At 55.0% G+C, this 57,671-nt stretch carries 47 protein-coding genes; 27 read left to right on the plus strand and 20 right to left on the minus strand.

Annotated features, from left to right (window positions below; translation table 11 throughout):
- Nucleotides 1-222: 222 nt before the first annotated feature.
- The 3 genes from CA832_RS07825 to CA832_RS07835 form a co-directional block, all read right to left on the minus strand.
- Nucleotides 223-2,316 carry a tetratricopeptide repeat protein gene (locus tag CA832_RS07825; RefSeq protein ID WP_088341025.1) on the minus strand — a complete coding sequence of 698 codons (2,094 nt, stop codon included), beginning with the start codon at nt 2,314-2,316 and terminating at the stop codon, nt 223-225.
- 176 nt (nt 2,317-2,492) lie between these two features.
- On the minus strand, nt 2,493-3,257 hold the full coding sequence (locus tag CA832_RS07830; protein WP_198944456.1) for a 3-keto-disaccharide hydrolase: 765 nt from the start codon (nt 3,255-3,257) through the stop codon (nt 2,493-2,495).
- Between the two features lie 201 nt (nt 3,258-3,458).
- Nucleotides 3,459-4,406 (minus strand): helix-turn-helix domain-containing protein, encoded by a 948-nt coding sequence (locus tag CA832_RS07835; RefSeq protein WP_143542351.1) that lies wholly within the window; start codon nt 4,404-4,406, stop codon nt 3,459-3,461.
- A gap of 434 nt (nt 4,407-4,840) precedes the next feature.
- Between CA832_RS07835 and CA832_RS15200 the strand changes: the two genes are divergently transcribed.
- Nucleotides 4,841-5,227 (plus strand): hypothetical protein, encoded by a 387-nt coding sequence (locus CA832_RS15200; RefSeq protein WP_233131767.1) that lies wholly within the window; start codon nt 4,841-4,843, stop codon nt 5,225-5,227.
- Between the two features lie 89 nt (nt 5,228-5,316).
- Here CA832_RS15200 and CA832_RS07845 read toward each other — a convergent pair whose 3' ends face one another.
- Entirely contained in the window at nt 5,317-5,706 is a 390-nt protein-coding gene (locus CA832_RS07845) for a hypothetical protein (RefSeq protein WP_088341028.1), read from the minus strand.
- A gap of 342 nt (nt 5,707-6,048) precedes the next feature.
- On the opposite strand from CA832_RS07845, the gene CA832_RS07850 reads away from it, so the two are divergent.
- From CA832_RS07850 to CA832_RS07860, 3 genes are all read left to right on the plus strand, one after another.
- Nucleotides 6,049-7,326, plus strand: coding sequence for a TolB family protein (locus CA832_RS07850; RefSeq protein ID WP_088341029.1), 1,278 nt, complete (start codon nt 6,049-6,051; stop codon nt 7,324-7,326).
- A 95-nt stretch (nt 7,327-7,421) separates the two neighbouring features.
- Nucleotides 7,422-9,143 carry a PorP/SprF family type IX secretion system membrane protein gene (locus tag CA832_RS07855; protein ID WP_088341030.1) on the plus strand — a complete coding sequence of 574 codons (1,722 nt, stop codon included), beginning with the start codon at nt 7,422-7,424 and terminating at the stop codon, nt 9,141-9,143.
- A gap of 720 nt (nt 9,144-9,863) precedes the next feature.
- On the plus strand, nt 9,864-10,496 hold the full coding sequence (locus CA832_RS07860; RefSeq protein ID WP_198944457.1) for a response regulator transcription factor: 633 nt from the start codon (nt 9,864-9,866) through the stop codon (nt 10,494-10,496).
- A gap of 443 nt (nt 10,497-10,939) precedes the next feature.
- Here CA832_RS07860 and CA832_RS07865 read toward each other — a convergent pair whose 3' ends face one another.
- Genes CA832_RS07865 through CA832_RS07875 form a run of 3 tightly spaced genes read right to left on the minus strand, consistent with a single transcriptional unit; the run spans nt 10,940 to nt 14,920 of the window.
- Nucleotides 10,940-13,450 carry a TonB-dependent receptor gene (locus tag CA832_RS07865; RefSeq protein ID WP_143542352.1) on the minus strand — a complete coding sequence of 837 codons (2,511 nt, stop codon included), beginning with the start codon at nt 13,448-13,450 and terminating at the stop codon, nt 10,940-10,942.
- Nucleotides 13,437-14,348: a FecR family protein gene (locus tag CA832_RS07870; RefSeq protein ID WP_088341032.1), complete on the minus strand. Its 912-nt coding sequence runs from the start codon at nt 14,346-14,348 to the stop codon at nt 13,437-13,439. Before CA832_RS07870 ends, CA832_RS07865 begins: the two co-directional genes overlap by 14 nt.
- Before the next feature lie 47 nt (nt 14,349-14,395).
- Nucleotides 14,396-14,920, minus strand: a complete 525-nt coding sequence (locus tag CA832_RS07875; RefSeq protein WP_088341033.1) for an RNA polymerase sigma factor — start codon at nt 14,918-14,920, stop codon at nt 14,396-14,398.
- Between the two features lie 106 nt (nt 14,921-15,026).
- Here CA832_RS07875 and CA832_RS07880 point away from each other — a divergent pair, with 106 nt between their 5' ends.
- From CA832_RS07880 to CA832_RS07900, 5 genes are all read left to right on the plus strand, one after another.
- Nucleotides 15,027-16,514 (plus strand): lipocalin/fatty acid-binding family protein, encoded by a 1,488-nt coding sequence (locus CA832_RS07880; RefSeq protein ID WP_143542353.1) that lies wholly within the window; start codon nt 15,027-15,029, stop codon nt 16,512-16,514.
- Between the two features lie 38 nt (nt 16,515-16,552).
- Nucleotides 16,553-17,452: a hypothetical protein gene (locus tag CA832_RS07885; RefSeq protein WP_088341035.1), complete on the plus strand. Its 900-nt coding sequence runs from the start codon at nt 16,553-16,555 to the stop codon at nt 17,450-17,452.
- Nucleotides 17,453-17,648: 196 nt separating this feature from the next.
- Nucleotides 17,649-18,404 (plus strand): sulfite exporter TauE/SafE family protein, encoded by a 756-nt coding sequence (locus CA832_RS07890; RefSeq protein ID WP_088341036.1) that lies wholly within the window; start codon nt 17,649-17,651, stop codon nt 18,402-18,404.
- Nucleotides 18,405-18,415: 11 nt separating this feature from the next.
- Nucleotides 18,416-19,057 (plus strand): NAD(P)H-dependent oxidoreductase, encoded by a 642-nt coding sequence (locus CA832_RS07895; RefSeq protein WP_088341037.1) that lies wholly within the window; start codon nt 18,416-18,418, stop codon nt 19,055-19,057.
- Between the two features lie 11 nt (nt 19,058-19,068).
- Entirely contained in the window at nt 19,069-20,265 is a 1,197-nt protein-coding gene (locus CA832_RS07900) for a DegT/DnrJ/EryC1/StrS family aminotransferase (protein WP_088341038.1), read from the plus strand.
- On the opposite strand, the gene ribB is transcribed toward CA832_RS07900, so the two are convergent.
- The 8 genes from ribB to CA832_RS07940 form a co-directional block, all read right to left on the minus strand.
- The gene (gene ribB, locus CA832_RS07905; RefSeq protein ID WP_088341411.1) at nt 20,262-21,392 is read right to left on the minus strand and encodes a 3,4-dihydroxy-2-butanone-4-phosphate synthase; all 1,131 of its coding nucleotides are present in this window, start codon (nt 21,390-21,392) and stop codon (nt 20,262-20,264) included. The two genes, CA832_RS07900 and ribB, sit on opposite strands and share 4 nt — an antisense overlap.
- A 1-nt stretch (nt 21,393) precedes the next feature.
- On the minus strand, nt 21,394-22,986 hold the full coding sequence (locus CA832_RS07910; RefSeq protein WP_088341039.1) for an LptF/LptG family permease: 1,593 nt from the start codon (nt 22,984-22,986) through the stop codon (nt 21,394-21,396).
- 5 nt (nt 22,987-22,991) lie between these two features.
- Nucleotides 22,992-23,639: a LolA family protein gene (locus tag CA832_RS07915; RefSeq protein WP_088341040.1), complete on the minus strand. Its 648-nt coding sequence runs from the start codon at nt 23,637-23,639 to the stop codon at nt 22,992-22,994.
- 2 nt (nt 23,640-23,641) lie between these two features.
- Nucleotides 23,642-26,008, minus strand: coding sequence for an FtsK/SpoIIIE family DNA translocase (locus tag CA832_RS07920; protein ID WP_088341041.1), 2,367 nt, complete (start codon nt 26,006-26,008; stop codon nt 23,642-23,644).
- A 51-nt stretch (nt 26,009-26,059) separates the two neighbouring features.
- A complete protein-coding gene (locus CA832_RS07925) occupies nt 26,060-26,425 on the minus strand; it encodes a diacylglycerol kinase family protein (protein WP_088341042.1) in 366 nt (121 codons plus the stop codon).
- Nucleotides 26,418-26,924 carry a thiol peroxidase gene (tpx, locus tag CA832_RS07930; protein WP_088341043.1) on the minus strand — a complete coding sequence of 169 codons (507 nt, stop codon included), beginning with the start codon at nt 26,922-26,924 and terminating at the stop codon, nt 26,418-26,420. Before tpx ends, CA832_RS07925 begins: the two co-directional genes overlap by 8 nt.
- 73 nt (nt 26,925-26,997) lie before the next feature.
- Nucleotides 26,998-28,479 carry a Na+/H+ antiporter NhaC gene (gene nhaC / locus CA832_RS07935; RefSeq protein ID WP_088341044.1) on the minus strand — a complete coding sequence of 494 codons (1,482 nt, stop codon included), beginning with the start codon at nt 28,477-28,479 and terminating at the stop codon, nt 26,998-27,000.
- Nucleotides 28,480-28,556: 77 nt separating this feature from the next.
- Nucleotides 28,557-29,771, minus strand: coding sequence for an aminotransferase class I/II-fold pyridoxal phosphate-dependent enzyme (locus CA832_RS07940; protein ID WP_088341045.1), 1,215 nt, complete (start codon nt 29,769-29,771; stop codon nt 28,557-28,559).
- A gap of 152 nt (nt 29,772-29,923) precedes the next feature.
- Between CA832_RS07940 and CA832_RS07945 the strand changes: the two genes are divergently transcribed.
- On the plus strand, nt 29,924-30,382 hold the full coding sequence (locus CA832_RS07945) for an Lrp/AsnC family transcriptional regulator (protein WP_088341046.1): 459 nt from the start codon (nt 29,924-29,926) through the stop codon (nt 30,380-30,382).
- Nucleotides 30,383-30,476: 94 nt separating this feature from the next.
- Nucleotides 30,477-31,877, plus strand: a complete 1,401-nt coding sequence (lpdA, locus tag CA832_RS07950) for a dihydrolipoyl dehydrogenase (protein WP_088341047.1) — start codon at nt 30,477-30,479, stop codon at nt 31,875-31,877.
- A 12-nt stretch (nt 31,878-31,889) separates the two neighbouring features.
- On the opposite strand, the gene CA832_RS07955 is transcribed toward lpdA, so the two are convergent.
- Nucleotides 31,890-33,077, minus strand: a complete 1,188-nt coding sequence (locus CA832_RS07955; protein WP_088341048.1) for an acyltransferase family protein — start codon at nt 33,075-33,077, stop codon at nt 31,890-31,892.
- A gap of 121 nt (nt 33,078-33,198) precedes the next feature.
- Between CA832_RS07955 and CA832_RS07960 the strand changes: the two genes are divergently transcribed.
- The 6 genes from CA832_RS07960 to CA832_RS07985 all read left to right on the plus strand — a co-directional run bounded on the left by CA832_RS07960 (nt 33,199) and on the right by CA832_RS07985 (nt 41,979).
- On the plus strand, nt 33,199-33,735 hold the full coding sequence (locus tag CA832_RS07960; RefSeq protein ID WP_088341049.1) for an NADPH-dependent FMN reductase: 537 nt from the start codon (nt 33,199-33,201) through the stop codon (nt 33,733-33,735).
- Complete coding sequence (locus CA832_RS07965) at nt 33,735-34,595, plus strand: alpha/beta hydrolase (protein ID WP_088341050.1); 861 nt, start codon at nt 33,735-33,737, stop codon at nt 34,593-34,595. Before CA832_RS07960 ends, CA832_RS07965 begins: the two co-directional genes overlap by 1 nt.
- A gap of 46 nt (nt 34,596-34,641) precedes the next feature.
- Nucleotides 34,642-35,940, plus strand: coding sequence for a tRNA lysidine(34) synthetase TilS (gene tilS, locus CA832_RS07970; protein WP_158211904.1), 1,299 nt, complete (start codon nt 34,642-34,644; stop codon nt 35,938-35,940).
- Nucleotides 35,913-37,922: a protein-disulfide reductase DsbD family protein gene (locus CA832_RS07975; RefSeq protein WP_233131768.1), complete on the plus strand. Its 2,010-nt coding sequence runs from the start codon at nt 35,913-35,915 to the stop codon at nt 37,920-37,922. Before tilS ends, CA832_RS07975 begins: the two co-directional genes overlap by 28 nt.
- 83 nt (nt 37,923-38,005) lie before the next feature.
- A complete protein-coding gene (locus CA832_RS07980; protein ID WP_088341053.1) occupies nt 38,006-40,399 on the plus strand; it encodes a penicillin acylase family protein in 2,394 nt (797 codons plus the stop codon).
- A 50-nt stretch (nt 40,400-40,449) separates the two neighbouring features.
- Nucleotides 40,450-41,979 carry a YifB family Mg chelatase-like AAA ATPase gene (locus CA832_RS07985; protein WP_088341054.1) on the plus strand — a complete coding sequence of 510 codons (1,530 nt, stop codon included), beginning with the start codon at nt 40,450-40,452 and terminating at the stop codon, nt 41,977-41,979.
- 12 nt (nt 41,980-41,991) lie between these two features.
- Here the strand turns inward: CA832_RS07985 and CA832_RS07990 are convergent, their stop codons facing one another.
- The 3 genes from CA832_RS07990 to CA832_RS08000 all read right to left on the minus strand — a co-directional run bounded on the left by CA832_RS07990 (nt 41,992) and on the right by CA832_RS08000 (nt 43,928).
- The gene (locus tag CA832_RS07990) at nt 41,992-43,104 is read right to left on the minus strand and encodes a pyridoxal phosphate-dependent aminotransferase (protein ID WP_198944458.1); all 1,113 of its coding nucleotides are present in this window, start codon (nt 43,102-43,104) and stop codon (nt 41,992-41,994) included.
- A gap of 63 nt (nt 43,105-43,167) precedes the next feature.
- The gene (locus CA832_RS07995; protein WP_088341055.1) at nt 43,168-43,467 is read right to left on the minus strand and encodes a hypothetical protein; all 300 of its coding nucleotides are present in this window, start codon (nt 43,465-43,467) and stop codon (nt 43,168-43,170) included.
- 17 nt (nt 43,468-43,484) lie between these two features.
- Nucleotides 43,485-43,928 carry a hypothetical protein gene (locus CA832_RS08000; RefSeq protein ID WP_088341056.1) on the minus strand — a complete coding sequence of 148 codons (444 nt, stop codon included), beginning with the start codon at nt 43,926-43,928 and terminating at the stop codon, nt 43,485-43,487.
- 221 nt (nt 43,929-44,149) lie between these two features.
- On the opposite strand from CA832_RS08000, the gene CA832_RS08005 reads away from it, so the two are divergent.
- From CA832_RS08005 to CA832_RS08050, 10 genes are all read left to right on the plus strand, one after another.
- The gene (locus CA832_RS08005) at nt 44,150-45,307 is read left to right on the plus strand and encodes an Nramp family divalent metal transporter (protein ID WP_233131769.1); all 1,158 of its coding nucleotides are present in this window, start codon (nt 44,150-44,152) and stop codon (nt 45,305-45,307) included.
- A gap of 12 nt (nt 45,308-45,319) precedes the next feature.
- Nucleotides 45,320-46,057, plus strand: coding sequence for a 5-oxoprolinase subunit PxpA (gene pxpA / locus CA832_RS08010; protein WP_088341057.1), 738 nt, complete (start codon nt 45,320-45,322; stop codon nt 46,055-46,057).
- The gene (gene pxpB, locus CA832_RS08015; RefSeq protein ID WP_088341058.1) at nt 46,054-46,797 is read left to right on the plus strand and encodes a 5-oxoprolinase subunit PxpB; all 744 of its coding nucleotides are present in this window, start codon (nt 46,054-46,056) and stop codon (nt 46,795-46,797) included. Before pxpA ends, pxpB begins: the two co-directional genes overlap by 4 nt.
- Nucleotides 46,784-47,629 (plus strand): 5-oxoprolinase subunit C family protein, encoded by an 846-nt coding sequence (locus CA832_RS08020; RefSeq protein WP_088341059.1) that lies wholly within the window; start codon nt 46,784-46,786, stop codon nt 47,627-47,629. The genes pxpB and CA832_RS08020 overlap by 14 nt, the downstream gene beginning before the upstream one ends.
- A gap of 182 nt (nt 47,630-47,811) precedes the next feature.
- Entirely contained in the window at nt 47,812-49,488 is a 1,677-nt protein-coding gene (ilvD, locus tag CA832_RS08025; RefSeq protein ID WP_088341060.1) for a dihydroxy-acid dehydratase, read from the plus strand.
- 21 nt (nt 49,489-49,509) lie between these two features.
- Complete coding sequence (gene ilvB, locus CA832_RS08030; protein ID WP_088341061.1) at nt 49,510-51,243, plus strand: biosynthetic-type acetolactate synthase large subunit; 1,734 nt, start codon at nt 49,510-49,512, stop codon at nt 51,241-51,243.
- Nucleotides 51,244-51,269: 26 nt separating this feature from the next.
- Nucleotides 51,270-51,797: an acetolactate synthase small subunit gene (gene ilvN / locus CA832_RS08035; RefSeq protein WP_088341062.1), complete on the plus strand. Its 528-nt coding sequence runs from the start codon at nt 51,270-51,272 to the stop codon at nt 51,795-51,797.
- A 25-nt stretch (nt 51,798-51,822) separates the two neighbouring features.
- Nucleotides 51,823-53,298, plus strand: a complete 1,476-nt coding sequence (ilvC, locus tag CA832_RS08040; protein ID WP_088341063.1) for a ketol-acid reductoisomerase — start codon at nt 51,823-51,825, stop codon at nt 53,296-53,298.
- 12 nt (nt 53,299-53,310) lie between these two features.
- Nucleotides 53,311-54,900: an NADP-dependent glyceraldehyde-3-phosphate dehydrogenase gene (locus CA832_RS08045; RefSeq protein ID WP_088341064.1), complete on the plus strand. Its 1,590-nt coding sequence runs from the start codon at nt 53,311-53,313 to the stop codon at nt 54,898-54,900.
- Between the two features lie 61 nt (nt 54,901-54,961).
- A complete protein-coding gene (locus tag CA832_RS08050; RefSeq protein ID WP_143542354.1) occupies nt 54,962-56,134 on the plus strand; it encodes an MFS transporter in 1,173 nt (390 codons plus the stop codon).
- Here CA832_RS08050 and CA832_RS08055 read toward each other — a convergent pair whose 3' ends face one another.
- Nucleotides 56,135-57,652, minus strand: coding sequence for an alpha-isopropylmalate synthase regulatory domain-containing protein (locus CA832_RS08055; protein ID WP_088341065.1), 1,518 nt, complete (start codon nt 57,650-57,652; stop codon nt 56,135-56,137).
- Nucleotides 57,653-57,671 lie beyond the last annotated feature (19 nt).

Genomic DNA, 57,671 nt, shown 5'->3' on the forward strand with positions numbered 1-57,671 from the left:
GGTTTTGGTTATTGCAGGTCCCTCCCTCAGGGATCACGCGCGGTAGCGCGTAATCCCAAATCCCAAAATCCACATTCTAAATCACAAGTGTTTTGTAAAAAGCAATGCCATGCGATAGCATGGATGGGTTTTTGGTATTGCAGGACCCGCAACCGCACTGGCTGGCCCTTCAATCCAAAGTCAAATCGTTGGCTTTGATTTCTATAGACCAATTGCGTTCATCTATTCCAGCATGGCAGGCCGCAAAGTTTCGATGCTTTCCAAATCGGTACCGTTTTGCAGGGTTTCGATTTGTTTGTTCAGCAGCCGTTGGTAGGGATCGTCCTCGGCCAGGTTTTCGGAAGATTTCCGGTAGGCTTCTATGGCTTTTTTCCGCTGGCCCATCCGCAGGTAGGCGTTGCCCAGGATGGTGTATTCCGTGGAGTTGTACTGGACGATGGCCGTAACCTCTTCCATCCGGTTGCGGACCAATTCCCAATCCGGCTCCTGGTTCTCGGCCAGGTAGCGCATAACCTGGTCGCGCATGGAATAGGCCCAGTTTTCCGGGTCCTTTAGTTCCCCGTAAGCCAGGTTGATATTTCCAAGTCTTTTAACCGGGGTGAGAGATTGGATTCTTGCGGGGTCCCAGTTGGGCCAGGGGTCGTACAACCACATTTCAAAAATAAAATACCCTTTCATAAGCCCCTCTTTGTTGGAGGAATCGTGGATATCCGCAACGGCGCTGCGCTCCATTTCAAGTCCCGAAGCCTTTACTTCCTCCCGCATCAGCCAGCTCCAGGAGTAAATTCTTTCCGTGCTGTCCAGGTTAACCCCTTCAAAAAAATCCCGGATTTCATAGAAGCGCTGCCCCAGGTACTGGCCTTCATCTGCAAAGTATTTATAGGAATTCTCCGTACCACCTACGATTTCATTATAATACTCATAGATGCGCTTTTCCCCCAGGGTCATCGCAAACCCCAGAAGGAGCAGTGTCAGGGGAATCCCGATGCTGTAGCGGTGGAACCTGGCAACCCGGAAGTGCCCGGTGGCGCCTGCAAGCAGCCCCAGGCCCAACGCCACCGGCATCACATGGCGAATGCCTCCGTATGAGGTTCTTCCCGAAGCCAGGGCCAGCAGGTGGAATCCGATATAAACCAGAATAAAAAGGACAATAATCCATTGCTCCCGGCTCAGGGGATTTGCTCCTGAGCGGTACTGATATCTCCACCAGAGCAGGAGGCCCAGACCCAGCAGGGAGACAGCCAGCAATGCCAGTGGGATCTTTACGAGAAGGACGCTCGGGAAATAGAGGTAAGGAGCCCGGCCGAGGACCACTTCCCCGAAGAATTTGTGCTCGTCGTCCCCCCGGCCTTCCATCCCGGCCCGCAGGGTATCGGCAAACCCCCAGAGGTAGGCTTTCGGAAATAAGCCGGACTGGTCCATAAGGCCTACCAGATTGCGCCATACCGGTTTGTTCAGATCTGCGATTTTCAACTCCAGGCTGCGGTTGAACCGGTCTTCCCCTCCGGCCGAGCTATGGGTGCGAAACCCGTAGGAGGCCCAAAGCACGAACAGGGACATAAGACCTGCGCACAACAGCCCTGCAAACCGGTAGCCTGCCAGGGCCCACCGTTTCCGGAAAAGGGGGTATAAGGCAAATCCGGTTAGCAGCATTCCCATCCCCCCGATTGCGGGGAGGGCCGAGTGTTTAACGGCCAGGGCCGCCCCTGCCGCCAGTCCGCAGCCCACAGCCCATTTCCAGTTCCAGGAAGTGGCAAACTTACCCGCGGTAAGGGCGGTAATGGCCAGGCAGAAAGAGAGGGGCAGGTCCGTAAGCACCAACGGTTGGTGGGCCCCCAAGTTGGGTTCCAGGGCAATCCACAGCAGGCTGATCAGTGCCCAGCGATACCCCAGTAACCTCCAGAGCAATCCGGCAAGGCAGAGGCCCAGGATAAAGTGAAACATGTACATGGCGCGCCGAGACTGTCTTTGGGAGAGCACGGCATCGTTTTCCAGATACATAATTTCCTGTAGCCAGTGCCGCTCGTGTTCTTTGTCATTGAGCACCTCCAGGGGGCGTAGCTTCAGGTGCGGCTTGTTCCAGTACCCGACCCAAAGTTTGGAAAGGGGAGGGTGTTCGGGGTTAAGGCGGTAGTCGCCGGTAGCGGAATAATACGTCCCGGCCACGACATGGAAGGGTTCGTCATTGGCATAGGAATCCAGACGGGTGCCATAATGGGACCTCCAGATGGCAAAACCCAGGATCAGGACCAGGATCAGGCCTTTGAGGATAAGGGGCTTTCCGGAGTTGGTCTCCGGGATACGAAAGGCGGGCATGGGCAGGGTTGGTTGTTTTTCCCCGAGAAGTTACAGGAATCGGCCCTGACCGCATTGGTGAATTGTATGGATTACGTAAAAACCTGTACAACAGCAGTTTTATACGGGTTATTTACGCAAGTACGTATTGAATGCCGAGGGGGTTTATTACAGTTGTCCTGTCCTTGAGGTATCGCTCAGAACTCCCGGATTTTTATGTTGCGGAACCGCACGGCAGAGGTCCAGAGTTGCAACCCGATATGCCCCGAGGTGCTTTTGCCAAACCCGCTGTTGTTGCGAAACCCGGACCCGCCAATCCACTCGGCCCAGTCTGCCCCGGTAAAATCCATGCTTGCTGTGCGGTTGCCATTCAGGTAGAACTCCACTTTCCCGTCCTTCTGGACAATACGCGTATGGTTCCATTGGCCTTCCGGGCGGGTGGTGGTCTCCGTTTCCTGGGGGGCATAATTATAAAGGCAACCCGAGCGCTTGGCCGGGAGTTCGTAATCCAGGTGGGCTTCCCCTAAAAGCTGGTACTCCGGGCCGGTGTGGTAGGTCCTTTCGTATTCGGGAGCTTCCTGCACATTGATGAAGATCCCGCTGTTGCCCGTAGTGGGGAGTTCCCATTCCAGGGACAGCTCATAATTGCCATAGGTTTGGTCTGTTACCAGGTCGCCATGGTCTCCCGTTCCGTTGAGGGGGTCGCAAACCAGCACACCGTCTTCCACCTTCCAGATGGAGGGGACCCCTGGTTTGTTATACAGGTGCCACCCATCCAGGGTTATTCCGTCGAAGAGCAGGGACCAGCCCTCAGCTTCTTCTTCAGGGGTCAGGGTATTAAGGGCAACAGGGTTCCTGGTGGATTCAAGGTCGGTAGGTCCCTCAGATTCGTTTTTCATCTCCGTTTTGCAGGCCATAATGAGCAGCCCGAGTAGTATGGGGGTCAAAACGTATTTTTTCATTAGTTCGGAAATTTGGTTTAATGTACTGCAAAAACATGTAACTGCTTTGTTGCTCAAGACCGCCCATCCCACCTTCCGGTTTGTCACTTATCTCCTTTGCTCAATTATCAGGGGATTCAAACCGAAGTCTCTTAGGTCTTCAGAGGTTAATCTGGCGTTCCTTCCGCGGGATTGTCAGTCCGAATAAAGCCGGACAAAATCCTATTCCCGGATCAGTTGCGCCAGTTTTAACCGGCTGTTAATCCCGATCTTGGAATAGATACGGTGTGTATGGTCTTTGACGGTTTGCAGGCTAATGAATAATTCCTCGGCAATCTGCCGGTTGGTTTTCCCTTCGCAGATCTTTTCGATAACCTCGCGTTCCCTTGGGGTAATAGCATAGCGATCATAGAGGAGTTCCAGTTTTTCGTTGCTGGTTGCCTTCGGGTAAGCCGGGATGAAGACCCTGTCGGAGTTGCGATCAATATAGAAATAAGGCAACAGCCCTGAGATAAAATACAAAAGTAACCCCACTGCAGGTTTCCAGTTTTCGGCAAAGAACAGGAAAAGAGCCAGTGCCCGGATGAGCAAGGCTGCGGCAACCAGCAGGGCAAATTTGAGCAAGACGCGCCTGCGGCTGAGCGTTTCAGTCTTCGAGCGGACTACGGTTTGAAGGATTAGCCATAGCGAAAACCCACTGTCCGCCAGGAAAGAAAGAACACCCAGTACTTGCATCCAACGCGTTCCCCGGAACCAGCCGGCATCTTCCGTGAATAACCAGGCGGCAAGACCAAAAGGGAGGAGGAAAGAAAAAGCGAGGGCAAATATCCGGTAGGTCCAGGACCAGGGTTTGATAGTGGGGAGTGCAAAGCCAAGTCCGCCGTAGAGCACCCAGCCGACGATTGCGAAAGGTACGGCCAACAAGGGCTGAAGGCGTGTTGCCTGTATGATCAGGCTGGAGTCTGCATCGGTAAGGAGGAGCAATTGGTGCAACAGTACCGGACCCCATAGCCCGTAAAAGGAAAAAACATAGAAACTGACCAGGTAATAGAAGTACTTTTTATGGAAATCGGAATCGAAGGTTGAAACGGCAAGCCTGCTCATCCATATTGCTCCAAAGGCGACGGCAGAACAACACACAAAACTCAGGATGAAGGCAATTCGTATCAAAAGGTCCAGTTGGTTCTTAAAAGTATGGAAATTGCCCGCAAGCCTGCCCCAACTTTCGTAGTGTTTTTATAATCACTACCAAAGTTGGATGCGCATTACCTTCCTGATGGCGATCTTCACATCAAATTCGCACCATCATGAATACTATGCACTCACATTCTGTACCCGAACCCCGTTTCTCAGCCAGCTACGGTCATGGATGGGAACAGATCAAAAAGCATTTCCTCGTGCTTCTACTCCTGGTCATTTTCCTTGGTATAGCCGATTCACCAGCCTCCTTAGCCCGGGAATCCGATAGGGATCAGACCCTTCTGACTCCCATACTTCATCTGTTATCTCTGGCCTATGGGTTTCTTATCCTACCGGTATTTAATTATGGGGGCGACTTACTGTTTGTCAAAGCTATTAGGGACCAAAAGCTTGAGATCGAGACTGTGATTCAGGGGTTTCGGAATAATTATGTGCATATTATCCTTGCCCATCTGATCACCACAGCCCTGATAATTCTTGGCTTTCTTTTCCTGATCATTCCCGGGATAATCCTGGCCTGTCGCCTGGCATTCGTTTCTTACCTCGTAATGGACAAAGGGCTGGAACCCGTAGCCGCAATTGAAAAGAGCTGGGAGATGACCCGGGGGCATGGATTGAGGATTTTTGGTATGGGATTGGCTGCCGTTCCCCTGTTCTGTGCCGGGTTGCTTTTCTTCATAGTAGGGGCAGTGGTTGCCGTCATGTGGGTGAAGGCTGCATTCGCCTCCCTGTATTACGCCATTGATGCCCGTCAGCAATGGGAAAATGATCCGTATATCGTTCGAGAGTAGGGCAAGTAATCAATGCGCTATATAACACTTCCTTGAGGGAACTTCGTTTATCCCCGACGCATTCATAGGCATTAAACGGACTCCGATCCTTATCCGGACCGACCATCGCTCCGGCTCCGGTTGCTTCGCCCGCTGTTTTTTCTCTGGTTATCGTGGTACTCCCTGATATTGTCGGCCTCGTAACCGGGTATCCTCCTGTAGCGTTGTCTGCTCAGGTCATAATTGCGGTAACGGGGTGGGAGGTTGTCCCTCCTGATCCAGACATTGCCATCCAGGTAAACATACATACGGGTTCTCAGGTCGTAGTACACTACCAAATCGGGGAAATATACATAGCGCACCACTTCTACCCGGTTGGGATAGAACCATGGGGGAGGGGGCGGCCCTTGGCGGGAAGTGACCAGGACCGGGCCGCAGGCGGCCGTAAGCATCAACACGATGATAGCCAGAAACAGGGATTTGATTTTCGGAGTCCGCATAGTTTAGGATTCAGGCATAAAAAGTACACCCCTTACCGGGCAGCGGCAATGACCTGAATCAGGCCGGGAAGTTGAAAAAATCCCGCTACACACGCTCGTTCATCGGGACGGTTTTGCCGGTGAAATGCATCCGATATCCGGTAAGAATACCGGCGGAGTCCAAAGCCTTTCCGTTCATCGAAGCTTTTATGCAACCTCCCGAAACTGTGAAAAATTAATAGGGATACCTTCAAAATTTAACAAAATCCGCATCAAAAACCGTATAAACCTATGAATAATTCATAAGAAATCATAGGCTTCTCTTTTCACCTTTGGGACACCGAAACCCCAAATCTCTGTGTTATGAACCCTTTTAGAACCTACAGGATGCTCCTTGGCCTTATTGGCCTGTGTTGTGTGGTAAACCTCCAGGCCCAGCGCCCGGTGGCCCAGCTCACCGCCCAGCAGGCCCGGTCGGAAGCCGACAAACGAATCGAAGCCTACATGGACCTGGTAAAGCTCGGATATTCCGACCGCGAGATCTATGAAGACCTGGGCAATGTGAGTTTCCTTTCCGAGAACTATGAAACTGCCGCTTTCTGGTATCAGAAACTCATGGACCTTGCCGGTGCGGATGCCGTGCCGGAGAGTTACCAGGAGCGCTACCAGTATTCCCTGCACAAAGCCGGGATAGTTCGCAATGAAGCCCTTGTGGCCCAGCGCGACTGGTATTCCAAAATCAAACAAGATTATCAGATTGACCGGAGTTCGCATGCCGCAGAACTCACCCGGTCTCTGGCGGAGAATTACCAAATGCCCGATTTCGGCCGCAGTGGCCGCCTCGGGGGTACGGAAGGCCTGGATGCCCTGCGGGCCATGTCCGAGGCAGACCTTGCCTATATGGAATCCGAACGGATCCCCAGGCAAACTGCCTATACCCCCCCGGTGACACTTACGGCCGACGGGCGTACCGCCTATTTCAGTAAGGCGGAACTGGTTAAACCCCTCTACGGGTTGTTCTCCAAAAAACAACTGGTCCACAAGATCTACCGCGCCGATAAAGTAGGCGGGGAGTGGAAGAATGTGCAGGAAGTGGCCCTGGTACCCAAATACGCTTCGGCTGTACACCCGGCCGTATCCCCGGACGGCACACGCCTGTATTTCGCCTCCGATATGCCGGGCAGCTTCGGGAAGTACGATATATATGTAGCGGATATAGACCCATCCGGAAGGGTAGGGGGCGCCCGTAACCTCGGAGAGAAAATCAACACCCGGAAGAATGACCTGTATCCCAGTCTGCTTGCGGGGAATGTGCTCTTCTTCGCTTCCGACGGACGCGACGGCTACGGCGGGCTCGACCTGTATGCCGCCCGGATTGCCCGACGCAGTGTAGGACTGGCCATCAATATCGGTAGTCCCTTTAACAGCGTGGACGATGAATTTGCCCTGAACCTGGAATCCCAGAGGGGCATGGCATTCGTGATGTCTAACCGCGGGACCCATGCAGATGATGTTCGCGAACTGGTTTTCTCCTACTTCGATCAGAAAAAGAACAGTTTGGCACAGAACGGCAACCCCTTTATGGAGATTATCTCCATAGCCCCGGAGGCCTCCTATGCCGAGACCCTGTTCGAAGACTAAACCTCCAGACCCTTTAATGCCGGACCCCGGCAGGACGTGACCCATACGGACAACCCCGGGCAGGCCTACCTCCCCTGCCCACAAATCACAACCCGATGAACGTTTGGAAACACATAGACCATAAAGCGCTGGCCATGCTGGTGCTGGGCCTGCTGCTCTGCGCCCTTACCGCAAGGGCACAGGATGGTGCAACCCAGGAAGATTTTAAGGTGAAGAGCCCGTTTCACAACCAGTTGTTCTTTAACCGCTTCCTGATTAACCCCACCTTTTCCCTGGTGCGGGAGAACAAATCGTACCTGAATATCCTCCACAGGAACCAATATGCGGCTTTCGAGGACAACATCCAGAACTATTACCTCGGATTCAGCAACAAGCTCAATGAGCGCACAGCCCTCGGGATTGGCGTATACGGGCAATGGGAAGGCGTGGTTCAGGAGTTCGGCTTCAATGCGAATTACGCCCGGGCGGTACAGCTCGGGGACAAGACCCGGCTTACCTTCGGGACCAATATTACCTATGTAAGCCAGGGTATTGCCCAAAACCGGGTGGTGGCCGGAGAAACCGATCCGGCCCTGCTGGAGAATGCCAAGCAGAGCCAGATCTCGGTACAGCCCGGGGTAGCCCTTTCCATGGGGCGCTTCGACCTGGCACTCTACGGACGGGACCTTATCCGGTACAACCAGACCACCAATGAACTGGTTGCCGGGTTCAACGCCCGTAACCTGCATGCGGCCCTGCAATATTCCCAGCCGCTTAATGCCTACAGCGGACTGTTTAAGGATGGCCGACTGATGCCCATGGTGCAGGCAGGCCGAAATGCGGAGGACCGGATATCCTATATCGCCTCCATGTTGCTGGACCTTCCGTCCTACGGTTGGTTGCAAACCACCTACGACGACACCTACGGGATGTCTATGGGGATTGGTTTTAACCTGAACCACAGGCTTTCCCTGGGCTACCTTATGGAAAAGGACCTCTCTGACGAGGGGGCAAACCTGGGGTGGAACCACGAACTCTCCCTGGCCTATACCTTCAAGGAAGATGAAAAAGCTGCGGATGCCTTTACCGCCAATATGAGCCAGGACAGCAAGATTGACAACATCGTACGAAACTACGAAGAACAGATTGCCCAGTTGCGGGCCGAACGGGATGCGCAGCGTACCGCCAGCCGGAACGACCAAAAGGATACCGAGCGCAATGCGGCACGCGATGCGGATTTGGTGGCCAGCGAGTATTCCCTGGCCTTCGAGAACCGGCTGATCCTGGACGAACTCATGTGGCGGCAGGATTCTATAGAGGATGCCCGTACGGCCCTCTTTGAGGCCAAGTTCGAAAACCTGGTCCGGACCATCCGGCAGGAGATCCGCCAGCAGAACGACGCACCTTCCAATACGAAGGAAATTCTCGGGCGCAGGCCGGTGCAGACGGCGGTAGCCACCGCGGCCCCTGCCAGGCCTGTTACGGAGAAACCCTATACACCCGTGGAAAAACGGGATTTAAATGAATTACCCATAAAAGCTAAAAATCGGTCGGATATCGTTGGGGTATCATCTGGTTATTACCTGATTGCTAATGTTTACAAGAACAAGAAGTATTTAGATTCTTTCATGAAATCACTGGAGGAGAAAGGTTTAAATGCCAAGCAATTCTATAACACAGAGAACGGGTTGTATTATGTATATCTGGCCGGTTTTGATAACAAGATGGAAGCTAAGACTGCCTTCACCTCAGATCTGGGTGGGGAGTACCGGGATGAAAAGTGGATTATGGAAGTCTACAACCCGGTAGCTACCGCCGAGGTGAGTTACCAGGAGTAATAAACCATCTTGACAGCCTCAGGACCGGTGTGCCTGGCCACCCAAACCGCGCAACGGGATACACGCCCCTGATCCTTTGCCAACCTGACCCGGCTATGGCCGGATGGCCTTCCGGACCCGGTCCTGGTCCGCTGCTCCTGAAAGAGCCGTTTTGCCCCCTTAAAAGGGCAGACGGCTCTTCTTTTTTCAGCCTGTTTTTTACAAACCACCAAGTCGGTTTACCTACGGGTTTCCCGATGAAATACATGGCTTTTATGCAGTTAATCGAAAAAATATGCATTTGCTGGGTGGGTTTGGGTGCAATTTGTAATTTCTCAAAACAAATACAACCCAAATCTCCATATTATGAATGCGTACTTTTACCCCCGAAAGCACGGCAGGGAAGCCCCAAGGGGACCTTCCGAACCCCACGACCTGTTAGCCGTTTTACCTCCAGGCGGCTCCTTACCAAAAGGTCCAATCGTGTGAATCATTAAACCCATCGGGTGAGCCCCTCCGATGGTGTGCAGATGCCCAGCATCCTTTTTTGCCCGGTACCAGTACTGGTACCTCCCAGGCGTATCCGGTTACGGATAGGTTTAGGTAGCGTATGTCCTGGGATACCGCAAAGAGCCGCCAGGGTTCCCGCCTTCGGGCCGGGAGCCCATGGGCATCTAACGCCTGAGACCAACCTTCCGAACACTCAAAATACCCCGAAATACAACCCAAATTCGATATGCAATGAAAACTACTATGCTTAAGGTAATGGCCATCGATAGCGATCCGCGCTTTCAGGAAGCCTACCCCTATTTTTTCAGCACCTACCGGGATTATCACCTGGCAGGGATGTATTCGTCCCTGGAAGAGGCTCTGGAGGGTTATGACTCCATCCGCCCGGATATTGTCCTGTCCGAAATTCAGCTGCCGTATCGCAGTGGGATTGAGGGAATTGCCGAAATCCGTAAAAAGGATCCCCAGGCCCATGTTATTATGGTTAGCGACCAGAATGCCTTCGATACCATTAAAAGCTGCTTTAAACTGGGAGCCTCCGGTTACCTGACCAAGCCCATAGACAAGCATCGCCTGCTGGAAGCCCTGGAATCGGTACGATACGAGGGGGCAGCCCTCAGTAGCGATATTGCCCGGAAGGTAATTGCCATGTTCCGTCGTAAGCAATTCAAGTGTTTTTCCCAGCGCGAGAATGAAATCATTGAGTATTTGAGCCAGGGTGCCACCTACAAAATGATCGCCGAACGCCTTTTTGTTACGCCCAGTACCATCAACTTCCACATCCAGAACATTTATTTGAAACTGGATGTGAATTCCAAATCCGAGGCACTTCAGAAGCTGCGGCAGATGGAGCTGGCCTCTTAACGCAATAGTTGCTTTGTGGGATTAGCTGCTATATCCGTCAGTAATGCGGACCGTTGCCATAGCGGTCCGCGGCTGATGGTACAACCCACGGCAATCCAAAAAAAAGGCCCGCAAGACGCGGGCCTTTTCATTTTAGGTTCCGGGGTCCTTGAACCTTAGGCCAAGCGCTTCTTTTCCGGCAATCAGATCCGGGCGCACAGGCCTGACTGGCTCTTAAGAATCACAATGGAGGCCCTGAAGAAGAAGGAGGAATGCGGCACTCTCCAGTATCACTTTTACGGGTATTCAGGAATCAGTTAGAAATAAACGAAATGAATCCTGCCCGCAAGCGAGTGATTGTTCTCATAATAGAAGGTTTAGGTTGTTTTGTTCTTATACGATACTAAAAAACAGAAACTTACGATGAATTTATTTTGTAAATAAATTCTGATAAGAAATGGAGGTCAAAAGGTGAGGCGCAGCAGGGCGTTCGGGGTAAGGCCCAGGGCGTTCTGCAATACGGCTTCCACCTGGTTGGTAGCATTCCTGCGATAGTATTGGTTAACCGGGTTTTGCCGGTTGAGAACATTCAGCAAGGAAGCCCCGAGTTCCATCCGAGCTCTGGTACCCAGGGAAACCCTGTAAAGGGCAGAAACGTCCAGCCGCAGGTAATCCGGGAGCCTGGCACCATTGGCGATGTCGTAAAGGATTGGCCCCTGGCTGGCCGTGTTCCCGGGCAGGGCCAGTGTAAAGGGCCTGCCGCTGTGCCATGTGAGGCCTCCAGATACCAGGAATTGCGGGGCGGCATAGGTAATCCCGGAGCCCACGGTGTGGGTAATGTCCAGGTTATTCGGAAAAGATTCCTCGGGCAGGCCGGGAAAGGAATAGGAGCTTTCCAGATAGGAATAACTCGCCCAGGCATCCCAGCGCCCATAGCGTTTTTTAACCATGAATTCCGCCCCATAGGCGTCGTAGCTTCCGTCTGCCTGCACAAAGCGGTAGGCATCCAGGAACCCCTGGCTCTGGCTGGTAATGCCGGTGACCTCCTTGTAGAAGGCCTCGGCATGCAACAGCCACCCCTTTCGGCTATAGGTAAGGCCCGCGGAAGACTGAAACCCCTGTATTAGAGGGATTTCGTCATTGTCTGTCAGTTGCCAACGGCGTTGCTCAAGGCCCAAAAAATCGTCCTGATAGATTACAATCTGTGAGGTGGTCTGGTGTTTTAATTCGGAAAGGATTTCCAGGGTTAGCCCGGGGGCCAGCTCCTGGTTAAAGCTCAGCCGCGGCTCCCAGATAAGCCGGTTGAACTTCTGCAGATACGTCCCCCGAAACCCCAGGTTCAGGTGGGTCCTTCCGCCGGCAGACGCCCATCCCAGCTGCCCGAAAAGGGCCTGGGAGCGCAAAACGCGGCTCTGGCGCCGGATATAAACCGGGTTGTCCACATCATCCAGGTCAGAGACCTTGGTTTCCTGGTACTGGTATCCCAAGGCATATTCCAAGGGACCCCGCCCGTGGCGTACCTGCAGGCGCACTCCGGTTTCCGAAACCTTGTTTTCCTGAAGGAAGCGCTGGTCCTGGAGGACGTTGGAATTGGTGCCTTCCAGGGCGTAATCTGTATTGTAGGCATCGAATTCCGTGGCCCAGCGCGGGGACCATTTGCGGTAGTAATGCAGCCCTCCTGCAATCGTACTCTGGCTCAGCTGGCTTTCCCGGGGCGATGCGCCTTGCAGGCCTGCGGCTGTTTCGTCGAAGGAAACTTCATTGAATGCCGTTATAAAGTTAAGCCGGATACGGTCTTTATCGGTGGGGGTATAGAGCCACCTCAGGGAGAGGTCGTAGAAATCGAAACCGATATCCGAGGCATCGCCCTGGGCGTCCTGGGAGGTGAGTTCTGTGTCCTGGCTGATGCGGTCGTAATAGGCGGTATAGGTCGGGGTTTCCACCCAGGGGTTGATGGCTTTGCGTCCGGCCAGCTGCACGGAGGATTGGTCCGATATGGGAACATCCGCAAACAGACTGGCATCGATGAAGTTTACCCCCACACTCCCGAAAAAATCGCGGGTCACCCCTTGTTGGGTCTCCATGGAAATGGTGCCTGACACCCCGTCGGAGAAGGCCGCAGGCGTCCCGTTCTTCCGGAGGGTGACCTTTTGGGTGATCTGGGGGTTGTATAAACTGATAAGCCCGAAGAAATGCCCGGATTGATACATCTTGATCCCGTCCCACAGGATGAGGTTCTGGTCGTGGGTGCCCCCCCGGATATTGATATCGGAGACTTTTTCGTTGGCACTGAGGATGCCGGGGAGCGCCTGTACAGCCTGCAGTACGTCTTTGTCTACCAGGCCGGGGAGGAGGCTGAATTCATCCAGGTTCATCTGAAAGGCCCCGTCGTCCATCTTGTCTATGCCCCGAATCAGGAACCCGGAGACTACTACTTCAGGGATCTGAAGGATCTCCCCAATAAGGTAAACAGTTCCGCAGCTGCCGGATTGGAAAAACCCGGCTGCCCGTTTCAGGGTGCGGTAGCCCATGTGCCGGATTTCTAGCATAGGGTCCGCCCCGGTAACGGTAATCTCAAAGTACCCTTGCGGATCCGAAATTACAGCCTTGTCCTGTGCAAGGATAGTGGCCCCGGAGATGGGCTCAGAGGTATCTTTATCCTTCAGGTAGGCGCAGACCCGTATCCGGTTTCGGACAATGGCAATGATATTATCGCCCACGGGCCGGAACTCGAGCCCGGTCTGACCTGAAAGGTATTCCAGCAAGGCTTCACGCCCCATACCGGGGGACGGAGGGGGGAGGGTTACCCCTTCCAGAAGGGCCGGGTCGTAATTAAACCGGATGCCTTCGGAACGCTCCAGCTTCTCGAGGACGGTTTCAAGGGGCTCGGAAAGTGCAATTTCCTGCCCATAGCCCCAAAGGGCCATAAACAGGAAACAGATCCAGAGTATTTTCGGTGTGCTACTCGTATTCACCTGCGCTTATGATCACTTCTCCAGCCCCCGCCTGACGGAACTGGTATCCCATGGGGCCGGTAACAGCCCTCAGGGCCTCCTCCAGGTCATCGTGGGGGAAACTGCCTGTAAACAGCCGCGTATCGTCTATATCCTCCAGGGTTAACCGGATAGGGTACTGGTTTTCCAGTTCCTGGAATACCAGCAGAATAGGAATGCGTTCGAAATCGGAGTAGTTGCCATTCCAGGCAGGTTCCAGGGCGGTATGGTTGCCGGTGGTAACCGTTTCTTCCACCACCTGCAGATACTGCCCAGCAGGAAGTTCGTAGTACGCTTCTCCGCGGCGAACGCCCACGCGTCCCTCATAGCAGTATACCTGAAACAGTCCGTCCCGCTGGCGGACATTAAACTGAGTACCCAGGACGCTAACGACTCCATCCGGTGTCATGACGTCGAAACGGGACCCTTTGGCTACTTTAAAATAGGCTTCCCCTTCCAGGCGCACTTCCCGCCGATCTTCCCAACCGGCCTTCCGGTAGGCGAGCTCAGAAGCAGTATTCAGACGTACAAAGGAACTGTCGGGCAGGTAAACTTCTGTTTTCTCGCCCTCCATAGCCAGAACCTGGGTTTCCCGGTTTCGGATAACAAAAACGCTTACCAGTAGCCCGATTACCAGGACACTGGCAATGCGCAGCATATTCGGCCAGAGCTTCCGGACCTTAGCCTGGGTCTGGGCAGGGTGCTGGCTGCGGAAAGAGGCATAATGGGCTTTGGCATCGAATTCCGGGGCCCGGAATGCCCTGGCCGAGGCGGCGACTTCCTTCAGGAAAGCCGCATCTTCCAGCTTTTCGAAGGCCTCCCGCTCTTCCGGTTTCAGCCCATCGGCCAGCCATTTTTCTATGAGGTAGTCCTTTTCCATAATGCAAGTTCTTACCTATATAACAACCATGTGTTCAAAATTCCTGATCATTTCAGTGAAAAATCTTCCAGGCGGGACCTTAAATGGTTAAATGCCGTGTAAATCCGGTACTCCACTACCTTTCGGGTAATGCCCAGCATGTCTGCGATTTCCTGGTGTTTCTTGCCCTCGGCCTTATTCAGCAGGAAGGCTGTTCGCTGCTCTTCCGTCAGTTCCGAAAGCGCCTGCTGGTATTGTTTGAGGAATTCCTCCTGGCGCATCAGGGATTCAGGGTCCTCCCCGTGGGCCTCGGCCGGTTTTTCCATCTGGTATTTCAGGACCACTTTCCGGTGCTTGAGCTCGTTTAGCATCAGGTTGTTGGCCACGGTAAACAGAAAGGACCTGGCCTTGGAAGGCAGGACCTCCGCGCATTTTTCCCAAAGCCGGGCAAAAGCCTCCTGCATTTTGTCGCTGGCCGTATCCTCCTGTCCGTACTTATAATAGATGAAATCCCTGAGATCCTTGGAGTGATCCTCATACAAACGCGCAAAGATCGATTCCTCGCACGTGTTCTGGTGTAATTCCTTTTCCAAAACGGGGTTGGTTAGATAGGGTGTCTAAAGGTAAAAAAGAAAAAATGAAAAAATTTTCAGGAGTTTTACCGTTATGGTTGTTACATAATAAATGCCACGTCTCAAGATGAAGCTAAAAAAGAAAATACTCCGTACTATCCGCCGCTACTCCGGCCTGATGCTTACCGCAGCCCTGTTGCTTACCAGCAGCTGCCGCCAGGAAGAGGATTCCGTATTTATAGGGGAAGACCCCAGGGCCATCCAGGCCAATTCCACCCTGGCAACCCTCTTGCAGCAAACCTCGCTTTTCGATGGCTCTGCCGACAATATCCTGGATAATGCCAGCTGTATTGCCTTGAAATTGCCGGTTACTGCAACTGTAAACGGTCAGCAGGTGGTTATAGATACCCCGGAGGACTACCTGGTGGTAGAGGCCATTTTTGATGCCTTCACCGATGATGTGGATACCCTGGTACTGGATTTTCCGATAACGGCCGTTCAGGCCGATTTCACGGAAGTTGTCCTGGCCGACGCCAATGCCCTGGCTGCCCTGGCCCAGGGGTGCGGGGGAGAAAACCAGCCAGACGACGACCTGGAATGCGCCGATATACTGTATCCGGTTTCCGTTTCCATCTTCAGCCCCAGCCAGGAGCTTATAGATGTGGAAATCCTGGAAGATGACGAGGACCTGTACGACCTGATTGAGGACCTCAACGAAGGGGACATTATTGCTGCCATCCAATTTCCGGTTACGGTGCTTTTAGCTGACGGCAGCCGGGTAGATGCAGGAAATCTCGAACAGCTGGAGGCTATTCTGCAAAGCGCGGCAGGGACCTGCGACGAGGATGACGACAACGATTATAATGACGACGATTGCGATACCTGTACCACTCAATCCCTGACCGATGTGCTTACCGGTTGTTCCGCATGGACCGTGGATGAACTGGAATTGGGCGATGCAGACCTAGAGGATTCGTACGAGGGACTCACCTTCGAGTTCCTGGCCGACGGGACCGTTACGGCAACTTCTGCCACGGAATCCTACACAGGGAGCTGGACCGCCTCCGGCTCCGGCAACAACATTGCTGTCACCATAAATATCCCGGGCCTTGATGACTTTAACGCCCAGTGGACACTTCATGAAATCCAGCAGGTAATGGAACTCAAAGTAGACCTGCGCCAGAGTAACGGCGACCGCCTCCGCTTCGAAGGTGCCTGCGGCACCGGAGGAGGTGGGGACGACGGCCCCGGCGATGACGATGGACCGGGGGACGACGATGGGGGTACCGATACCCTGTCTCCGGTACTTACCGCCGGTAACTGGGCGGTGTTCAGCTACCTGGATGAGGGGGCAGATGCCACCGCGACCTATGCCGCCTACACCTTTACCTTCATGTCCGATGGCACGGTTCAGGCCGATAACGGCAGCGTAGTAACCGGCACCTGGTCCACCTCCAATGGCGGGACGGAACTCGTGCTGGACTTTGGGGCCAACCCTCCCCTGGATGAGTTCAACGATTCCTGGGATGTGCTCCAGTTCACCGATACCCGTGTGGAACTCCGCGACGTAAGCGGGGACGGTTCCCCGAATGACTTGATTTTCGAGAAACTTTAATATAACCCCTTTAATTGAATCTTAATCTCCTTATTGTTATGAAAACGAAGTATGTATTCCCGATGGTCGCTTTGGCCCTGATGATGGTCTCCTGTTCCGAGGACACGGACGACAACGCCGTAGATAATTTTGCCCAACTCTCGGCAAGTATTGATGAAATCACAGACCAGGTTACGGCTGCCGGCGACTGGACCATTACCAATTTTGTAGACTCCGGCCAGAATGAGACGGCCGATTTCAACGGGTATTCCTTTAGCTTTAATGCCGACGGAAGCCTGGTAGCCACAAATGGCACCGAGACCATCAATGGCACCTGGTCCCTGACCATAGACGATGATTCAGACGATGATTCCTCCGACGACAGTTCCGACGACTCTATGGGAGGCACCGATGACGACTGCTACACCTGTACCGTAGAGCAGCTCACTGAAGTCCTTTCGGCCTGCAGCGGGTGGTTTGTGGAGAAACTCGAGCGTTCCGATATGGATCTTGAGAGCAACTATTCCGGTTATACCTTCGAGTTTACCGCAGACGGTACCGTAAGTGTTTCCAGCGGCTCCGAAATGTGGAGCGGCACCTGGGAGGCCAGCGGCAGCGGGAACAACATTCAGGTGGTCCTGAATGTAGAGGGTCTGAGCGACATCCCGGATACCTGGATGCTGCATGAAATTGAACTCTACAACGGGGAGTCCAATGTAGACCTTCGCATGGGCGACGACCGCCTGCGTTTCCGCAACCGGTGTACCCTGGGCGACTTCAACCCCGGCGGAACTTCCTCAGGAGACATCGATTTCAACATTTTCTTTGCCAGCCCCGCCGATTTTGCGGAACTGACTGACGATTGGGATATCATCACCCACTCTGCAACTAAAATTGAACTCATCGATGTGAGTGGTGGCAATGGTGGCACCGATTTACTCACCTTCGAGAAGAACTAACCTACAGTAGTTCCCCTTTTACAACCCGTGGTTGCTTCTCTGATGTATCTACAATAGCCCCCAATTGCTATGACGTTGAGGTAACCGCCGATCCGCCCCTGTCCCAGGGGCGGATTTTTTTATATAGGGATAACCCGGAAGGTAATCTCCCTAATGAATAGCCAGGGATACATGGCAAACCGTTACATTTGTGGCTATGGAAGCCTGGTACCATTACGCACTGCTCGTTGTTGTTGGGTTTGTTGTTGGGTTTATCAATACGGTAGCCGGCGGCGCTTCTCTCATTTCGCTGCCTGTGCTGATTTTCCTCGGGCTTCCGCCTGCGGTGGCCAACGGGACCAACCGGGTGGCCATCGTCCTGCAGACCGCAACGGCTGTAGCGGGGTTTCGCAGTAAGGGGGTCAGCACCTTTCCTTTTAATGTTTACCTCGGCATCTCGGCGCTTCTGGGCTCCCTGATCGGGGCGTCCATTGCTGTGGACATCAAGGGGGAGACCTTTAACCGGATCCTGGCCATCATTATGGTGGCCGTGGTGGTGCTTATCGTATTTAAACCAAGGATTAATGTGGCCGAGCTCCAGGAGCGCATCACGGGGAAATACCTTTGGATAGGTTGTGTGGCCTTCTTCTTTGTAGGGATTTACGGGGGCTTTATCAATGCGGGGATCGGTTTTGTCATTATCCTGTTTCTGCACTACGTAAACCGGATGAACCTGGTACGGGTCAATGCCACCAAGGTTGCTGTGGTTTTTATCTATACCCTTGCGGCCCTGGCCGTTTTTATCTGGAACGACAAGGTGATTTGGCAGGTAGGGTTGGTGCTGGCTGTTGGCAATATGTTGGGGGCGTGGTTCTCCAGCCGTATTTCCGTTAAAAAAGGGGATGGCTTTATCAAGATATTCCTGGTGGTGATGGTGCTGGCCATGGCGGTCAGGTTGTGGTTTTTTACATAAGGTACTTAGTTATGTCAACTATACTGGATGCACTGCGGTGGCGGTACGCCGTTAAAAAATTCGACCCTCAACGGGTCCTTTCTGAAGATAAAATAAACCGGCTTAAGGAGGCCTTCAACCTTACAGCTACGTCTTATGGACTCCAACCCGTCAGACTCGTCGTTCTCAGGGATGCCGGGCTGCAGGAGCAATTGGTGGCCCATTCCTATGGGCAGCGGCAGGTAGCCGATGCCTCTCACTTGCTGGTGGTATGCATAGAGCGCGAAATAGACAGGGATTATATTAATGCCTATTTCCGCCGGGTACAGGAGGTAAGAGGTACGGAGCCAAAAATCCTGGAGCCTTTCCGGGACTTTCTCGTCCGAGATTTTGAAGCCAAGTCCGAGGAGGCCATCAGGGGGTGGGCCGTGAACCAGGCCTACCTGGCACTGGGGAACCTGCTCACCGCCTGTGCCGTGGAACAGATCGATTCCTGCCCCATGGAAGGGTTCCGCCCGGACGCCTATGACACGACCCTGGGGTTGGCAGAACAAGGCCTGGAGTCCGTATTGGTACTCCCTGTGGGGTACCGGGCCGAAGATGACATGTTTTCCGGGATGCAGAAGGTCCGCAAACCGCTTGCGGATTCTGTCCTGGACCTAACCGGGAATTAAAAAGAGGAGCTATGCCGGGATTTGAAAAATTCGGGGATGCCGAAAGACAGTCGGTATCGGAGGTGCTGGATAACGGGGTGCTGATGCGGTATGGGTTCGGCCCCATGCGCAACGGCCATTGGAAAGCCCGGGAGATGGAACAGGCCCTTGCTGCCCGGATGCAGGTGCCCCATGCCCACCTGGTGAGCAGCGGTACGGCTGCCCTAACCGTGGCCCTGGCAAGTGCAGGGGTAGGGGCTGCCGATGAGGTCATCCTGCCCACGTTTACCTTCGTGGCGAGTTTTGAGGCGGTTCTCGCCCTGGGTGCCGTCCCCGTGCTCTGCGATATCGATGATACTCTGACCCTTTGCCCAGGGGCTGTAGAAGCTGCAATTGGCCCGCGCACCCGCGCCATTATGCCGGTGCATATGTGCGGGTCCATGGCCAATCTGGACGCCCTTAAAGCCCTGGTGGAACAGTACGGGTTGGTGTTGGTCGAAGACGCCTGCCAGGCCATAGGGGGCACCTACCGGGGCAAACCCCTGGGCAGCCTGGGAGATGTGGGCTGCTTTTCCTTCGACTACGTAAAAACCATTACCTGTGGCGAAGGCGGGGGGATCATTACCCACTCCCAGGCGATTTACGAGAAGGCCCAGGCTTACAGCGACCACGGTCACGACCACATCGGCCAGGACCGCGGGGCAGAAGGCCACCCGCACCTGGGGTACAACTACCGGATATCGGAACTCCACGCGGCAGTTGGACTCGCCCAGCTGCGCCGGTTAGACGACTTCCTGGGAATACAGGAGAGCCATTACACACAATTTAGGAATGCTCTGGAAGGCATATCCGGCCTTGAATTCCGGCGTGTACCCGAAGGCGGAGTGGAAAATTATTCCTTCCTGAATGTCTTCCTGCCCGACGCCACCAAAGCCAGGAAGGCCCATGCAGCCCTTGCAGAGGCCGGTATAGACGGCGTTTTCTATTGGTACGACAACAACTGGCACTACCACCGCAAATGGGACCACCTCAAGGAGCTGAAAAGCCTGGGGGCTCTCCCGGAGGCGGCCCGGGAAGGGATTCAAAGCAGGAAGCACATGTCCTTTGAGCAATCGGACCATTGGATGTCCCGGACACTTTCCATCCTGGTGAAACTCTCCTGGGAAGCCGGGGAGGTGGCCGCCAGGGCCAGGACCCTGAGGGAAGTCCTCAGCAGGGTACTGGCTTAGTAGGGGACATAATCGACGATTTCCAGGCCATACCCCGTCATACCCACCCGCTTGGTTTGAGTACTGTTGGTCATCAGGCGGATCTTCTGGATGTGGAGGTCGTGCAGGATTTGTGCGCCGATTCCGAAGTCCTTGTCATCCATCCCGATGCCCGGGGCTTTTACCACCCCTTTTTCCTGATTTTCCTTAAGGCCCTGGATGCGGGTAAGCAGGTTGAGCGCATGGGTAGGCTGGTTGATAAACACAATAGCACCCTTGCCTTCCTTGTTCAGCGCACTAAACATGTCATCGAGCTTTTTGTCCGCATCGGAGGTCAGGGTCCCAAGGATATCGTTGTTGACTAGGGTGGAGTTGATACGCGCCAGCACGGGGTCTCCGGCTTTCCAGGTCCCCAGGGTCAGGGCCAGGTGTACCTGCTCATTGGTGGTTTGCTGGTAGGCGTGCAGCCGGTAAGAGCCATAACGGGTCTCCACATCGAAAGAATCCCGCTTGCGGATGAGGCTGTCGTGCCGCATCCGGTAGGCTACCAGGTCTTCTATTGAGACCAGTTTCAGATCGAATTTCCGGGCCACTTCCGCCAGTTGGGGCAACCGCGCCATGGTGCCGTCTTCGTTGAGGATTTCCACCAGGATGCCTGCGGGGGAGAAGCCGGCCAACCGGGCAAAATCCACCGCAGCCTCTGTGTGGCCTGTCCGGCGCAATACCCCGCCGTTTTTGGCCCGCAGGGGGAAGATATGTCCGGGCCTCCCGAGTTCGTGGGCCTGAGTAGCGGGATCTACCAGGGCCTTTATGGTCTTGGCCCGGTCGTGTACGGAAATACCGGTGGTACACCCGTGCCCGATGAGGTCTACCGAAACGGTAAACTGGGTATGGTGCAAAACCGTGTTGTTCTCCACCATCATGGTCAGGTCCAGGGCATCGCAGCGCGACTCCGTGAGCGGTGCACAGATGAGGCCCCTCCCGTGGGTGGCCATGAAATTGACCATTTCCGGGGTGACCGTTTCTGCTGCAGCGATGAAATCCCCTTCGTTTTCGCGGCTTTCGTCGTCTACCACGATAATAACCTTGCCTTTGCGGATATCCGCGATGGCCTCTTCGATGGTGTCGAGTTGTATTTTTTTGTCCATGTTATTCAGCTGCACCTTTTTTACGGCGCAGTTTTGCAAACCCCTCCCGGAATGCATCGGCCACGTGCCCGAAACTCATCAGGCCCCTGTCTCGGGTGGCCCTTTGGGTAAGCCAAACCCCAAGTGGAAGCATAATCATTGTGGGCAGCCAGGCCCCCAAAACCGGGTGGATGTTGCCTTCTTTGGCGTAGTTCCCGGAAAACACCCCGATAAAGTAATAGGTCAGGAACAGGATAATCGCCACTACCATAGGCAGGCCCAGGCCCCCTTTGCGGATAATCGCCCCGAGGGGAGCGCCCACAAAGAAAAGGATAATGCAGGACAGGGCCAATGCAAACTTGCGGTGAAGGCTCAGGATATGCAGGTTGTAGCGTTTAAAACTCAGCTCTAGTTCGTCCCGCTTGCCCCGTACCGAATTCAGGATATTCCTTACGGAGTTCCGGGAAACATCCAAGAGCTGTCCCTGCTCAAAGGGCTTGAAATGGGAGAGCAGGTCCGGTCCGCTAAGTTCCCGGACGTCTTTTTCCATTTTATTGCGGATGTTGGCTGCCTGCCCGGTTTCCTGATTCAATGCCTCTACGGTAGCCGAGGAATCCTGAGGTTTTCCCTTGCTCACGGCAGCGGCGATGGCCTGGCGGATCTCGGTAGGGTCTTCGGGCTGGCTGGAGTCTGCGGCAACCGTGTCGCGCTCCCGTAAGGGAAAGGCGCCCACCCTCCCGCTGATGCTTTTGGAAAAGGCGGCGGCCAGTTTTACATTGTGATCCCTTATGGAATCTATGTCTGTACGCAACCTGCTGACGTTCTTCATCTTATCCGTCTCTACATTCCGCTCGGCTTCAAGGTCTTCCATATTGTCCGGCAGGGCGATGTTCATGGTATAGGTATCGAAATACGCCTTGGCAAAAGGGTAATTTTTGTCGTTGGTCCCGGACTTGTCCATAATGTCGTGGTAATAATACCCGTCCTGCAGGACCAGTTGGATGATGTCGTTCCCCTCCTCGGAAATCAGTTCGCCCCCCTGGGCTTTGATGACAGTTACATTCTTCTGGAGGTTGGATTTTTCATGGATCACCACATTTTCCAGGAACCGGTCGTTTTCCCCGTACTTCCGGTCTACTTTGATGCTGCGGCCCTCGAAGTCGGAGAACACCCCTTCGGCTATTACCGCAGCCGGTTTCAGGGTGGCGATATTGCGCCTGAGGTTATAGATTTTCTGTTCCGAAACCGGGATTACCGTGTTGGCAAAATAAAACGTGAGCACTCCCAGGAGGCTTACAAAGATGATCAGAGGTGCCATGGAGCGCTGCAGGGAGATCCCCGAGGCCTTCATGGCTGCAAACTCGTAGTTCTCCGCAAAGGTTCCGAAGGTAATGATTGAAGCCAGCAGCACGGTAAGGGGGAGGACCTTCTCCGTGAGGTTGGGCATCAGGTAAAAAAGGAATTTGAAGATGATGATCAGGTCCAGACCCTTACCGGCCAGGTCATCGATAAAAAGCCAGATGGTCTGGAAAATGAAAATAAACATGAGGATAACGAACGAACTGAAAAAATTCGTCAGGAACCTTTTCAGGATGTATTGGTCGAGTATCCTCACCCTTGTTAGTTTCTGATAATGTAGTAGCCTTCCTCCTCGTATTTCCGCGCATCAAAGGTAAATAAGGAGGCGGAGAGGGGTTGGTTCGTTTTGAAAGAATTAACGGTAATGGTGGTTTTGGTGCCGTTGCTTCCGGTCTCGATGAGTTTGTGGATGTGCTTGGTTTCCACATCAATACCCAGGAGGATAGAGGCCACTTCGGAGTTGGAATCGATGGGGGTGAGTTTTACAAACTGAATCTTACGGCCCATAACGTTCTGCAGGATGTCCCAGCCGTACTGGTGCCCTTCCCGGTAGAAGGTCAGCATTTTCGACGGGCTTACCGTACCCGCATCGTCGCTTTTGTCTTCAATAGTTACCTCTTCGTTTTCCGGGACAATGGTGTAGACCTTTTTGCCGTCATAGAGTTGCTGTGCCCCCAGGTAGTTCAACAGGTATTTATCCCCTTCCAGGGTAAGGTCCCCCCGGTTCTCCTGCCGCACATTGGCCTCGGCGTTGTAGAGTTCGAATTTGAAATCCACAAAAATGTTGTCATAGCTCTGCACTTTCTGGTAGACCTCATCCAACAGGGCTTTCGCCTTTGCGGCATCCTGGGCGTGGAGGTTCAGAGCGCTCAGGCCAGCGAAAAGTAAAATCAGTATACTGCGTTTCATGTTCAGGAATTGGTTTCGTTTTGAAAAAATTGCTCCAGGGCGTTCAGGTCGGGAATGAGGACCTGACGGGCTTTGCTGCCCTCAAAAGGCCCCACAATACCTGCGGCCTCCAGTTGGTCCACGATCCGTCCGGCCCGGTTGTACCCCAGTTTTAACTTCCGTTGGATCAGGGAAGCCGATCCTTGCTGGGCCGTTACGATTACCTCTGCGGCCTCCCGGAACATGGCATCCCGTTCCTCAATGCTGTAATCAACTCCCGTGCCAGAATCTTCCCCGATGTATTCGGGGAGCAGGTGGGCATCCGGGTACGCCCTCTGGGAGCCTATGAATTCCGTTATTTTGGCGATTTCCGGGGTGTCCACAAAAGCGCATTGGATCCTTATGGTGTCATTTCCCTGGGTAAAAAGCATATCCCCCCGCCCGATAAGCTGGTCTGCCCCCTGGCTGTCCAGGATGGTGCGGGAATCGATCTTGGAGGTAACCCGGAAAGCAATCCGCGCCGGGAAGTTGGCCTTGATAAGGCCCGTGATCACGTTCACCGATGGGCGCTGGGTGGCAATGATCAGGTGGATGCCAATGGCACGGGCCAACTGGGCCAGGCGGGAAATGGGCGTCTCCACCTCCTTGCCGGCCGACATGATCAGGTCGGCAAACTCATCGATCACCAGGACGATATAAGGCAGGTAGCGGTGCCCGTCATTGGGGTTGAGCTTGCGCGCCTTGAATTTTACGTTGTATTCCTTGATGTTCCGCACCATGGCGGTTTTGAGCAGCTCATAGCGGTTGTCCATCTCAATACAGAGGGAATTCAGGGTGTTGATCACCTTGGTATTGTCTGTAATGATGGCTTCCTCGGAATCCGGGAGTTTGGCCAGGTAATGGCGCTCAATCTTGTTAAAGAGGGTGAGTTCCACCTTTTTGGGATCCACCAGGACGAACTTTACCTCGGCCGGGTGTTTCTTGTAGAGCAGGGAGGTGAGGATGGCATTGAGTCCGACCGACTTCCCCTGACCCGTAGCCCCTGCCATAAGCAGGTGGGGCATTTTGGCCAGATCCACCACAAAGGTTTCGTTACTGATGGTCTTTCCCAGGGCAATGGGGAGCTGCATCTCGGCATTCTGAAACTTCTTGGACGCGATAACCGAACGCATGGATACCACGGTGGGCTTTTTGTTGGGCACTTCGATCCCTATGGTCCCTTTCCCGGGGATGGGCGCAATAATCCGGATCCCGAGCGCAGCCAGGGAAAGTGCAATATCGTCCTCGAGATTCTTGATTTTGGAAATGCGTATCCCGGCGTCCGGGACAATTTCATACAGGGTAACCGTAGGCCCTATGGTAGCCTTGATCTGCGCGATCCCGATCTTGTAGTTGCGGAGGGTCTCCACGATCTTGTTCTTGTTCTCCTCCAGTTCCTCCTGGTTGATGGTTATCCCGCCGGCGGCCCCGTGGGTGTCCAGCAGGTCCAGGTGGGGAAAGCGGTATTTGGAGAGCTCCAGGGTAGGGTCAAATTCGCCGAAATCGGACACCAGCTTGGCAGCCAGCACGTCCGATTCCTCGGCTTCCTCCTGTTGCTGGGTCACCTCAATTTCCAGCTCCTGACCCGGATCCGCCTCCGGGGTGGTCGCAGGTTCTTTTTGAATTGGGGGGATGTCGGTTTTGTGCGTGTACGGGTCGGGTTTAACGACCGCTTCTTCCTCGTCGCCGAGGAGGGACACGGCAGGGGAGGGGCTTTCGTCCTCCTCTTCTGTTTGTAGCGTAGCCTCCGATGAAGCGGGCTTCAAACCCGAGCGCACCCGGTTAAAGGCATGGGCTACGTCCTGGGGGTGAAAATCGAACAGGCGCACCAGGATCACTACCAGCCCGAAAAGCAGCAGGAGGAACACCCCGATCCTGCCGATATAATCCTGCATAAAATCGTTCATTTCAAAGCCGATCTGCCCGCCCAGTAAGGGTTGGGAGGGGGCGAAAAACCCGAGTGCAAAAGAAAACCAGATCAGCAGGACCAGCCCCCATACCCAGCGGGAGGCCAGGCCCTTCGCGGGAATGCTCAGAAACAGGTAAAGCCCGGAAAGGCACATGAGTACCGGGACCAGGAAACTCGCCAGGCCAAACCCTTTATACATAAAAAAGTGGCTCACCGAGGCACCGAACTTACTCAGCAGGTTCTTGGCTTCGGCATTCCGGTCTGCAAAGGCGCTAAGGGCACTCTGGTCTGCCTGCCAATTGAAATAGAAGGAGATAAAACTGAAAAATAGCCCGATGCTCAGCAAAATGAGCAGGCTTCCGAAAATCACCTTGTTCTGCCGGGAAAGCCCCCGGAACCTGCGCTTGGCTTTGGATGTTGCTTTTTTCTTGGTACGGGCCATAGGTTGAATACTTGGCGCGGCTAAATTACAAATTACCGCGGAGGCAGGGGGCTAAAATATCCGGGGCAGGTAAATGATCAGGCCCACTATGCTGGCCAGGACTGAGGTAATCATAACGGCACCTGCGGAGATATCCTTGATCTGGCCAATACGGGGGTCCCGGTTGGGCTGTACGTAATCCGAGAGTTTTTCAATAGCCGTGTTGACCCCTTCTACCCCCATCACCAAGCCAATGGCCAGGAGCTGTGCCATCCATTCCAACGAAGAGATGCCGAAATAAAACCCGGCTGCCGTAACCACCAACGCAATCACAAACTGAATCTTGATGCTCGCTTCGGTACGCAGCAGGAGCCAGGCGCCCCTAAGGGCATAGCCTACGCTTTTTACCCGGTTTTCCAGGAAGGGTTCCTCAGGCATCCATCAATGCTTCTAGGGCTGCCTTGTAATTGGGTTCTTCCCCGGTTTCAGGGACCTGTTCGGTATAGACCACCTTTCCGCTGGTATCCAGCACCACCACGGAGCGGCTGAGCAACGCTTCGAACGCGCCATCTGTCATGGCTACCTGGTAGGCTTTGCCAAAACTACCATCGCGAAAATCCGAGAGCATGACCACGTTCTCGATTCCTTCCGCGGCACAAAACTGGTCCTGGGCAAAGGGCAGGTCTTTGGAGATGCAGAGCACAACGGTATTTTCCAACTCTGCTGCCTCCTGGTTGAATTGCCTGACCGAAGCGGCACAAACCCCGGTATTGACGCTCGGGAAAATATTCATAAGGACTTTTTTGCCCTTGAAATCGCTGATTTTAGCCCGTGAGAGGTCGGACCGTACCAGTTCCACATCCGGGGCCTGGGTTCCTGCAGCCGGGAGGTCTCCCAGGGTATGGACGGGCTTGCCGCCTAAAGTGATTGAAGCCATAGTGTAAAATTTTAGGTGAAATTACGAAAATACCCTCTTTGGAAAAAGCGTAAAAGCAGCAATATCCCAGGGATTATTTTCCGGTGGTGAGCTGGGCTATTTTTATGCCCAAAGCAGCGAATACCAGGGTGGTAATCGGGCTCAGCCAGTTAAAAATGGCGTAAAAGAAATACTCGGCTACCGATACTCCCAGGACCCCGCTGTGATAGGCCCCGCAGGTGTTCCAGGGGATGAGCACAGAGGTGACTGTCCCGGAATCCTCCAGGGTACGGCTCAGGTTTTCGGGGGCCAGACCGCGGTCCTGGTAGGCTTGGGCAAACATCTTACCCGGGACCACAATGGCCAGATACTGGTCCGAAGCGGTTATATTAAGCGCCAGGCAACTGCCCACCGTACTGGCGAATAGGCTGAAGGTGGACTTGGCCAGCCCCAGCAGTCCCTTGGTAATGCGGGAGAGCGCCCCGATACCATCCATAATGCCGCCAAAAACCATGGCGCATACGATAAGCCAGATTGTGGGGAGCATGCCTTCCATGCCTTTGGCGGAAAACAAATCGTTCAAGGCCGGGTTATCTGTAGCTATGGAGGTGCTCACGGTTATGGCATTGAGAATCCCTTTGTACCCGGACTCAAAATCCAGGGAAGTGGCTCCGGTTAGGCCGGCAACCACCCCGGGCTGGAAAATCAGGGCGAACACCCCCCCGAGAAGGGTCCCTACCAACAGGGCCACAAGGGGTGGGGTTTTGCGGACGATCATGAAAATAACGGCCAGGGGAACCAGAAAAAGCCAGCCATTGATGTCGAAAACACCCGCAATGGCTTGCTGGATGGCTGCTGTGTCCGCCTCTCCGCTGGTGTCCAGGGTAAAGCCTATAATAATAAAAACCAGGAGGGTTACCAGGATGGTGGGGGTGGTGGTCAGGGCCATATACCGGATATGCGAAAAAAGCTCGCCCCCGGCCATGGCAGGGGCCAGGTTGGTGGTGTCGCTTAAGGGAGACATCTTGTCCCCGAAATACGCCCCGGAAAGCACCGCGCCGGCCGTCATGCCCAGGGAGATATCCAGGGCATCCCCAATCCCTATTAGGGCAATGCCAACAGTGGCGGCGGTAGTCCAGCTGCTCCCGGTAGCCACCGAAATTATGGCGCTGATAATGACACAGGCCGCCAGGAAGATGGTGGGGCTCAGGATTTGCAGTCCGTAATAGATCATGGCCGGAATAATCCCGCTCACCAACCAGGTTCCGGCCAGGGCGCCTACCATTAAAAGAATGAGCAGGGCCCCGGTGGTCGATTTGATATTTTCAGCCACTTCGGAGAGCATACGCTTAAAGCTCACCTTGTTGAAAAACCCAACAACAGCGGCTACGGCGCCGCCCATCAGGAGGATAAACTGGTTGGATCCGGAAATGGCATCGTCCCCGAAGACATAGACGTTGTAAGCGAGCATCCCGATCAGGGCAAAAACCGGGAGTAAGGCCTCCCACAGGGCTAGTTCCTGGTTGTCTACAATATGCTCGTTCTGTCGGTACTTATTCGGTTTGGTTTTGGCCATGGGTTTGTTTTGGTGGCCCTAATAATACGACATTGTACCCGCACCTGCAACCGGGAGCAGGTGCTGCCTGCCTTAGTTCAGGCGTGCTGTACCGGCAGGATCTCCAGGGTTTCCATGCACCTCCGCATTTTCTGATAAGTCCTATCGATGTCGTTGTCCAACCCTATGGAGAAGCGGATAAGCCCATCGCTCAGGCCCATTTGCTTTTGCTCCTCTTCCGGTATTTCCGAAGAGGTGGAGGTGCCGGGGGCGCTGAATAGCGTTTTGTAAAACCCAAGGCTCACGGCCAGGTAACCGAGGTTTTCACGTTGCATAAGCTCCATAAGGCTGTTGGCCCGCTCCAGGTTGCCGGCGTCCAGGGTCAGGATGCCGCCAAACCCGTATTCCGGTACCATAAGCGCTTTCATTCGCTCGTGGCCCGGGTGGGAGGGAAGCCCCGGATACACGACCCGAAGGCCGTCTTTTTCGAACTGCCGTGCCAGAAAAAGGGCATTTTCGCTGTGTTTCTTCATGCGCAGGTGGAGGGTGCGCATATTCTTCAGGATGGATGCGGCCCGCAGGCTGTCCAGGGTACTGCCCAGAAGCATCCCGGCCCCGTCATTGACGTCTTTTAAGGCCAGGCAGAATTCCTTGGTGCCGCAAACGGCCCCGGCCACGGTGTCGCTGGTCCCGTTGATGAATTTGGTGAGGCTATGGATGACGATATGCGCCCCAAGGCGAGCCGGGGCAAGGGACAGCGGGCTGAAGGTATTGTCTACCACCAGGGGCATCCCGTGGGCTTCTGCGAGTTGGGCCAGGTTGGGGATGTCCGCAACTTCCAGCAGGGGATTGCTAACGGATTCACAGTAAATCATCCGGGTGTTCTCCCGGATGGCTCCTTGAACAGCTTCCGGGTTGGTGATATCCACGAAGCTGACCTCTATATTGAAACGCTTCAGGAAATTCTTCATAAAGGCGTAGGTGCCCCCGTAAATCGTACGGCTGCTGACCAGGTGGTCGCCACTGCTGCAGAGCTGCAGGATTACAGCGGTGATGGCCCCCATACCGCTGGCTGTTACGTTGGCGGTTTCCGTGCCTTCCAGGGCTGCCAGGGCTTCCCCCAGGTAGAGGTTGGAAGGGGAGGAGTGCCGGCTGTACAGATAGCACCCCTCGGTATTCCCTTCGAAGGTATCGAACATAGTCTTGGCAGAAAGGAAGGTGTAGGTGGAGGAGTCGGAAATGGAAGGGTTTACTCCTCCGAATTCCCCAAAATATTGCAGGTCCAGCAGGGCATCGCTCGCTTTGTAATCCATTGCGTTTTGTTTTATTCGAAAATACGGCTATATGGTATAAAAATCAATCAAATAAGATAAAGATAGAAAATATCACTATTATTTATTTTAAATATAGAGAAAATGACTATTTTTGAGTTTATTTGCCTGTATACACCGATAAATCTTCAGCCATGCAACTGGACCCTATCGACAAAGCCCTGCTGCGGGAGTTGCAGCGCGACACCAGACAAACCACCAAGGCGCTGTCCGTAAAGATTGGGCTTTCGCCCACAGCCGTTTACGAACGCATCAGGAAGCTGGAGCAATCCGGGGTCATCGCCCGCCATGTAGCCCTTCTGGACCCCGTGAAGGTAGAGCGGGGGCTCAAGGTATTTTGCCAGATTCGCCTGGACCAGCATATTCGGGAACAGGTGCAGGCCTTTGAGCGGGAGGTAGCCGGCCTGGAGGAGGTCGTGAGCTGCTACCATATTGGCGGGGCCTATGACTATATCCTGGAGATTTGCGTGGCGGATATGGATGCGTACCGGGAGTTTATGGTGGGGAAACTAACCGCCATCAAGCATATTGGGAGCACCCAGAGCTCCTTTGTGATAAGCCAGGTGAAACAGACCACGGAATTGCCGCTTTAAGCCGGCCTCTCCGTGCGGCGGAAGGAAAAACATTCGTATTTTTGACCCTGCTTAGAAATCAGAATCAAGAACCCTTAAAGGAAACCTGTTCCAGATGAAATCCTACGATGTTGCCGTAATCGGTTCCGGACCCGGGGGCTATGTAGCCGCCATCCGTTGCGCCCAATTGGGAATGAAAACCGCCCTAATCGAAAAATACGATACCCTGGGGGGTACCTGCCTGAATGTGGGCTGCATCCCATCCAAGGCGCTTCTGGATTCCAGCCACCACTACCACGATGCGGTAAACCATTTCAAGGAACATGGGATTGACATCCCGGGCGATGTGAAGGTGAACCTGAAGCAGATGATTGCCCGGAAAGCTTCGGTGGTGGAGCAAACCACCAAGGGCATCGACTTTCTGATGGACAAGAACAAGGTAGATGTCTACCACGGGCTGGGACGGTTTAAGGACGCCACCCATATCGTGGTGGAAGGCAAGGATAAGACGGAGATCGAGACCCGGTATGCCATCATCGCAACGGGGTCCAAACCGGCCTCCCTGCCTTTTATCCAGATCGACAAGAAACGCGTGATCACCTCCACGGAGGCCCTGGAGCTGACTGAGGTCCCCAAACACCTCGTCGTAATCGGGGGTGGGGTCATAGGCCTGGAGCTGGGGCAGGTGTACAGCCGCCTGGGCGCATCGGTGAGCGTTGTGGAGTATATGGACCGGATCATCCCGGGGATGGACAAGGCGCTTTCCCGCGAACTCACCAAGGTGCTCAAGAAGCAGGGGATGAAGTTTTACCTCTCCCACAAAGTGACTGCCGTGGAAGCCAAAGGCAAAACTGTTACCGTGAAAGCCGACGACAAGAAAGGGGAGGAAGTAGTCCTCGAAGGCGACTACTGCCTGGTTTCCGTTGGCCGTAAACCCTATACCGAAGGCCTGAATACAGCAGCTGCCGGGGTGGAGCTGGACGAGCGGGGGCGCGTAAAGGTGAATGACCACCTGCAAACCACCGCATCCAACATCTACGCTATTGGCGATGTGGTCCGCGGGGCCATGCTGGCCCACAAGGCCGAGGAGGAAGGGGTTATGGTTGCCGAAATCCTGGCCGGGCAAAAGCCCCATATAGACTACAACCTCATCCCCGGGGTGGTATACACCTGGCCCGAGGTTGCCGCGGTCGGGAAAACAGAAGAAGAACTACAGGAGGCCGGTATCGAATATAAATCCGGTCAGTTCCCCATGCGCGCCCTGGGGCGTTCCCGCGCCAGTATGGATACCGATGGGTTTGTGAAAATCCTGGCCGACAAGAAAACCGACGAGGTGCTTGGAGTGCACATGGTGGGGGCCCGGGTGGCCGACCTTATTGCCGAGGCTGTTACCGCTATGGAGTACCGGGCTTCTGCGGAGGATATCGCCCGGATGAGCCACGCACACCCGACCTACGCAGAAGCGGTTAAGGAGGCAGCGCTTGCTGCAACCGACAACCGGGCGCTGCACAGTTGAGACGGTAAACGGTTAGGAACGGGACGCCAGTCCCAAAAAGCGCGAAAGGCGCCCCCATTGTACGCGCAGCGCTCTGAAGGCTATCCGTAAGGAAGATTCAATCCCTTTACCTGCCAAGCCGCGTAGCTCCCGGATACCTTCCAGGATACGGGCCTCGTGCCGGTCATAGGCCAGGGCTGCCCACGTACAGGCCAGCATAAAGGCAAGGGCACCTGCAATAGCTGCCCAAGGGGTAAGGCTGTGGTGCAGGAAGCGGTATAGCCCCATGCCGGTAAAGCTCCCGTAAAGCAGTATAAAGTGGATGACATAGATGCTCAGGGTGTTCTGGCCGATACTCAGGAAGAGCGGCTGTTTCATCAGGGACCTGAGAATCATAAAGACCGCAAAGACCAGCATCACATCCCCCAGGCGGATAAACAGGTAATTGTTGGAGACTATCATCGGGAAGAGTTCCCATCCGGTCTGCTGCCCGGCCCAGTGGAAGAAAGCCGAGGAATACCAGATAAGCCCGGCCCCGGCCAGCAGGCAGGCCGCAATACTTTTGAGATATAACATCCGGTCCTCCCTGTACCTGCGGAATACCAGGGCCAGAAACCCACCGATAGTCGCATAACCCACCCAGGGAATGATGGTGAATACCGAGCCGTTTGCTTTGGTAAAGTAGTTAGCCGCCATGGCGGGCATCCAGCTGTAATCCCAGGCTTTGTATACAGGTTCGAAAAGAAACAACACCAGGCCCAACCCTAGAAGCAGGGCCGGGAAGAGTTGGCGAGGACCTTTGCTGGCCACAAGATATAGTCCGATCACAGTCAACAGCGCAACCCCGATGCAGTGCAACACGTCTACCAGATAGAAGGATGGGTAGAGGACCCCATCCAGCAGACCAAAGAGGTTGGTGCGGAGCAGATAGCCTATCCCGATAAGCTGCAACCCCCGGCGAACCCCTTTGCGGATCCTGGGGTTGTCCCACCCCTGTCTCGGGGCCCTGACCAGCAGGAAGGTGAAAATAAACCCGGATACGGTAAAGAAAACAGGGGCCGTAATCCCCCGGAAATACTTCCAGGTGTTAAAAGCCAGGTTCTCCGGGTCCCGGAAAACCGGATCCAGCAACCCATCTATAAAGTGCCCCTGCAGCATCATCAGGATGGCCCAGGCCCGCATGGCATCGATAAAATATAACCGCTTGCTTTGTTCTACCATGGTTGCAGTACTACCCTATATACTTGAAAAAGGGCGCTTTGGATCTTTAAAGCGGCAAAATTAGCCAAAAAAGGACTCCTCCGCGCCTAATTCCCTGTATTTTAGCACAAAAAACAGCACCATGGCATTAATACTGGCAATGGCCGGAAGCAATTCCACCACTTCCATCAACCTGCAACTGGTCCGTTACACGGCAAGACAGTTGCCCGGGCATGAGGTCCGGGTTATGGACCTCTCCCAGGTTCCCATCCCCATGTACAGCGAGGACCGGGAGAAGCAGGAGGGGTTTCCGGTAGAAGTTGAGGACTTGTACCAACGCCTGCAGGCCTGCGACGGGCTGGTTTTCTCTGTCAACGAGCACAATGGCAATCCTTCGGCCTATACCAAGAACCTCCTGGACTGGCTCTCCCGGCTGGGCCGCTCCTTCCTGGAGGGCACCCCGGTACTGCTCATGTCTGCCTCCCCGGGAAAGCGGGGTGCGGCTTCCTCCTTCGAAGTGGTGCAGGGTATGATCCCCAGATTTGGGGGAACGGTAGCTGCCGGTTTTTCGCTGCCGTCCTTCGGTGCAAATTTTTCAAGGGCAGATGGAATTACAGACCCGGATCTTAGGGCCAGTCACCGCGAAGCCATTGAAACCTTCCTCCAATCCCTTCCCTGATGTCTAGAGCCTCTGTAGAACCATTCCGGGCTTTCTGGGCAGGAGTAGAGACCGCAGCCTGGTGGTACCGCCCCGAGGCGCCCAAAGGCGTTGTTTTGCTCCTTCACGGGTTTGGCGAACACAGTGGGAGGTACCGGAATTCGGTACTCCCTGTGCTGCATGAATCGGGTTGGGCAGTACTGGCCTTCGATTGGGTAGGCCATGGGCAGACTGCCGGCAAACGCGGCTATTGCCGGGGCTATGACCAGCTCCTCGATCAGGGGGTTGAGGCATTCCGGGAAGCTAAAAAACAGTATCCGGCCCTTCCATTGGTGCTCTATGGACACAGTATGGGGGGCAACCTGGCACTGAACCTGGTTTTGCGCGAACGGGTAAACCCTGACGGCGTCATTGCCAGCAGCCCGTATCTCCGCCTGGCCTTCAGACCCCCGGCGTGGAAATGGCGGTTGGGGAAATGCCTTTTGAAGGTGGCTCCCGGCCTGACCCTCCCCTCGGGCCTGGATCCCGGCGGCATTTCGACCCTGGCCGAAGAAGTGGCTGCCTACAGGAAGGACCCCCTCGTCCACGACCGGGTGAGCCCCAACTATTCCTTCCCCGTAATCGAAGCTGGGGAATGGGCCCTGGAAAATGCTTCGAAACTCGAAGTGCCCACCCTCTTGCTGCACGGGACGGCAGACCCCATCATTGACCCCGAGGGGAGCCGGATTTTACACCGCCAGTCCGATGCGACCCACCTGGTAGTAATCCCGGGTGGCTATCACGAACTCCATCACGATGCCGGGCGAAATGCCGTTTTTAAGGCGGTCTCCGGATATTTAGCCGAACGATGTGCGGGGGATGCCCCAGTACACGCGCCGTAAAAAAAGGCGCTACCTTTGCCTTATGCGCAGTCGGTTTACATCCCATTTGGAAACCCAATTCCCCGAACTCCTGGAAGCACACTTCCTACTGGCTTGCAGTGGCGGCCTGGACAGTGTGGTGCTGGCGCATCTCTGCCACAGTCTGGGATTGTCTTTTGATCTGGCGCATTGCAATTTCTCCCTCAGGGGCACGGATAGTGACCAGGATGCCAACTTCGTATCCGAACTGGCTAATGAACTGGGAATAAAATGCTTTTTAAAAACCTTTAATACAGAGGAATACGCATCAAAATATAAAGCTTCTATTCAGGAGTCGGCCCGCGCCCTGCGCTACCGGTGGTTTCACGAATTACTGGATGAAGGAAAGGGAGCATACCTGGTTACAGCCCACCATGCAGACGACGACCTTGAGACTTTCCTGATCAACCTGAGCCGGGTAACGGGTCTGGAAGGGCTCTGCGGGATCCCGAGGCGCAATGGCCCAATCCTTCGCCCCTTATTGCCCTTCTCCAGGGAGGCTTTGGAAGCCTATGCAAAGGATCACGCCATTCGCTGGCGGGAGGACCGTTCCAATGCAGGCCTGGACTACCTGCGCAACCGGTTTCGCCACCTGGCTGTCCCCGGCCTGAAGCAAGCCGACCCGGATTTCCTGTCTCAGTTTTCCAAATCCCTCGAATTCCTGCGCGGTAACCGGGAGATGCTGGCCAACCACATGGCCCGGGTTCGCGCCTCCCTTCTGGACCATTCCGCGGACGGAATCCGCATCTCCCTTGATAAACTACTTGCCCTGAACCCCCTTGAAGCTTATCTGCACGCCCTTTTGCAGGAGTATGGTTTCCGGGACTGGGCGGCCATTTCCCGATTGGTTACAGGCCCAAGCGGAAAGGCGGTGTTTTCCGCCAGTCACCGCTTGTTAAAGACCCCCGAAGCCTTGCTGGTCTTGCCCCTTCGCGAAGAATCTGCAACTGAATACCCGGTGGGGGACGGGTTGCATCCCGAGGGGTTGCCGATTCACCTTCGTATGGAAACGGTTAGCCGGATGGGGGAGACCTCCCCGGCCATACTATATACCGACAAGGAAACGTTAAAGCAGGGACTGACCCTTCGGAAATGGAAAAAAGGGGATTATTTTTACCCCCTGGGGATGCAGGGCCGGAAGAAAGTTGCCAAATTTTTCAGGGACAGCCACCTGGACCGCCGCCAACGCGAATCGGCCTGGTTGCTTTGCAGCGGCCCCGACATCGTCTGGATTCTCGGCCTGCGGGCCGATGCGCGGTTCCGCGTTACCGACCAAACCAGTGAAATACTTAAAATCACATGGGAAGATCCTATAACCTACTCCTGATTTGCCTGACCCTATTGGTTTCCGGACTTTCAGCCCAACTTGTCCCGCCCCCCGAAATGGAGGACCCTGTAGCATGGAGCCAGTCTGTGGAGCGGGTGAATGATACCACCCTGGTTCTGGTCATGCAGGCAGAGATTGAGGAGGGATGGCACCTGTATACCCAGTATTCCAACCCGGGTGGGGCCATGCCCGCGGAATTCGAATTCGTGGCCGAAGGGGAGGGGTACAGGCGTAACGGACCGGTCCAGGAAGGACAGACCTATACGGCCTATAACGATATCTTCGGGGTAGAGGAGACCTTCTATAAAGAAAACGGCGCCTTCCGGCAGGAAATCACGGTGCTGGACCCGGATCTGGACCGCGTGGTGGTGCGCATTTTCTACCAGATCTGTGAGGAGGTTTGCATCCCGGGGGATCATGAGTTTGTCTTTGCTATAAATGGGGAGCCCATCGAGCAGGAACCCGTGGTTGTCGATTCCCGGTCTGCCCAAATGGGGCAGGATTTAAAGCTGGACCTTAAACACCCTGGACGGTTGTATGCCGGGGAAGGCCTTTCTCAGTCCGGTGACGGGAGTGGGCTCTGGATGATTTTTGCCCTGGGGTTTGTCGGAGGCCTCATAGCCCTGCTGACTCCATGTGTTTTCCCCTTGATTCCCCTCACGGTTTCCTTTTTCACCAAGCAATCCGGCACACGGGGCTCCGGGATACGCAGGGCGGTGTGGTACGGGGTAAGCATTGTGCTGATTTACTTCCTGCTTAGTCTACCGTTCCACTTTTTCGACAGTGTGGATTCGCAAATCCTGAATACCATAGCGACCAATATCTGGCTGAACCTGTTTTTCTTTGTGGTTTTCCTGGTATTTGCCTTTTCCTTTTTCGGTTACTATGAACTCACCCTGCCGTCTTCCTGGGCTACGCGTGCCGATGCGGCTTCGGAGCGGATTGGCGGGGGAGTAGGGGTCTTCTTTATGGCCCTCACCCTGGCCATTGTTTCTTTTTCCTGTACAGGACCTATCCTGGGTGGCCTGTTGGGGAGTACGGCACTCTCGGAAGGGGATGTGGCAGCCAAGCTTACTGCGGGAATGGTAGGTTTCGGGGTAGCCCTGGCCCTGCCGTTTACGCTCTTTGCCCTGTTCCCGGCCTGGCTGCAGAAGCTTCCCTCTTCCGGCAGCTGGATGGAAACCGTAAAGGTAACCCTGGGGTTCCTGGAACTGGGGCTGGCCCTGAAATTCCTGTCCAACGCAGACCTGGTGGGCCATTGGGGTATCCTGAAAAGGGAAGTTTTCCTGGGGATCTGGATCGTACTGGCCCTGGTTCTGGCCTTCTACCTGCTGGGTTGGTTCCACTTCCGCAAGCAGTCGGGCACCCCGCGCATTAACCTGTGGCGCCTGGGGGGCAGTTTACTCAGTATTGCCTTTGCCGCCTATCTGGGCTATGGCCTGGTGAGCCGGGCGCCGTTGAAGTTGCTGAGCGGTTTCCCGCCACCCGACTTCTACAGCCTGGCTGAGCTGGATACAGATTGCCCCCTGGGCCTGGAATGCTACAAGGATTTCGATACAGGCCTGGAACAGGCCAGGCAGACGGGGAAGCCCATCCTCCTGGACTTTACCGGGTGGGCCTGCGTAAACTGCCGTAAAATGGAAGAAAAAGTATGGAGCCAACCCGGTGTTTTTACCCTTATCCGGGACCGGTATATTTTGGTTTCTCTCTACGTGGACGACAGGGAGCCCCTGCCTGAGGCGCAGCAGTTTACCTTCCGCTTCAACAGCGGTCGAACCAAGCGCATCCGAACCGTGGGAGACCTGTGGTCTACCTTCCAGACGGTTAACTTCGGGTCGGTTTCCCAGCCCTATTACGTAGCCCTCTCGCCGGGGTTGGAGGTCCTGGGGCCCGCCATACAGAACTCCGATGCGGCTACCTACCAGGAGTGGCTTGCTGCCGCTTTAAAGCAGCTGGAGGAAGATGCCCCGGCAGCTCCCTGATCCAGGCCTTAACCAAATTCCGGGAAGTGTTGTGGTATTCCCCACCAAAGGGCTATCTTTAATACCACAACAACCAACATCCTTTGAAGAAATTTAAACTATTCCTGCGGGTTTTGCTCGCGGCCCTGTTGCTGTTAGTAGTGGCTGCCTTCTTTTTTGTGCGTAGTCTGCGACCCGATTACGACGGTTCTCGCGTATTGGGCGGACTGCAAGACAGTGTCTCGGTGTATTACGATACCTACGGGGTACCTCACATCTTTGCCGGGAACAAGGCCGACGCGTTTCGCGCTCTGGGGTATGTACATGCCCAGGACCGCCTGTGGCAGATGGACCTGCTTCGGCGCATTGCCCCGGGCCGTATATCCGAGGTGTTCGGTCCGGACTTCCTGAATACCGACCGCTTTTTCCTCAGCCTGGGGATTGACCGGGCTACTGGAGCCTTGCTCGAAAAAGTGGACCCGGATGCCCCGGAATACCAGCTCACCCAGGCCTATCTGGACGGGATCAATGCCTTTGTGGCTTCGGGCCCCACACCTCCGGAATATTACCTGACAGGACTTGAGAAAACCCCCTTCGAACTTAGGGATGTGTACAACGCTATTGGCTATATGGCCTTTAGCTTTGCCATGGCACATAAAACAGACCCCTTCCTGGAAGAGCTGCGCCAGAGGTTGCCCGCCCAATATTTGCAAGAACTCCTCGACGAGCCTCCCGGGGCTACGGAGGTCATCCGAAATCACGATGGCAGGGATACCACCAGGGCCATCGGCCAGGTGGCTGCCGCGCTTACGGAAATCCTGGGGCCACTCCCGGTTCCTATGCTGGAAGGGAGCAATTCCTGGGTTATTGGCCCATCCAAAACCAAAGGGGGGCAGGTGATCCTCGCCAACGACCCCCATATCGGTTTTGCCCAACCTTCGGTCTGGTACGAAGCCCATATCCGCACCCCGGATTATGAGAAATACGGCTACCACCTTGCCGGGATCCCCTTTCCGCTCCTGGGACATGACCGGAACCTGGCCTACGGGCTTACCATGTTCGAAAATGACGACATCGACTTTTACCGGGAAACCCTGGACCCACAGGACACCACCCGATACCGCAGGCCCGATGGGTGGCACTCCTTTCAGTCGCACACAGCGACCATTGCCGTAAAGGGCGCCGATTCGGTGGCCTTTACCTACCGCACTACGGAAAAGGGTCCGGTCCTGAACCCGGTCCTGAAGCCACTTGAAGGTTCCCCTCCGGTGAGCATGTACTGGACCTACCTGAATGGGGAAAATCAGGTCCTGCAAGCCTTGTACGGGATAAGCGCGGCTGCCGATATTGATGGGTTTGAGGCAGCCGTAACGAAAATCCACGCTCCGGGTCTCAACGTAATGTATGGCGATGCCAGGGGTAATGTGGCCTGGTGGGCCGCCGCCAGATTGTACCGGATACCGGACACGCTGTCTACCAAGGTCTTCCTGGACGGGGCTTCTGCCGGGGAAGAATTCGCCGAAATCCTGGGGTTTGAGTCCAATCCCAGGGCGGTTAACCCGCCCTGGGGCTATGTGTATTCCGCCAACAACCAACCGGATAGTACCGCTGCCGGCTATATCCCGGGATACTACCTCCCGGAGAACCGTGCCCGGCGCATTACAGCGCTGTTGGAGTCCCGCTCCGATTGGGACCGGGAGGCGACCCAATCCATGATTACCGATGGGGTATCTCCCGTAAATGCGGAGGTCGTACGGGCCCTGTCCCGCCACGTGGAGGTGGGTCTGCTCACGGATAAGGAAATCCCCTGTATGGATGCCATCAACGCCTGGGACGGGAGTTACCCCCTGGACGGGCAGGAAGGGTTGATTTACCACCGGTGGATATACTATATTCTTGAAGGGGCTTTCCGGGACGAGTTGGGAACCGATGGGTTCCATGCCTTATTGGCCACCCACCTGCATAAACGCCTGATTGCCCGGATGGCCGAACGGCCTGCTTCTGTTTGGTGGGACAATACAAATACCCCTGATACTGCAGAGACAATGGCCCATGTGGTCAATACCGCTTTCAAGAAGGCCCGCGCCTCTATTGCCAGTGACTTTGGCGAAGACAGCGATAACTGGGAATGGGGCAAGGTGCATACCCTGGAACACGGCCACCCCATTGGCCAGGTGAAAGCCTTGCGATCCTTTTTCAATGTTGGCCCGTTTCCCGCACCGGCCTCCCGGGAGGTGATCAACAACCTGGCCTTCCAGTACGATTCCACCGGAATCTATCCGGTAACCTCCGGCCCCTCCACCCGCCGGATCGTAGATTTCTCGGATATCGAGAACAGCGTGAGTATCCTCCCCACAGGGCAGTCCGGCAACCCGTTGAGCCCCTATTACGACGACCAGGCCGAGATGTATATGAAGGGGGAATTCCGCAAGATGATGCTCAACCCCGCGGAAATAAAAGAAACCGCTGCTCACCTGCTCCTGTTCTCTCCGCAGTAACCTGAAGGCCTCTTGCATCCTGCCGGCGTACTTTGGCCCAAAAAGCAAATATGCTGGCCAAAGTCTTCGGCAGTGCCCTTATCGGTATCGAAGCCATAACCGTTACAATTGAAGTGAATATCGATTCCGGCATCGGGTACCACCTGGTGGGCCTGCCGGATAACGCGATTCGCGAGAGCAACTACCGCATTGCAGCAGCACTGCTCCACAATGGGTACCGGATCCCGGGCAAAAAAGTCACGATCAACATGGCTCCGGCGGACCTCCGGAAAGAAGGTGCGGCCTATGACCTCAGCATTGCCCTGGGAATCTTATTGGCCTCCGGGCAAATCCGTTCGGACCGGCAGGAGGAATACCTCGTCATGGGGGAGTTGGCCCTGGATGGCCGGCTTCACCCAATTAAAGGCGCCCTGCCCATAGCATTAAAGGCGCGCCAGGAAGGGTTCCGTGGGGTGGTTTTGCCGGCCTCCAATGCCGGGGAGGCGGCTGTAGTGGAAGGTCTTGAGGTATTTGGGGTAGCCTCTCTTACCGAAGTAATCGGGTTTTTTAAAGGCGCTGTAGCCCTGGAACCTTGCAGGCCCGTACCCTTCGGTGAAGCGTCCGGACTTTCTGCCCCGGCAGGGGGAGATTTTAACGACGTACGCGGGCAGGAAACCGTAAAACGGTGTATGGAAATAGCTGCGGCCGGCGGGCACAATGTGGTCCTGATTGGCCCGCCGGGTTCGGGCAAGACGATGCTGGCCAAGCGCCTGGCCGGAATTCTGCCGCCTATGACCCTGGACGAGGCCCTGGAAACCACCAAGATCCACAGTATTACAGGGTCAGGCCTGCAGGGGGGTCTCATCCGTAACCGACCCTTTCGGTGTCCGCACCATACCATTTCCGATGTGGCCCTGGTAGGCGGCGGGAGCTACCCCCAGCCGGGGGAGATTTCCCTGGCCCACAACGGGGTGCTCTTTTTGGATGAGCTCCCTGAATTCAAGCGCCATGTCCTGGAAGTCATGCGCCAGCCCCTTGAGGAGGGGCAGGTGACTATTTCCCGTTCCCGGTTTACCGTGACGTATCCCAGCCATTTCATGCTGGTGGCCAGTATGAACCCCAGCCCGGGCGGCTATTTTGCCGGCGACAGTGCCCATACCAATACCCCGACTGATATCCGCCGGTACCTGAGCCGGGTTTCCGGGCCCTTATTGGATCGTATCGACATTCATATGGAAGTCAGCCCTGTCCCGTATGAGAAACTATCCGAGGCGCGAAAAGGGGAATCCAGCCGTGTTATCCGGGAGCGTGTTACCGCTGCAAGGCAGATACAGCACCGTCGGTTTGCCGGCACTGGCACCCATTGCAACGCCCAGATGGAGGTCCGGCAAATCCGTAAATACTGTACTCCTGCCAAGGGAGCGGCCACCCTTTTGGGGGCTGCCATGGAGCGCCTGCAACTCTCGGCCCGGGCCTACGACCGGATTCTCAAGGTTGCCCGTACCATTGCAGACCTGGAGCAGGCCAGCGTCATGGGAGAGGCCCATATCGCCGAAGCAATCCAGTACCGCAGCCTGGACCGTGAAGGTTGGATGGGGTAGGTGCTACTCCTATCAAGCCATTATAGATTGGAGGGCCTGGGTGAATGCTTTCATGTCCTCCATGGTGCCGGTGCTGATCCTGGCCCAATCGGTTAGAGGCGGGAAGGGCCGGCCAATCTGCACCCCTTTGGCTGTCATTTTTCCGATCAGGTCCGAGATTTCCATCCCGCTTTTGAAGAATACGAAATTGGTGTGGGAGCGAATATAGGGCAATCCAAGGTTGTCCAGAGCGGCATAAATATGGGCCTTAGCTTTTTCGTTCTGTACCAGGCTGTACTGGTAAAACGCATCGTCCTTTAAGGCAGCTTCGGCTGCAATAAGTGCCAGGGTGTTGGTGTTGGCCATTAGCGAATCCCTTAGGCGCCGGGCAATATCCGGCCGCGCAATCAGGTACCCGATCCGGAACCCGGCCAGGCCATAGACCTTAGAGAAGGTCTTGGATACAATAACGTTATGCCCGGCTTTTACGAAGGAAACCATGGAGGGGTAATCCGGCTCGGTGATAAAGTCGTAGTAGGCTTCATCGCTAAAAATGACCGCCTGTTTTTCGGTAGCCGAGATAAAGTCCTTAAGAACCCCGGGGTTCAGCAGGGTCCCGGAAGGGTTATTCGGGTTGCAGATAAAGATCAAACGGGTGCGGGATGTAACCCGTCGGTGCATGGCTTCAAGGTCGTGCCCCAGGGCGTTATCGAGAGGAACCCGGTGGACATAGGCCCCGAAATACTCTGCATAGGTTAGCAGTGCCTGGAAGGTGGGGTCTGCGGCGATGATCTCGCCCCCATCAATGCCATAGACCAGGCCTGTGGCTTTAAGGCCTTCTGTGGAACCGCCGGTGAGGACGACACAGGATTCGGGGACCTCCTCCTTGGCGGCAATGGCGCGGACAAGGGCTCGCGAATAGGCAAAGGGATACCGGCAGCCAGCGTCCATGTTGTCGGCCACCGCTTTTCGGACCGCTTCTGAAGGGCCGAAGGGGTTTTCGTTGGCATTGAGTTTTGCAGGTCCTGCCCAGGTCGGGGCAGGGGTTGGGGCCATACGGGCCATGGCCGGGATACCGCCCATTAAAGTAAGGCCACCGCCCAGGGCCATGGTTTTAAGCCATTGTCTGCGATCCGTAGTATTCATACCTAGAGCTTTTTGCTTCAAGGTACGAATTAATCGCAATTGAAAAACGAAGGGAAATCGTCCTTAAAAAATGCGGTAAAGGGTGTTGCTCAGCAATATGGCGAGCATCAGGATCACCATGGCCAGGTTTACGGTAATGGCGATTACTTTTTTTTCGGTAAGGGGTTCTTCCATGCCCCTGTACATGTAGACCGAACCCATAACGCCCAGGACGCAGGAGGCTAGGATGGGCAATCCGAAGAGGATACGGGATACGGATGGATTCATGTTAATCATGATGGATACGGCTGCAAAAGTGAGTAGGATCAGGATCAGTTTGCTCATCCTGTAAGAGCGTTCGGTGTACTTGATTTCTGCATCCATAGTTCTGAAGATTGGGGTTAAACGACTTTGATATTGGCTCGTAAGCCTTCAATGATGCCCCTTATATTTTCAATGGTGTCGTGCAGGTGGTTCCGGATCAGGAGCCCCGGGATCCTCAGGGTGGTAAAGCCATTCTTGAAGGCCTCCATGGTAGATTCCAGTTCACTGATCGCGGTTTCGGCCGTCCAGCTCCGGGTCTCGTTCTCGATCTCGATATTGAGCTTGACTCGTGAGATGGCCAGGTCTACGGTTTTCTTGCCGTCCCACCAGGCCAGCATACCGGGTATGCCGGCGGCTTTGAGTCCGTAATACAGGATTACGGCCTCCTCCGGGATTTCATCGCGCCTTACCAGGCGCTCTACACGCGTAAAATGTGTTTTGCAAAGTTCCGCCTGGAAGCGATCCATGCTTTGGCGGTGGTCCAGATAATTAAGTGGTTTCTTGCACTCCAGACAGGTCATAGTTCGGGATGATAGGAATTAGGTTTCGGGAAAATTATAACCTCCGATTTTCCGATTTCGTATAACGTTTCGACGTATGACACCCCACCTTTCGACGAACGGCATATTTTCCGATGAAATGCACCTTTCCGGACCTCCCGGTTGAGGCCACATCCCTTTTTTGGAATGGATTATATTTACAGGCCAACCCTGCTCAGAAAATGAAAAAAACCGGCCCCGGAATGTTGATTGCTGCAGCCTTTATAGGCCCGGGTACGGTAACTACATGTCTTCGCGCGGGGATAGAAGACGGTTATTCCCTGCTCTGGGCACTTCTGGTATCGGTTGTAACTACGATAGTCCTGCAGGAAATGGCAGGCCGCCTGGGCCTGGCTACCGGCAGGGGGTTGCCGGAGGTGATCCGGGGTTATTTGGAGCACCCTTTCCTGAAATGGGGCCTGCTGGTCCTGGTTCTGGTGGCGGTAGTGCTGGGCAACGCGGCCTATGAGGCCGGGAATGTTGCCGGGGCAGTCCTGGGCCTGGAAGCCCTCCTTGGGGGTGCCTCCCCATGGTACTCCTGGACGGTAGGGCTGCTTGCCCTGCTGCTGCTTTGGTTTGGCTCTTACCGGTTGCTGGAAAGAATCTTTGCCCTTCTGGTAGGACTTATGAGTCTTTCCTTTTTAGTCACTGCCGTAGCCCTTGGGCCAGAGCTGGGAGAGGTCCTTAAAGGGTTGTTTCTCCCAAAGGCGGACCAGGAGGGGCTCTGGACGGTACTGGCCCTTATCGGGACGACCGTGGTGCCTTATAATTTGTTTTTGTACGCCTCTTTGGTCAACGAAAAATGGGATGGGCCCTCCGGGATAAGGGAGATGCGACGCGATATTGTTCTTTCGGTATGCATAGGGGGCGTGGTTTCCATGGCCATCCTGGTGACGGCTGCCGCTTCGGAAGTTGGCGGTCTTACCGGGGTGCTCGATTTGGTCGCGGCCCTGGAGCCGGTATACGGGAAGGCTGCGCGCTTTGGATTGGGGACGGGTCTTTTTGTGGCCGGCATCAGCTCTGCCATTACCGCTCCGCTTGCGGCTGCCTATGTGGCCCGTCAGTGTTTTGGCTGGGACCAGGAAACAGATCGCAATCGTTTCAGGGCGGTTTGGATCCTGATCCTCCTCTTTGGCGTATTGTCCCTGAATCTGGAGTTCAAACCCCTGGAAATCATTTTTACCGCCCAGGTAGCCAATGCCCTGGTGTTGCCCTTTATCGCCATATTCCTATGGTGGGGCGTACGCCGGGCAAAGGCCATGGGGAAATACGCCAATTCCTTTGGGCAGAATGCGGCAGCACTCTGTGTTATATTATTGGTTATAGCATTGGCATTAAAGAGCTTATGGAGCTTTATATAAAGTATTTGGTAAATGATTGATATCGACCTGAATTGCGATATGGGGGAAGGTTTGGGCAATGAAGCCGACCTCATGCCCCTTATCAGTTCCTGTAATATTGCCTGTGGCGGACATGCCGGAGACCAGGCTTCTATGCAGGCATGTGTGTCCCTGGCGCTGGAGCACGGGGTGCGCATGGGTGCCCACCCTTCCTATCCGGACCGGGATCATTTCGGAAGGAGGTCTATGGTACTGGAAAAGGCAGCGTTGAAGGCAGCCCTGGAGAGTCAGTTGGGTGTATTTGAAGCCGTGCTCCGGAACCTGGGGGCAACCCTCCACCATATCAAGGCCCATGGAGCCTTGTACAACGACCTGGCCAAAGGCGGTTCCCTGGCCGAGGACTACCTGGAAGCCCTGGCACCGTACCGGGGCCGTGCAGCCCTCTATGTTCCTGCCGGATCGGTGTTTGAGGTGATGGCGGGGAATGCCGGGTTTGCTACCGTTGCGGAAGCTTTTGCAGACCGGGCATATACGGTAGGTGGACAGCTGGCACCCAGGAAACTTCCGGGTGCGGTACTAAAACGTCCGGAAAGGGTTTTGGAGCAACTCCGGGAGATGGTCCTGAAGGGGCGGGTGCGCACCCTGGCAGGGGGCTTCCTGCCCATTGCGGCCCAAACGTATTGCGTCCATGGAGATACCCCCGGGGCATTTGAAATATTGGCGTATCTTTCCCGGGAATTGCCCAAATACGAAATCCGCGTTGCCTCGTGAATGAAATTTCCTTCCGGATAAAACCTTTTGGCACCCGCGCGGTGTTGCTCGAATGGCCCGCCGAGGTGCGTACCGATATCCTCGAGGATATAGTGGGCTTTGTGGAATTCCTGCAGGCCGGACCCATGCCCGTTTCCCAGTGGGAATTTGTCCCGGTTTATCACAGCCTTACCCTGATATCAAGAAGCGCAGATCTGGATTACCCTACTCTTAAGGAAGAGTTGGAACAAGCATATAGCGAATACCCGGGGCCCATAGCACGTGAGCAGCACCATTGGGAGCTGCCGGTGTGTTATGACGCAGCATTCGGCCCGGACCTGGATACCGCTGCCGCAGCCCTGGGGATGTCCCCGGAAGCGCTTATTGAGGCCCATACCGCCCAGCCCTATCCGGTCTATGGTATCGGGTTTTTGCCGGGTTTTCTCTATTTGGGAGGTATTCCGCAGGCCATTCAGGTACCAAGACGGGAAGCACCGAGGCTCAAAGTACCCAAGGGCGCGGTAGGCCTGGCATCCAGGCAAACCGGTATTTATCCACAGGAATCCCCGGGAGGGTGGAACCTGATCGGGAATTGCCCGATTCCGCTTTTTGACCCCAAGCGGGAACCTCCCTGCTTTGTTTCACTGGGGGATACCGTCCGCTTCCGGAGCGTTAGTCGGGCAGAATACGACCTCCATAAGATTGAGGGAGAGGTAGGGGTGTATGACTTTAAACGCAAGTACGGCAATGCTAAAGGTTAGCAAACCCGGATTTTACGCAAGTGTGCAGGATTTGGGGCGCCCCGGATACCGCCATTTCGGGGTGCCGCTAAGCGGGGCGGCAGACCGGCTTGCTGCCAGACGGGTAAATGCCCTTTTGGAGAATGACCCCGGGGATGCCGTCTTGGAAATGGCTATGCAGGGCCCCGAACTGGTGTTCGATTCCCCTACATATATCGCCCTAAGCGGGGCGGGCATGGATGTTCGTCTCAACGGCCAGGAACTCCATCCGGACCAGGTCTACCCGGTACCTGCCGGGAGTGTTCTGGAATGCGGACGGATCACCAAGGGGTTTCGTGCCTACCTGGGCATTCGCGGAGGGCTTCGGATACCCAAAATCCTGGGGAGCCGGTCCATGTTCTATCCCGTTACCGAAGGCCGCCAGATTCGGGCTGGCCAGGAACTTCCCTACGAACCATGCGCAGGCTTTGAAGCGAAAATATTGAAATTAAGCCCGATGGACCTTTACCTGGAAGAAGCACTTGTGGCATCTCCGGGACCGGAATTCGAGCTATTAGAGCCCGCAGCCCGGGAACGCTTGTTTGGAGATTCGTTTACCCTTGCCAAGGAATATGATCGGATGGCTTGCCAGTTGCAGGAAACCCTGCCTGCGCATACCCTCCAGATGATTACTTCGGCTACCTTGCCCGGAACCGTCCAACTGACCCCTGCCGGCCGCCTGATTATCCTCATGCCGGACGGGCAGACCACAGGGGGGTATCCGCGTGTGTTGCAGCTGGACAACCGATCGGTATCGGTGTTGTCCCAAAAGAAGTTTTCGGACCGAGTCCGCTTTGTGGAAAACCCTTCCTGATACCGGTTCCTGCGCATCTTGCGATTGATTGGATATGGTATTTTTATCTGCTTAACTCCCTGTTATACAGCAATTTTTATTCCAAGGCCATTAAATGAGTCTGTAGCCAGGGCCTGCAACGGGACCGCAGGCTTTAACAATCCTATATCTTTGGATTACGGATAAAAGGCCGCAGTTTACCTATGGAATTGAACCGCTACAGCAAAAACGTCACTCAGGATCCTACCCAACCCGCCGCCCAGGCCATGCTCCATGCCATTGGGCTTACCGACGAAGACCTCGGAAAACCCCTGATCGGGGTGGCCAGTACCGGGTATGAAGGCAACCCCTGCAATATGCATTTAAACAAGCTTTCGGAGCACGTCAAGGAGGGTATTCAGCAAACCGATTTGGTTGGCCTTATTTTCAATACCATTGGGGTTAGTGATGGTATTTCCATGGGAACTTATGGTATGCGGTATTCGCTCCCATCCCGGGATGTTATCGCGGATTCCATGGAGACCGTGGTACAGGCTATGAATTACGACGGTCTGGTAACCGTGGTGGGCTGCGACAAGAACATGCCTGGGGCCCTGATGGCTATGCTTCGGTTAAACCGGCCATCGGTTTTGGTCTATGGGGGTACTATTGCCTCCGGATGCCTGAACAACCAGAAACTGGACGTGGTTTCGGCCTTCGAGGCCTGGGGGCAGAAGGTAGCCGGGCAGATCGATGAGGCTCAGTACAAGCAAGTCATTCAGAATGCCTGCCCCGGAGCCGGTGCCTGTGGCGGTATGTATACGGCTAATACCATGGCTTCGGCCATTGAAGCCCTGGGGATGTCCCTCCCATACAGCTCCTCCAACCCGGCTGTGGGCCCTGAAAAGCAAGGCGATTGCCTCCGTGCCGGCAGGGCTATACGCAACCTTCTCGAAAAAGATATCAAGCCCCTGGATATCGTAACCCGGAAAGCCCTCGAAAATGCCGTGCGCCTGGTTGTGCTCCTTGGGGGGTCCACCAATGCCGTTTTGCATTTTCTGGCCATTGCCCGCGCCGCCGAGGTGGATTTCACCCTGGACGACTTCCAGCGCATAAGCGATAAGACGCCCTTTTTGGCAGACCTCAAACCCAGCGGGAAATATCTCATGGAAGATGTCCACCGCATTGGGGGGATTCCCGCCGTGCTGAAATTCATGCTGGCAGAGGGGATGCTCCACGGGGACTGTCTTACGGTAACCGGGAAAACCCTGGCCGAAAACCTGGAAGACGTGCCGCCGCTTCAGGAGGGGCAAAAGGTCGTCTATCCGCTATCCAACCCGATAAAGCCCACCGGGCACCTGCGCATCCTTTATGGGAACCTGTCGCCTACGGGAGCCGTGGCGAAGATCACCGGAAAGGAGGGCCTTCGTTTTCAGGGGCCTGCCAAGGTGTTTGAGGATGAGTTCCAGGCCAATGCCGGGATCGGCAGGGGCGAGGTGAAAAAGGGCGATGTGGTGGTCATCCGCTACGAGGGCCCGAAAGGCGGACCGGGAATGCCCGAGATGCTAAAGCCTACGAGCGCTATTATGGGCGCTGGCCTGGGCAAAGATGTAGCCCTTATCACAGATGGTCGCTTCTCAGGGGGCACCCATGGTTTTGTGGTGGGGCATGTGACCCCGGAAGCTCAGGTGGGAGGCCCTATTGCCTTACTGCGCGATGGGGATATCATTACCATAGACGCCGAGACCAATAGTATATCGGTAGACCTGTCCGATGCGGAATTGCAGCGCAGGAAGGAAGCCTGGAAGCAACCGCCGCTGAAGGTCAGGAAAGGAAGTTTGTACAAGTATGCAAAAACGGTTTCTTCGGCCTCCGAGGGTTGTGTAACCGATGCATTATAAGGAAGTAAGGTTAGTAAGCCTATGGAACCAGTCAAAGCGATGAAAAAACAAGCGGCCGAGACCAAGACGGTAACCATTACCGGGGCAGAGGCCATTATCCACTGCCTTCTGGCAGAGGGGGTAGACCTGCTCTACGGGTATCCCGGAGGAGCCATCATGCCGGTCTACGATGAACTTTATAAATTCAAGGACCGCCTGCACCACGTCCTGACCCGCCACGAACAGGGCGCGGTACACGCTGCTCAGGGATATGCCCGGGTAAGTGGCAGGGTAGGTGTGGCCATGGCGACCTCAGGCCCCGGGGCCACCAACCTGGTAACCGGCCTGGCCGATGCCCAGATCGATTCCACCCCTGTGGTTTGCATTACGGGGCAGGTGCCGCGCCACCTCCTGGGATCGGATGCTTTCCAGGAAACCGATATTGTGGGTATCTCCACCCCGGTTACCAAATGGAATTACCAGGTTACGCGGGCTGAGGAGATCCCCGAGATCATGGCCAAGGCCTTTTACATTGCTCGTAGCGGCCGCCCCGGACCCGTTTTGGTCGATATCACCAAGAATGCCCAGTTCGACACCTTGGAATTCGAGTATAAGCCCTGCAGGGGCGTCCGCAGCTATACACCCAACCCGAAGCCGGACATGGCTGCGATTGAGGCGGCTGCAGAACTCATCAACACGGCTAAAAAACCTTATATTATTTACGGGCAAGGTGTGATCCTCGGCGAGGCTGAGGCAGAATTGAATGCCCTGGTCGAGAAGTCCGGGATACCGGCAGCATGGACCATCCTGGGCTTGTCTGCCATGGATTCCGACCACCCGCTGAACGTGGGGATGGTGGGGATGCATGGAAATTACGGCCCGAATGTCCTGACCAACGAATGCGATGTGCTGATCGCCATCGGGATGCGCTTCGACGACCGGGTAACCGGGAACCTGGAAACCTATGCGAAGCAGGCCAAGGTCATCCACTTTGAAATTGACCCTGCAGAGGTGGACAAAAACGTTAAAACCCACCTGGCGGTGCTGGGAAATGCGAAAGAAACGCTCTCCCTGTTGCTGCCTAAAATCAAAAAGAACAGCCATGAAGCCTGGCTTGCGGAATTCCACAAGAAAGACCAGGAAGAATTCAATGCGGTCATCGACAAGGATCTGAACCCCACCAAACCCGGACTCACCATGGGGGAGGTGGTCGCCGAGATCAACCGGGCTACCGGGCATAAGGCCGTTATTGTCAGCGATGTAGGTCAGCATCAGATGATTGCCTGCCGCTATGCGAAATTCAGGCAGAGCAAGAGCAATATCACCTCCGGCGGACTCGGGACTATGGGCTTTGCCCTCCCGGCAGCCATAGGAGCCAAGATGGGCGCCCCGGAGCGGGAAGTGGTGGCCATTGTGGGAGACGGAGGATATCAGATGAATATCCAGGAACTCGGTACGATCTTCCAGACCAAAACACCGGTCAAAATAGTGGTGCTGAACAACGATTTTCTAGGGATGGTTCGCCAGTGGCAGGAATTGTTTTTCGACCGGCGCTATGCCTCCACCATTATGACCAACCCGGATTTTGTAAAGATTGCGGAAGGGTACCACATCAAGGCACGGCGCGTGGATGCGCGGGAAGACCTCTCGGCCGCAGTAACGGAAATGATCGCCTGCCCGGACGCCTACTTCCTGGAGGTAAAAGTGGAAAAAGAAGACAACGTATTTCCGATGATCCCATCCGGGGCATCGGTATCCGACATCCGGTTGAAATAAAAAAAGGGCCAAAAGGCTGCAGGATTATGGAAAAGCAATGGTTTACCATCTCGGTGTACTCCGAAAACCACGTAGGGTTGTTGCACAGAATATCGGGGATATTTTTAAAGCGACATATTAATATAGAAAGTTTAAATGTCTCAAAATCAGAGATAGATGATGTTTCTAAATTTACGATAGTAGTCTACACTACCGAGCGGTGGACCACCCATATCGTAGCCCAGATCGAGAAGCAGGTAGAAGTCATCAAAGCCTATTACCATACGGACGACGAAACCATCTACCAGGAATCAGCCCTCTTTAAAATCGCTTCTCACCTCTTATTCGATGAGCGGCAGATCCAGAATATCATCAAGGATAGCCACAGCCAGATTGTAACGGTAAGCCGGGATTTCTTTGTCCTCGCTAAAACGGGCCGGCGGCACGAAATTGATCAGATGTACCAGGAGCTGGAGCCTTTCGGCATCATGCAATTCGTTCGCTCCGGCCGTATAACCGTGACCAAGGCGGAAATGCCCATTTCGGCACTCCTGGAAAAATTCCAACACGCTTAATCTTATTACAAACCAGAATACAATTATGTCAAATTATTTCAATACGCTGTCCCTCAGGGAGAAACTGGAACAACTGGGTAAATGCCGCTTTATGGAGGCATCCGAATTCGCCGATGGGGTCGATGCCCTCAAGGGAAAGAAGATCGTCATAGTGGGCTGTGGCGCCCAGGGCCTGAACCAGGGCCTCAATATGCGGGACTCCGGACTGGATATCTCCTATGCCCTGCGCGAAGCTGCTATTGCGGAAAAGCGGGCTTCTTATAAAAATGCCACGGAAAACAACTTCGCAGTGGGCACCTATGAAGCGCTTATTCCCACGGCAGACCTGGTCATTAACCTGACCCCGGACAAGCAGCATACCCAGGTGGTTAGTACCGTTATGCCCCTGATGAAAAAAGGAGCTACCCTGTCCTATTCCCACGGATTCAATATTGTGGAGGAGGGGATGCAGGTGCGCAAGGACCTTACCGTGATCATGGTGGCGCCAAAAAGCCCGGGCTCCGAAGTGCGGGAGGAATATAAAAGGGGCTTCGGGGTTCCTACCCTCATTGCCGTACACCCGGAAAACGACCCGGAAGGGAAGGGCCTGGCACAGGCGAAGGCGTACGCAGCAGCTACCGGAGGCCACCGCGCAGGTGTTCTGGAATCCTCCTTTGTGGCCGAAGTGAAATCGGACCTGATGGGCGAACAAACCATCCTTTGCGGGCTTTTGCAGACGGGGTCGATCCTGTGTTTCGATAAAATGGTCGAGAAGGGGATGGATGCCGCTTATGCGGCCAAGCTCATCCAATACGGCTGGGAAACCATCACAGAAGGCCTTAAATACGGTGGGATCACCAATATGATGGACCGCCTTTCCAACCCCGCCAAGATCAAGGCTTTCGATCTCTCAGAGGAATTAAAGGACATAATGCGGCCCTTGTTCCGCAAGCATATGGACGACATCATGAGCGGTCATTTTTCCAAGACCATGATGGAAGACTGGGCCAACGACGATAAAAACCTGCTGACCTGGCGGGCGGCTACCGGGGAAACGGCCTTTGAAAAGACCGATGCCGGTCCCGATGCCATCAGCGAACAGGAGTACTATGACCACGGCGTCCTGATGGTGGCCCTTGTAAGGGCGGGGGTGGAACTGGCCTATGAATCCATGACCGAAAGCGGTATTATCGGGGAGTCTGCCTATTACGAATCCCTGCATGAAACCCCGCTTATTGCCAATACCATTGCCCGGAAGAAACTCTTCGAGATGAACCGGGTCATTTCCGATACTGCGGAGTACGGCTGTTACCTTTTCGACCATGCCTGCAAGCCATTGCTCGCCGATTTTATGAAGGGAATAGAAACGGACGTCATCGGGAAGGCTTATGGCGCAGGAAAGGATAACGGGGTAGACAACGCCCGGTTGATCGCTGTGAACAAAGCCTTGCGCACCCACCCCATCGAGGTGGTAGGCCAGCGCCTGAGGGAGTCCATGACGGCTATGAAACCCATTGTATAAATCCAATACGTTATGCCGGTAACACCGCCCATCCCGGAATCCGTCCGCCTGGAGGCACCCATCGACCAGCGGCAATACCTGGTCAATGGGGAATTGCGCACCTGGGATGGCCCGGTTTCCGAGGTATATTCGACCATTTCAGATGCTGAACCTTATGCCCCAACCGTTTTGGGGTCTATCCCGACTATGGGGGAGGCCGAGGCCCTGGATGCTCTTGAAGCCGCCATGCAGGCCTACGACAAGGGCAAGGGGGTCTGGCCAACCATGAAGGTGCGCGACCGCATTGCCTGCATGGAGAAGTTTGTGGGTCAGATGGAGACCAAAAGGGATCGCATCGTCCAGCTCCTGATGTGGGAAATCGGCAAGTCCCAACCCGATTCCGAAAAGGAATTCGACCGGACGGTGGAGTACATATACGACACCATTGAGGAGTACAAGCAACTGGACCGGGATGCTGCAAAGTTTTCCCGTCACGATGGTGTTTATGCCCACATCCGGCGCGGCCCCATAGGGGTAGTGCTTTGTTTGGGACCCTATAATTACCCGCTCAATGAAACCTTTGCCCTGCTCATCCCGGCTATTATCATGGGGAATACCACCATTTTTAAGCCGGCCAAACACGGCGTGCTGCTCATAACACCACTTTTGGAGGCTTTTCAGAACAGTTTCCCGAAAGGCGTGGTCAATATTCTCTTCGGGCGGGGCAGGGCAGTGGCCACCCCCATCATGCAATCCGGGAAGGTAGATGTGCTGGCCCTTATCGGCAACAGCGCTTCGGCCAATGCCCTGCAGGACCAACACCCGAAAAGCAACCGCCTGCGGCTGGTGTTGGGGCTGGAAGCCAAAAACCCGGCAATAGTGCTCCCGGATGCCGATATGGACCTGACTATCAGAGAATGTATCAGCGGAACCCTTTCCTTTAACGGACAGCGCTGTACCGCCCTTAAAATCCTCTACGTGCACGAAACCGTGCTTGAAGAGTTTCTGGAGCGATTCACCAAAGCGGTAGATGCCCTGCGTTTCGGGAATCCGTGGGACCCAGGCGTATCCCTGACCCCATTGCCGGAAGCGGCGAAACCTGACTACATCCAGGAGCTCATAGACGATGCCGTGGCCAAAGGGGCCAAAGTCATGAACCCCAAAGGCGGGCAACGCAGTGCCAATTTTATCTGGCCGGCGGTTTTGTACCCCGTTAAACCCGGGATGCGCGTATACGAAGAGGAACAATTTGGGCCGGTGATCCCGGTGGTTCCTTTTACGGATATCGACCAACCGCTGGACGAGATGGCCGAGAGCAATTACGGGCAGCAGGTGAGCCTTTTCGGGAAGGACATCAATACCCTGGCCCCGCTTATCGATACCCTGGCCAACCTGGTGTGCCGGGTGAACCTGAACAGCTCCTGCCAGCGGGGGCCGGATGTTTACCCTTTTACCGGCCGCAAGGATTCCGCAGTCGCAACCCTTAGTGTGCACGATGCCCTGAGGTCTTTTTCCATTCGGACATTCGTGGCCTTCAAGGACACACCCCTCAACAATGAAACGGTGGAAGCCCTGGTAGATGCCAAACTCTCGAATTTTATAAGTACCGACTATATCCTGTAGACCCGGGCCCGGACCTGCTGCTACAGGCGGGTAAGGGCACAGGGTTTAAACCTCCTTGTAGATGCCGTCCTCCCGTTCCCATTTAAAGGCGATCATTGCCCTGGCCATGGGAGCCTTTGGTATTGCCCTTACTGAGTTTGTGATTATGGGCATCCTCCCCAAAGTAGCGGGGTCCCTTTCCGTTACCATCCCACAGGCCGGACATTTTATCTCGGCTTACGCACTTGGGGTGGTGGTGGGCGCACCCCTGCTGACCCGGTTGGCTTCGCGCTGGCCCTCCCGGAAGGTGCTTCTGGGCCTGATGCTTTGGTTTACCTTGTTCAATGGGCTTTCGGCCCTGGCAGAAGGGTATTACAGCATGCTGGCCATCCGATTCCTGGCTGGCCTGCCGCATGGTGCTTATTTCGGGATTGGGGCGGTACGGGCAGCCCGCCTGGCACCACCGGGCAGGGAGGCACGGGCCATTGCCCGTATGTTTTCCGGCTTTACCCTGGCCAATGTCCTGGGCGTCCCGCTAGGGACCTATATCGGCAATACCTGGCATTGGGGCGCTTCCTTCCTGATGATTGCGGTAGTGGGCATCCTGACCGTGCTCTGCCTGTTTTTATGGATGCCTCCCGAATCCGGGAAGGATTCCGGAGAGTCCTCCAAGGGTTCCGGCATGGGCGGATGGGAACTCTGGTCCCTTTTGGCCCTTACCGCTATCGGGACCGGCGGGTTCTTTGCCTGGTATAGCTATATCGCCCCGCTCCTGATGGAAGTCTCAGGGCACACCGAAACCACGGTAAGCCTGGCCATGGTCCTTTCAGGGGTCGGGATGGTGATCGGAAATCTAATCGGTGCCCGGCTGGTGGAGTGGCTGCGACCCGTTCGCGCCACCGCCGTTGGGATGTCTTCCATGGCGCTAATGCTGGTGCTCAATGCGGCCCTGGCTCCCTATCCGGGATGGGTCCTTGTGATGTGCTTTGTCATCGGGATGGTCACCTTTACCATGGCGGCTCCCATTCAAATGTCCATTATCGATGCGTCCAAGGGGTCGGAAATGCTGGCCTCCTCTTTCAACCAGAGCGCGTTTAACATCGCCAATGCCTCTGGTGCCTTTTTTGCCGGTCTGCCGCTAACTATGGGGTACGGGTATACCAGCCCCAGCCTGGTAGGCGCTGTCCTTGCTGCCGTTGGGGCGATCATAGCCCTTGGGATCTGGCAGCGTAAAAGACACTTAAAAACCCCGTAGTCAGGGAATATTCAGCATTTTTTCGGTGGCCTTGATGGCTGATACCGTCTGGTCGGAGTCCAACCCCCGGGTGGTGAATTCGCGGTCCTGGTGCTTCCAGGTGATTACGGTTTCACAGAGGGCGTCGGAGTGGGACCCCGGTGGGATGCGTACCGCGTAATCCACCAGGGTAGGCAAGGGGCGCTTGATGCCCTTATAGACCTTGCGCAGGGCATTCATAAACGCGTCGAACTGCCCGTCTCCCTGGGCGTGTTCCTCGTAGGTTTTGCCGTCTATTTCCAGGGCAACCGCTGTGGAGGGCTGCAACCCCTTTGCATGGGTCAGGACATAGGAACGGATAAAGACGCGTTGTTGGTGCATATCACTGCCCAAAACATCGGAGATGATATACGGCAGGTCCTCGCGGGTAACCCGTTCCTTTTTATCTCCAAGCTCTATAATACGGGCCGTTACCTTGCGGACTTCTTCCTCATTCAGGGTCAGCCCGAGTTCCTGCAGGTTCTTCTGGATATTGGCCTTTCCGGAGGTTTTCCCCAGGGCATAGCGCCTTTTCCGCCCGAAACGCTCCGGCATTAAGTCATTGAAGTAAAGATTCTTCTTGTTGTCCCCATCGGCATGTATTCCAGCGGTTTGGGTAAATACGTTTTCCCCTACAATGGGTTTGTTGGCCGGGATGGTGATCCCGGTAAAGGCAGACACCAGTTTACTGACCTTATACAGGGAACTTTCCACCACGCCCACTTCCACTTCCGGCATAAAATCATTCAGCACAGCCACCACGCTGGCCAGGGGGGCGTTCCCGGCCCGTTCCCCCATGCCGTTAACGGTAAGGTGGAGGCCGTCTACCCCCGCCCGTACTGCTTCCATCACATTGGCTACGCTCAGGTCGTAGTCGTTGTGGCCGTGGAAGTCGATGTGCTGGTCCGGGTAGCGTTCCCGGATGGCACTCAGGAATTCAAAGGTTTCCTTAGGCGTAAGGACTCCCAGGGTATCCGGGAGCAGGATACGTTTTATGGGCTGTGTGGTCAGGAAATCCAGGAACTGGAAGACATACTCCGGTGAATTTCGCATCCCATTGCTCCAGTCTTCCAGGTAAATATTGGAAGAAAATCCCAGTTTGCGTGCCTCCTCCAGTACCCTGCCAATGTCCTCGAAATGGGCTTCCGGGCTTTTCTTTAGCTGGTATTTCAGGTGGTTCAGGGAGCCTTTGGTGAGCAGATTCTGGACTTTGGCTCCGGCCTTGCGCATCCATTCCAGGGAGGCACCGCCATCAACAAAAGTCAGGATTTCCACATGTTCCAGCAGCCCTGCGCCTTCTGCCCAGCCAGTAATCTGCCGCACCGACTCGAATTCCCCTTCGGAAACCCGGGCAGAGGCCACCTCAATGCGGTCTACGCGCAATTCTTCCAGAAGGAGTTTGGCCAGGGTGAGTTTTTCCGAGGCCGTAAAGGAGACCCCGGAGGTTTGTTCCCCATCCCTAAGGGTGGTGTCCATGATTTCAATACGCCGCTTGCTCATAGGTCAGGGTTGCCTTAAG

It is taken from the genome of Robiginitalea sediminis (assembly GCF_002198115.1).
Taxonomy (GTDB): Bacteria; Bacteroidota; Bacteroidia; order Flavobacteriales; family Flavobacteriaceae; genus Robiginitalea; species Robiginitalea sediminis.

What these genes read in the sequence shown, in the direction of transcription:
- CA832_RS08055 (WP_088341065.1), bottom strand. Translation starts at nt 57,652, where the DNA reads ATGAGCAAGCGGCGTATTGAAATCATGGACACCACCCTTAGGGATGGG.
- nhaC (WP_088341044.1), bottom strand. Translation starts at nt 28,479, where the DNA reads ATGGCCAAAACCAAACCGAATAAGTACCGACAGAACGAGCATATTGTA.
- CA832_RS07890 (WP_088341036.1), top strand. Translation starts at nt 17,649, where the DNA reads ATGGAAGCCTGGTACCATTACGCACTGCTCGTTGTTGTTGGGTTTGTT.
- CA832_RS07990 (WP_198944458.1), bottom strand. Translation starts at nt 43,104, where the DNA reads ATGAATACTACGGATCGCAGACAATGGCTTAAAACCATGGCCCTGGGC.
- CA832_RS07995 (WP_088341055.1), bottom strand. Translation starts at nt 43,467, where the DNA reads ATGGATGCAGAAATCAAGTACACCGAACGCTCTTACAGGATGAGCAAA.
- ribB (WP_088341411.1), bottom strand. Translation starts at nt 21,392, where the DNA reads ATGGACAAAAAAATACAACTCGACACCATCGAAGAGGCCATCGCGGAT.
- CA832_RS07895 (WP_088341037.1), top strand. Translation starts at nt 18,416, where the DNA reads ATGTCAACTATACTGGATGCACTGCGGTGGCGGTACGCCGTTAAAAAA.
- tpx (WP_088341043.1), bottom strand. Translation starts at nt 26,924, where the DNA reads ATGGCTTCAATCACTTTAGGCGGCAAGCCCGTCCATACCCTGGGAGAC.
- CA832_RS07955 (WP_088341048.1), bottom strand. Translation starts at nt 33,077, where the DNA reads ATGGTAGAACAAAGCAAGCGGTTATATTTTATCGATGCCATGCGGGCC.
- pxpA (WP_088341057.1), top strand. Translation starts at nt 45,320, where the DNA reads ATGATTGATATCGACCTGAATTGCGATATGGGGGAAGGTTTGGGCAAT.
- CA832_RS07870 (WP_088341032.1), bottom strand. Translation starts at nt 14,348, where the DNA reads ATGGAAAAGGACTACCTCATAGAAAAATGGCTGGCCGATGGGCTGAAA.
- CA832_RS07885 (WP_088341035.1), top strand. Translation starts at nt 16,553, where the DNA reads ATGAAAACGAAGTATGTATTCCCGATGGTCGCTTTGGCCCTGATGATG.
- CA832_RS08005 (WP_233131769.1), top strand. Translation starts at nt 44,150, where the DNA reads ATGTTGATTGCTGCAGCCTTTATAGGCCCGGGTACGGTAACTACATGT.
- CA832_RS07985 (WP_088341054.1), top strand. Translation starts at nt 40,450, where the DNA reads ATGCTGGCCAAAGTCTTCGGCAGTGCCCTTATCGGTATCGAAGCCATA.
- lpdA (WP_088341047.1), top strand. Translation starts at nt 30,477, where the DNA reads ATGAAATCCTACGATGTTGCCGTAATCGGTTCCGGACCCGGGGGCTAT.
- CA832_RS08045 (WP_088341064.1), top strand. Translation starts at nt 53,311, where the DNA reads ATGCCGGTAACACCGCCCATCCCGGAATCCGTCCGCCTGGAGGCACCC.
- CA832_RS07855 (WP_088341030.1), top strand. Translation starts at nt 7,422, where the DNA reads ATGAACGTTTGGAAACACATAGACCATAAAGCGCTGGCCATGCTGGTG.
- ilvC (WP_088341063.1), top strand. Translation starts at nt 51,823, where the DNA reads ATGTCAAATTATTTCAATACGCTGTCCCTCAGGGAGAAACTGGAACAA.
- CA832_RS07920 (WP_088341041.1), bottom strand. Translation starts at nt 26,008, where the DNA reads ATGGCCCGTACCAAGAAAAAAGCAACATCCAAAGCCAAGCGCAGGTTC.
- CA832_RS07915 (WP_088341040.1), bottom strand. Translation starts at nt 23,639, where the DNA reads ATGAAACGCAGTATACTGATTTTACTTTTCGCTGGCCTGAGCGCTCTG.
- CA832_RS07845 (WP_088341028.1), bottom strand. Translation starts at nt 5,706, where the DNA reads ATGCGGACTCCGAAAATCAAATCCCTGTTTCTGGCTATCATCGTGTTG.
- CA832_RS08020 (WP_088341059.1), top strand. Translation starts at nt 46,784, where the DNA reads ATGCTAAAGGTTAGCAAACCCGGATTTTACGCAAGTGTGCAGGATTTG.
- CA832_RS07945 (WP_088341046.1), top strand. Translation starts at nt 29,924, where the DNA reads ATGCAACTGGACCCTATCGACAAAGCCCTGCTGCGGGAGTTGCAGCGC.
- CA832_RS07880 (WP_143542353.1), top strand. Translation starts at nt 15,027, where the DNA reads ATGAAGCTAAAAAAGAAAATACTCCGTACTATCCGCCGCTACTCCGGC.
- CA832_RS07965 (WP_088341050.1), top strand. Translation starts at nt 33,735, where the DNA reads ATGTCTAGAGCCTCTGTAGAACCATTCCGGGCTTTCTGGGCAGGAGTA.
- CA832_RS07850 (WP_088341029.1), top strand. Translation starts at nt 6,049, where the DNA reads ATGAACCCTTTTAGAACCTACAGGATGCTCCTTGGCCTTATTGGCCTG.
- CA832_RS07940 (WP_088341045.1), bottom strand. Translation starts at nt 29,771, where the DNA reads ATGGATTACAAAGCGAGCGATGCCCTGCTGGACCTGCAATATTTTGGG.
- CA832_RS08000 (WP_088341056.1), bottom strand. Translation starts at nt 43,928, where the DNA reads ATGACCTGTCTGGAGTGCAAGAAACCACTTAATTATCTGGACCACCGC.
- CA832_RS07860 (WP_198944457.1), top strand. Translation starts at nt 9,864, where the DNA reads ATGAAAACTACTATGCTTAAGGTAATGGCCATCGATAGCGATCCGCGC.
- CA832_RS07925 (WP_088341042.1), bottom strand. Translation starts at nt 26,425, where the DNA reads ATGCCTGAGGAACCCTTCCTGGAAAACCGGGTAAAAAGCGTAGGCTAT.
- CA832_RS07960 (WP_088341049.1), top strand. Translation starts at nt 33,199, where the DNA reads ATGGCATTAATACTGGCAATGGCCGGAAGCAATTCCACCACTTCCATC.
- CA832_RS07825 (WP_088341025.1), bottom strand. Translation starts at nt 2,316, where the DNA reads ATGCCCGCCTTTCGTATCCCGGAGACCAACTCCGGAAAGCCCCTTATC.
- CA832_RS07830 (WP_198944456.1), bottom strand. Translation starts at nt 3,257, where the DNA reads ATGAAAAAATACGTTTTGACCCCCATACTACTCGGGCTGCTCATTATG.
- ilvB (WP_088341061.1), top strand. Translation starts at nt 49,510, where the DNA reads ATGGAACCAGTCAAAGCGATGAAAAAACAAGCGGCCGAGACCAAGACG.
- CA832_RS08050 (WP_143542354.1), top strand. Translation starts at nt 54,962, where the DNA reads ATGCCGTCCTCCCGTTCCCATTTAAAGGCGATCATTGCCCTGGCCATG.
- ilvD (WP_088341060.1), top strand. Translation starts at nt 47,812, where the DNA reads ATGGAATTGAACCGCTACAGCAAAAACGTCACTCAGGATCCTACCCAA.
- CA832_RS07900 (WP_088341038.1), top strand. Translation starts at nt 19,069, where the DNA reads ATGCCGGGATTTGAAAAATTCGGGGATGCCGAAAGACAGTCGGTATCG.
- ilvN (WP_088341062.1), top strand. Translation starts at nt 51,270, where the DNA reads ATGGAAAAGCAATGGTTTACCATCTCGGTGTACTCCGAAAACCACGTA.
- CA832_RS07975 (WP_233131768.1), top strand. Translation starts at nt 35,913, where the DNA reads ATGGGAAGATCCTATAACCTACTCCTGATTTGCCTGACCCTATTGGTT.